54 protein-coding genes, 3 pseudogenes and 2 riboswitches are annotated in these 56,912 nt (G+C 57.0%); of the genes and pseudogenes, 41 read left to right on the forward strand and 16 right to left on the reverse strand.

Annotation, left to right across the window (positions count from 1 at the left end; all coding sequences use genetic code 11):
- Positions 1-92: 92 nt before the first annotated feature.
- Both H9L05_RS05610 and H9L05_RS05615 read left to right on the forward strand, forming a co-directional pair.
- Entirely contained in the window at positions 93-527 is a 435-nt protein-coding gene (locus H9L05_RS05610; RefSeq protein ID WP_187733356.1) for a DoxX family protein, read from the forward strand.
- Between the two features lie 53 nt (positions 528-580).
- Positions 581-1,594, forward strand: a complete 1,014-nt coding sequence (locus H9L05_RS05615; protein WP_187733357.1) for a YpdA family putative bacillithiol disulfide reductase — start codon at positions 581-583, stop codon at positions 1,592-1,594.
- Between the two features lie 74 nt (positions 1,595-1,668).
- Here the strand turns inward: H9L05_RS05615 and H9L05_RS05620 are convergent, their stop codons facing one another.
- From H9L05_RS05620 to H9L05_RS05630, 3 genes are all read right to left on the reverse strand, one after another.
- Positions 1,669-3,048, reverse strand: coding sequence for an SGNH/GDSL hydrolase family protein (locus H9L05_RS05620; protein WP_187733358.1), 1,380 nt, complete (start codon positions 3,046-3,048; stop codon positions 1,669-1,671).
- Between the two features lie 101 nt (positions 3,049-3,149).
- The gene (locus tag H9L05_RS05625; RefSeq protein WP_187733359.1) at positions 3,150-4,403 is read right to left on the reverse strand and encodes an OmpP1/FadL family transporter; all 1,254 of its coding nucleotides are present in this window, start codon (positions 4,401-4,403) and stop codon (positions 3,150-3,152) included.
- A 155-nt stretch (positions 4,404-4,558) separates the two neighbouring features.
- A complete protein-coding gene (locus H9L05_RS05630; protein WP_187733360.1) occupies positions 4,559-5,365 on the reverse strand; it encodes a cyanophycinase in 807 nt (268 codons plus the stop codon).
- A gap of 231 nt (positions 5,366-5,596) precedes the next feature.
- On the opposite strand from H9L05_RS05630, the gene H9L05_RS05635 reads away from it, so the two are divergent.
- The 4 genes and pseudogenes from H9L05_RS05635 to H9L05_RS05650 all read left to right on the forward strand — a co-directional run bounded on the left by H9L05_RS05635 (position 5,597) and on the right by H9L05_RS05650 (position 9,720).
- Positions 5,597-6,424, forward strand: coding sequence for an ion transporter (locus H9L05_RS05635; protein ID WP_187733361.1), 828 nt, complete (start codon positions 5,597-5,599; stop codon positions 6,422-6,424).
- 97 nt (positions 6,425-6,521) lie between these two features.
- Positions 6,522-7,903, forward strand: a pseudogene (mgtE, locus tag H9L05_RS05640) (magnesium transporter).
- A gap of 103 nt (positions 7,904-8,006) precedes the next feature.
- Positions 8,007-8,918, forward strand: coding sequence for a magnesium transporter CorA family protein (locus H9L05_RS05645; RefSeq protein WP_187733362.1), 912 nt, complete (start codon positions 8,007-8,009; stop codon positions 8,916-8,918).
- An 82-nt stretch (positions 8,919-9,000) separates the two neighbouring features.
- Complete coding sequence (locus H9L05_RS05650) at positions 9,001-9,720, forward strand: hypothetical protein (RefSeq protein ID WP_187733363.1); 720 nt, start codon at positions 9,001-9,003, stop codon at positions 9,718-9,720.
- Positions 9,721-9,748: 28 nt separating this feature from the next.
- Here the strand turns inward: H9L05_RS05650 and arfB are convergent, their stop codons facing one another.
- Both arfB and H9L05_RS05660 read right to left on the reverse strand, forming a co-directional pair.
- Entirely contained in the window at positions 9,749-10,156 is a 408-nt protein-coding gene (arfB, locus tag H9L05_RS05655) for an alternative ribosome rescue aminoacyl-tRNA hydrolase ArfB (protein ID WP_187733364.1), read from the reverse strand.
- Between the two features lie 68 nt (positions 10,157-10,224).
- Positions 10,225-10,458, reverse strand: coding sequence for a hypothetical protein (locus H9L05_RS05660; RefSeq protein WP_187733365.1), 234 nt, complete (start codon positions 10,456-10,458; stop codon positions 10,225-10,227).
- Positions 10,459-10,526: 68 nt separating this feature from the next.
- Here H9L05_RS05660 and H9L05_RS24835 point away from each other — a divergent pair, with 68 nt between their 5' ends.
- The 5 genes and pseudogenes from H9L05_RS24835 (at position 10,527) to H9L05_RS05680 (ending at position 15,519) form a co-directional block, all read left to right on the forward strand.
- Positions 10,527-10,655: a hypothetical protein gene (locus H9L05_RS24835; protein WP_262892632.1), complete on the forward strand. Its 129-nt coding sequence runs from the start codon at positions 10,527-10,529 to the stop codon at positions 10,653-10,655.
- 315 nt (positions 10,656-10,970) lie between these two features.
- Positions 10,971-13,027: pseudogene (locus H9L05_RS05665) on the forward strand (M13 family metallopeptidase).
- A 9-nt stretch (positions 13,028-13,036) separates the two neighbouring features.
- Positions 13,037-13,432 carry an ACT domain-containing protein gene (locus H9L05_RS05670; RefSeq protein WP_187733366.1) on the forward strand — a complete coding sequence of 132 codons (396 nt, stop codon included), beginning with the start codon at positions 13,037-13,039 and terminating at the stop codon, positions 13,430-13,432.
- Between the two features lie 194 nt (positions 13,433-13,626).
- The gene (locus tag H9L05_RS05675) at positions 13,627-14,355 is read left to right on the forward strand and encodes a head GIN domain-containing protein (RefSeq protein WP_187733367.1); all 729 of its coding nucleotides are present in this window, start codon (positions 13,627-13,629) and stop codon (positions 14,353-14,355) included.
- Positions 14,356-14,541: 186 nt separating this feature from the next.
- On the forward strand, positions 14,542-15,519 hold the full coding sequence (locus H9L05_RS05680) for a DUF3667 domain-containing protein (RefSeq protein WP_187733368.1): 978 nt from the start codon (positions 14,542-14,544) through the stop codon (positions 15,517-15,519).
- A gap of 11 nt (positions 15,520-15,530) precedes the next feature.
- Here H9L05_RS05680 and H9L05_RS05685 read toward each other — a convergent pair whose 3' ends face one another.
- The gene (locus tag H9L05_RS05685) at positions 15,531-16,079 is read right to left on the reverse strand and encodes a hypothetical protein (protein WP_187733369.1); all 549 of its coding nucleotides are present in this window, start codon (positions 16,077-16,079) and stop codon (positions 15,531-15,533) included.
- Positions 16,080-16,284: 205 nt separating this feature from the next.
- Between H9L05_RS05685 and H9L05_RS05690 the strand changes: the two genes are divergently transcribed.
- Positions 16,285-17,232 carry a 3-oxoacyl-ACP synthase III family protein gene (locus tag H9L05_RS05690; RefSeq protein ID WP_187734195.1) on the forward strand — a complete coding sequence of 316 codons (948 nt, stop codon included), beginning with the start codon at positions 16,285-16,287 and terminating at the stop codon, positions 17,230-17,232.
- Between the two features lie 65 nt (positions 17,233-17,297).
- Here the strand turns inward: H9L05_RS05690 and H9L05_RS05695 are convergent, their stop codons facing one another.
- Together H9L05_RS05695 and H9L05_RS05700 are read right to left on the reverse strand one after the other, a co-directional pair.
- Positions 17,298-19,460: a matrixin family metalloprotease gene (locus H9L05_RS05695; RefSeq protein WP_187733370.1), complete on the reverse strand. Its 2,163-nt coding sequence runs from the start codon at positions 19,458-19,460 to the stop codon at positions 17,298-17,300.
- Between the two features lie 416 nt (positions 19,461-19,876).
- Entirely contained in the window at positions 19,877-20,758 is an 882-nt protein-coding gene (locus tag H9L05_RS05700) for a DUF72 domain-containing protein (RefSeq protein ID WP_223284748.1), read from the reverse strand.
- 349 nt (positions 20,759-21,107) lie between these two features.
- Between H9L05_RS05700 and H9L05_RS05705 the strand changes: the two genes are divergently transcribed.
- Entirely contained in the window at positions 21,108-21,950 is an 843-nt protein-coding gene (locus H9L05_RS05705) for a septal ring lytic transglycosylase RlpA family protein (RefSeq protein ID WP_187733371.1), read from the forward strand.
- 198 nt (positions 21,951-22,148) lie between these two features.
- Positions 22,149-24,584 carry a penicillin acylase family protein gene (locus H9L05_RS05710; RefSeq protein ID WP_187733372.1) on the forward strand — a complete coding sequence of 812 codons (2,436 nt, stop codon included), beginning with the start codon at positions 22,149-22,151 and terminating at the stop codon, positions 24,582-24,584.
- Positions 24,585-24,886: 302 nt separating this feature from the next.
- On the opposite strand, the gene H9L05_RS05715 is transcribed toward H9L05_RS05710, so the two are convergent.
- Positions 24,887-25,630 (reverse strand): alpha/beta fold hydrolase, encoded by a 744-nt coding sequence (locus H9L05_RS05715; protein ID WP_187733373.1) that lies wholly within the window; start codon positions 25,628-25,630, stop codon positions 24,887-24,889.
- 89 nt (positions 25,631-25,719) lie between these two features.
- A complete protein-coding gene (locus H9L05_RS05720) occupies positions 25,720-26,106 on the reverse strand; it encodes a winged helix-turn-helix transcriptional regulator (protein ID WP_187733374.1) in 387 nt (128 codons plus the stop codon).
- Between the two features lie 252 nt (positions 26,107-26,358).
- Between H9L05_RS05720 and H9L05_RS05725 the strand changes: the two genes are divergently transcribed.
- The 15 genes from H9L05_RS05725 (at position 26,359) to H9L05_RS05785 (ending at position 43,416) form a co-directional block, all read left to right on the forward strand.
- Positions 26,359-27,504 (forward strand): alkene reductase, encoded by a 1,146-nt coding sequence (locus tag H9L05_RS05725; RefSeq protein WP_187733375.1) that lies wholly within the window; start codon positions 26,359-26,361, stop codon positions 27,502-27,504.
- A gap of 360 nt (positions 27,505-27,864) precedes the next feature.
- Entirely contained in the window at positions 27,865-28,710 is an 846-nt protein-coding gene (locus H9L05_RS05730) for an SDR family oxidoreductase (RefSeq protein ID WP_223284912.1), read from the forward strand.
- Positions 28,711-29,059: 349 nt separating this feature from the next.
- On the forward strand, positions 29,060-29,419 hold the full coding sequence (locus tag H9L05_RS23165) for a hypothetical protein (protein WP_223284749.1): 360 nt from the start codon (positions 29,060-29,062) through the stop codon (positions 29,417-29,419).
- Positions 29,356-29,676 (forward strand): gluconate 2-dehydrogenase subunit 3 family protein, encoded by a 321-nt coding sequence (locus H9L05_RS23170; RefSeq protein WP_262892688.1) that lies wholly within the window; start codon positions 29,356-29,358, stop codon positions 29,674-29,676. Before H9L05_RS23165 ends, H9L05_RS23170 begins: the two co-directional genes overlap by 64 nt.
- Positions 29,677-29,765: 89 nt before the next feature.
- Positions 29,766-31,439: a GMC family oxidoreductase gene (locus H9L05_RS05740; RefSeq protein WP_187733377.1), complete on the forward strand. Its 1,674-nt coding sequence runs from the start codon at positions 29,766-29,768 to the stop codon at positions 31,437-31,439.
- 58 nt (positions 31,440-31,497) lie between these two features.
- Entirely contained in the window at positions 31,498-32,838 is a 1,341-nt protein-coding gene (locus H9L05_RS05745; RefSeq protein WP_223284913.1) for a family 1 glycosylhydrolase, read from the forward strand.
- A gap of 385 nt (positions 32,839-33,223) precedes the next feature.
- Positions 33,224-33,883, forward strand: a complete 660-nt coding sequence (locus H9L05_RS24840; protein ID WP_262892633.1) for a M16 family metallopeptidase — start codon at positions 33,224-33,226, stop codon at positions 33,881-33,883.
- A 2-nt stretch (positions 33,884-33,885) separates the two neighbouring features.
- Positions 33,886-34,503 (forward strand): M16 family metallopeptidase, encoded by a 618-nt coding sequence (locus tag H9L05_RS24845; RefSeq protein WP_394368484.1) that lies wholly within the window; start codon positions 33,886-33,888, stop codon positions 34,501-34,503.
- Positions 34,504-34,707: 204 nt separating this feature from the next.
- Positions 34,708-35,940, forward strand: coding sequence for a M16 family metallopeptidase (locus tag H9L05_RS05755; RefSeq protein WP_223284751.1), 1,233 nt, complete (start codon positions 34,708-34,710; stop codon positions 35,938-35,940).
- A 114-nt stretch (positions 35,941-36,054) separates the two neighbouring features.
- Positions 36,055-36,162: riboswitch (SAM riboswitch) on the forward strand.
- A gap of 71 nt (positions 36,163-36,233) precedes the next feature.
- Positions 36,234-37,274 (forward strand): homocysteine S-methyltransferase family protein, encoded by a 1,041-nt coding sequence (locus H9L05_RS26745; protein ID WP_187733379.1) that lies wholly within the window; start codon positions 36,234-36,236, stop codon positions 37,272-37,274.
- Positions 37,169-39,946, forward strand: coding sequence for a methionine synthase (gene metH, locus H9L05_RS05765; RefSeq protein ID WP_187733380.1), 2,778 nt, complete (start codon positions 37,169-37,171; stop codon positions 39,944-39,946). The genes H9L05_RS26745 and metH overlap by 106 nt, the downstream gene beginning before the upstream one ends.
- A gap of 330 nt (positions 39,947-40,276) precedes the next feature.
- A complete protein-coding gene (gene metF, locus H9L05_RS05770; protein WP_187733381.1) occupies positions 40,277-41,233 on the forward strand; it encodes a methylenetetrahydrofolate reductase [NAD(P)H] in 957 nt (318 codons plus the stop codon).
- A 332-nt stretch (positions 41,234-41,565) separates the two neighbouring features.
- Positions 41,566-42,042 carry a tetratricopeptide repeat protein gene (locus tag H9L05_RS05775; protein ID WP_187733382.1) on the forward strand — a complete coding sequence of 159 codons (477 nt, stop codon included), beginning with the start codon at positions 41,566-41,568 and terminating at the stop codon, positions 42,040-42,042.
- An 87-nt stretch (positions 42,043-42,129) separates the two neighbouring features.
- The gene (locus tag H9L05_RS05780; protein ID WP_187733383.1) at positions 42,130-42,681 is read left to right on the forward strand and encodes a hypothetical protein; all 552 of its coding nucleotides are present in this window, start codon (positions 42,130-42,132) and stop codon (positions 42,679-42,681) included.
- Between the two features lie 243 nt (positions 42,682-42,924).
- A complete protein-coding gene (locus H9L05_RS05785) occupies positions 42,925-43,416 on the forward strand; it encodes a GAF domain-containing protein (protein ID WP_187733384.1) in 492 nt (163 codons plus the stop codon).
- Between the two features lie 63 nt (positions 43,417-43,479).
- Here the strand turns inward: H9L05_RS05785 and H9L05_RS05790 are convergent, their stop codons facing one another.
- On the reverse strand, positions 43,480-44,148 hold the full coding sequence (locus H9L05_RS05790) for an outer membrane beta-barrel protein (RefSeq protein ID WP_187733385.1): 669 nt from the start codon (positions 44,146-44,148) through the stop codon (positions 43,480-43,482).
- Between the two features lie 194 nt (positions 44,149-44,342).
- Here H9L05_RS05790 and H9L05_RS05795 point away from each other — a divergent pair, with 194 nt between their 5' ends.
- From H9L05_RS05795 to H9L05_RS05830, 8 genes are all read left to right on the forward strand, one after another.
- Positions 44,343-44,534: a hypothetical protein gene (locus H9L05_RS05795; protein ID WP_187733386.1), complete on the forward strand. Its 192-nt coding sequence runs from the start codon at positions 44,343-44,345 to the stop codon at positions 44,532-44,534.
- Positions 44,534-45,826, forward strand: coding sequence for an N-acetylmuramoyl-L-alanine amidase (locus H9L05_RS05800; RefSeq protein ID WP_187733387.1), 1,293 nt, complete (start codon positions 44,534-44,536; stop codon positions 45,824-45,826). Before H9L05_RS05795 ends, H9L05_RS05800 begins: the two co-directional genes overlap by 1 nt.
- Positions 45,827-46,019: 193 nt before the next feature.
- Positions 46,020-47,423, forward strand: a complete 1,404-nt coding sequence (locus tag H9L05_RS05805; RefSeq protein WP_187733388.1) for an L-lactate MFS transporter — start codon at positions 46,020-46,022, stop codon at positions 47,421-47,423.
- A 39-nt stretch (positions 47,424-47,462) separates the two neighbouring features.
- Positions 47,463-47,612 carry an MFS transporter small subunit gene (locus tag H9L05_RS05810; protein WP_187734371.1) on the forward strand — a complete coding sequence of 50 codons (150 nt, stop codon included), beginning with the start codon at positions 47,463-47,465 and terminating at the stop codon, positions 47,610-47,612.
- A 77-nt stretch (positions 47,613-47,689) separates the two neighbouring features.
- Positions 47,690-48,010, forward strand: coding sequence for a putative signal transducing protein (locus H9L05_RS05815; protein ID WP_187733389.1), 321 nt, complete (start codon positions 47,690-47,692; stop codon positions 48,008-48,010).
- Between the two features lie 146 nt (positions 48,011-48,156).
- A riboswitch (SAM riboswitch) is annotated at positions 48,157-48,248 on the forward strand.
- 161 nt (positions 48,249-48,409) lie between these two features.
- The gene (locus H9L05_RS05820) at positions 48,410-48,601 is read left to right on the forward strand and encodes a hypothetical protein (protein WP_187733390.1); all 192 of its coding nucleotides are present in this window, start codon (positions 48,410-48,412) and stop codon (positions 48,599-48,601) included.
- An 8-nt stretch (positions 48,602-48,609) separates the two neighbouring features.
- On the forward strand, positions 48,610-49,593 hold the full coding sequence (locus H9L05_RS05825; protein WP_187733391.1) for an ATP-grasp domain-containing protein: 984 nt from the start codon (positions 48,610-48,612) through the stop codon (positions 49,591-49,593).
- A complete protein-coding gene (locus H9L05_RS05830) occupies positions 49,590-50,609 on the forward strand; it encodes an LLM class flavin-dependent oxidoreductase (protein ID WP_187733392.1) in 1,020 nt (339 codons plus the stop codon). The genes H9L05_RS05825 and H9L05_RS05830 overlap by 4 nt, the downstream gene beginning before the upstream one ends.
- A 178-nt stretch (positions 50,610-50,787) precedes the next feature.
- Here H9L05_RS05830 and H9L05_RS26750 read toward each other — a convergent pair.
- From H9L05_RS26750 to H9L05_RS24850, 3 genes and pseudogenes are all read right to left on the reverse strand, one after another.
- Positions 50,788-50,955: pseudogene (locus tag H9L05_RS26750) on the reverse strand (hypothetical protein); the annotation flags it as partial.
- Positions 50,956-51,010: 55 nt separating this feature from the next.
- The gene (locus tag H9L05_RS23180; protein WP_262892634.1) at positions 51,011-51,727 is read right to left on the reverse strand and encodes a molybdopterin molybdotransferase MoeA; all 717 of its coding nucleotides are present in this window, start codon (positions 51,725-51,727) and stop codon (positions 51,011-51,013) included.
- On the reverse strand, positions 51,724-52,002 hold the full coding sequence (locus H9L05_RS24850) for a hypothetical protein (protein WP_262892635.1): 279 nt from the start codon (positions 52,000-52,002) through the stop codon (positions 51,724-51,726). Before H9L05_RS24850 ends, H9L05_RS23180 begins: the two co-directional genes overlap by 4 nt.
- 266 nt (positions 52,003-52,268) lie before the next feature.
- On the opposite strand from H9L05_RS24850, the gene moaC reads away from it, so the two are divergent.
- Both moaC and H9L05_RS05845 read left to right on the forward strand, forming a co-directional pair.
- Positions 52,269-52,760, forward strand: coding sequence for a cyclic pyranopterin monophosphate synthase MoaC (gene moaC / locus H9L05_RS05840; protein WP_187733393.1), 492 nt, complete (start codon positions 52,269-52,271; stop codon positions 52,758-52,760).
- A 93-nt stretch (positions 52,761-52,853) separates the two neighbouring features.
- A complete protein-coding gene (locus H9L05_RS05845; RefSeq protein ID WP_223284752.1) occupies positions 52,854-53,948 on the forward strand; it encodes an NTP transferase domain-containing protein in 1,095 nt (364 codons plus the stop codon).
- Positions 53,949-54,213: 265 nt separating this feature from the next.
- Here the strand turns inward: H9L05_RS05845 and H9L05_RS05850 are convergent, their stop codons facing one another.
- Together H9L05_RS05850 and H9L05_RS05855 are read right to left on the reverse strand one after the other, a co-directional pair.
- A complete protein-coding gene (locus tag H9L05_RS05850; RefSeq protein WP_187733394.1) occupies positions 54,214-54,630 on the reverse strand; it encodes a molybdenum cofactor biosynthesis protein MoaE in 417 nt (138 codons plus the stop codon).
- A gap of 52 nt (positions 54,631-54,682) precedes the next feature.
- Positions 54,683-54,925 carry a MoaD/ThiS family protein gene (locus H9L05_RS05855; RefSeq protein WP_187733395.1) on the reverse strand — a complete coding sequence of 81 codons (243 nt, stop codon included), beginning with the start codon at positions 54,923-54,925 and terminating at the stop codon, positions 54,683-54,685.
- 138 nt (positions 54,926-55,063) lie between these two features.
- Here H9L05_RS05855 and moaA point away from each other — a divergent pair, with 138 nt between their 5' ends.
- Together moaA and H9L05_RS05865 are read left to right on the forward strand one after the other, a co-directional pair.
- Entirely contained in the window at positions 55,064-56,071 is a 1,008-nt protein-coding gene (moaA, locus tag H9L05_RS05860; RefSeq protein ID WP_187733396.1) for a GTP 3',8-cyclase MoaA, read from the forward strand.
- Between the two features lie 282 nt (positions 56,072-56,353).
- Positions 56,354-56,539 (forward strand): hypothetical protein, encoded by a 186-nt coding sequence (locus H9L05_RS05865; RefSeq protein WP_187733397.1) that lies wholly within the window; start codon positions 56,354-56,356, stop codon positions 56,537-56,539.
- Positions 56,540-56,912: the final 373 nt, after the last annotated feature.

Genomic DNA, 56,912 nt, shown 5'->3' on the forward strand with positions numbered 1-56,912 from the left:
ACAACGGTTCTAAACCTTTCTTCACACTACAATACCCCAGCCGCTCGCCTACCGTATAGCGGGGCTACACGACTATCGTATTCCTCGCGCTTATGCCACACCAGATCCATACTACCACTTTGCAGAATGTAGCCCGCGGTGTGCTGGGCACCTTTATGATAGTAGCTGGCGCGGGTCACCTCACTTTTGCGCGGCGGGAGTTTCAGGCTCAGGTACCCGACTTTGTGCCGCTTGACAAAGACACAACCGTGCTGGCATCGGGAGTCGTAGAAATCGGGTTGGGGCTGGCGCTGCTATCGCTGAAAGGCCGGAACCGGGTGCGGATGGGGTTAGGATTGGCGGCCTTCTACGCGCTGGTTTTTCCCGGCAACATTCACCAGTACACGCACCACATTTCTGCGTTTGGCCTCGATACCGACGCCAAACGAATGGGCAGACTGTTTTTTCAGCCCGTGCTGATGGGCTGGGCACTATGGTCGACGGGAGCTTTGGAGGCGTTGAAACGCTCGAAGAATGGCCGCTCTTAGCCGCAAATCGATAAGTTATGAACTCCCGACTGGCTGAGTTGGTATAACTGTGTATGACGACGGATTCTTCTTTTGATGTAATAGTTATCGGCGCGGGGCCGGTCGGGCTGGCATGCGCTATTGAGGTGCAGCGCCGCGGCTTGTCGGTTTGTGTGGTCGACAAAGGGGCACTGGTCAATTCCATTGTGGGCTACCCGACCAACATGGAGTTCTTTTCCACGCCCGAGCTGCTTGAAATTGGCGGCTACCCCTTCCCTACTAGTGGCTACAAACCTCTGCGCGAAGATGCCCTGGATTATTACCGCCGGGTAGCCTTCGCCGAAAATCTACCGCTGCGCCTCTACGAGCGCGTGCTAAGCCTGGAAGGCGAACCGGGCGCGTATGAGTTGCACACGAACCTGGGCCGCATGCAAACGCAGTCTGTGATTGTAGCGACGGGTTTCTTTGATGTGCCCAATAAGCTGAACGTGCCCGGCGAAGAGCTACCCCACGTAAGTCATTACTACAAAGAGCCGTACGCCCATGTAGGGCAGCCGGTAATTGTGGTAGGGGCCAAAAATTCATCGGCCAAAGCGGCTTTGCAACTGGCCCGCGCCGGCGCCGACGTAACGCTGGTAGTGCGCGGACCTGCCCTAGCCGACTCGGTGAAATATTGGATTCGGCCTGATCTGGTGAATCGTATCGCTGAGGGCCGAATAAAGGCGCTTTTCAACACCACTATTTCGGCTATCCGGCCCGGAGAGATAGATGTAGTGACGGAAAATGCCCCCCAGACCCTGCCTGCCAGCTTTATCTACGCCCTCACCGGCTACCGCCCCGACTATAGCTTGCTGGCCGCTTTAGGCATCGACACTCAGCCGGACGCCGCCCGCACTCCCTGGCACGACCCTGAGACCTTCGAAACCAACCGCCCTGGCGTATATCTGGCGGGTACCGTATGCGGGGGGCTAAATACCAGTCGGTGGTTTATCGAGAATGGGCGCTACCACGCGGCTGTTATTGCGGCGCATCTGGCGGGACAGGCGGCTCCCATTTTGCCCCCCGTGCTCCAGCCTGTACAGCTGTAATAGCGCTGGCAAGTGCACTCACAAAAAAGCCCCCTCCAGTGCGGAGGGGCTTTTTTGTGAATACCTAAAACGAACTATGGGAATTTAACACCCCGATATTCGTTTGAATTTAGCGTTGGAACCGAGGCACCATACTGCTGATTAATAGCTCTTATCATTTCGTTGGCTACAATAGAGTAACCGCGAGGAGTTAGGTGCACCCCATCAAGCGAGAACAGGTTGCCGGTAATAAACTGAGTGGTATTGTTTACCCCGTTAGTGATGATGCCGTTGGCAGCTACACGAGCAAAAAAGCCATTTACATCGAATACGGCCAGGCCTTTTGCATTGGCTTTGGCTATCATGGCATTGTTGAAGGCAGTAGTAGCCGTGCGTACTAAAGCCTGCTCAGCATCGTCAAGCACAAAGGCGCTTGGGATAGGGTTACCCATGCTGGTACCAAACGTCTGGAGCGTATCAATGCCATAAGCCGTCAGGAAGAGCGGGAAACCGGCTGCTGGTTGGCCACTCTGACCATAGACATAGCGCCAGGCACGCCCCGTACGCTGATTCAGCAGGCCAAGGAAAGGCGAAGATGTCAGCGTAAACAACTGGCGACCCACACCGCTGGCATTGCGAATGTCAGCGGTTGCAATTTGCTTGCGAGTGGTAGCACTTGCAGGACCTGTGGCTGACCCAGTCTGAACTACTATGCCAGGAACACCATTTGGCAAACCAGGCTGAGGAGTTTCTAAAGTGGCCCGGAATGATGGACCTACTGTGGTGAAGAAAGGAATGTTAGTAACGTCTGGAATGGTAGCAACAATCCCTTTGGCACCATTTGCTGTGAGCGCATCGATGAGCTGGTTGTTGTTAGCAGTGAAAACTGTGGTGCTTGTTAGCGAACTAGTTGGGGCGGTACTTGCGCCACCAGATGTCGCATAACCCAGCACGTCATTATTACCCATCCAAGCTGTAAAGAAAGTAGGGTTAGAGGCTGCTACACGCGCTAGGTAAGTCTGGTTAGACTGTGCGTCGGGAGTAATACGCTCGAATAGTGGATTACCCGTTACGCTACCATAAGTAGTCGAAAGAATATCCGCCATGCGAATGCCGGGTACACCTAGGTTATTTATCGGCTCTGTGAACTTAGTGTAGAGCGGACGGGCTGCCGTAGCGCCTGCCCGTAGGGCTAACTCCGTATTCACTGGCGCCGTGATAGGGCTGCCAGTGGCAGTGAAACCAGCCAGCCGCAAATATCCAGTGCCATTGCGCTGAGCCTCCGTGAATAGTGGCTGCACAAATTCGCCGCCACCTACGCTGCGGAACTGCTGCGCCAGCAGGTTAGGATAAGAGTTCAGCTGACCTTCCAGGTATAAGCCGCCATCTGCCTGACCAGCAGTTAGGGAGTTGCCTACGGCGATGTAGCGCGAGAAGTCGGCAGTGCCGCTGCTGGGCTTAATGTCTTGTTCCAAATCAGGCTGGCAGCCCGTAAGAGCCAACCCAAGAAACGCCAGGAACGGGGCGGATTTAGTAAACAGTTTAGAGACCATATCGATACAAGCGAGGCAAAGAGTTAGAAGGAGTAGTTCAGGCCGATACCTGGAATCACGATGTTGGTTTTGTAGGTACCAGCTACGCGGTCCTGAGTGCCATTGGCTACCAATTGGCTTTGCGTCTGGCTACGCTTAGCGATGCTTACAAACTGAGTGGAGAAATCTACTCCGAATTTGCCCATGGCGTAAGAAGCACCAATGGTACCGCTGACACGGTTAGCGTCAGGCGTTTCGGGCGTTACGTATCCATCGCGTACGGGCGACTCATCATAAGCACCACCGGCGCGTAGGGTCAGGCCTTCCGTCACTTTGTATTGTCCACCTAAGCGGAAGGTAAGCGCATCTTCATAGTTGCGCTTCGAAACGCTGGTGTTAGAACCGTTGATTGGATCAGCGAAGGTGAACTCCAGGCTTTTGTACTCGCTCCACTCAGCGTAGTTCACGTCGATACCGATAGTGAGCTTATCGGTAGGCATGAGGCCGATACCGATGCTGGTAGTAGCAATAAGGGGAAGCGTAGCGCTGAATTTGGTATTAGGAAAACGGGAGGCCAATACCGAGTTAGGGTCGATGCCGGTGAAAGTAACGTCACCGTCTTTTACCTCGGCGTCAATCTTTGAGCGGTAGTTTATACCCAGGCTAAACTTCTCAGATGGCTTGAAGAAGATACCCGCGTTAAAGCCGACTTTGCGCTCGGCTTCACCGTCCAGCTCAATATGACCAAAGGAATCAGGCAAAGGCACATCACGCTGCAGGTTTACGGCACCGTAAGCCAATACCGTCAGGCCCGCGCCTACGCTGATCTGATCAGTGATGGCGTAGCTCACGGTGGGCTGCACATAAATAGACTGAAGCTCAATCTCGGTCAGGGACGTGCGGCCTTCCCAGCCCTCAGCATACTTCAGCGTGCTGCCAAAAGGTGTATATACCGCTATACCCGCCCGAAACTTGCCTTCCGCAGGGCCGAAGCTCGCATAGAGGTTGAAAGGGGTAACCACCGTATTTTGCAGTTCGCGCTGGGTGCTTCCGCCTTCAGCTACAAAAGCCTGACGGGCAAACGTAGCATTAACTCCTACTTGTACGCCCCGCTCGCGCACCATTGCCAGCGCGCCCGGATTGTAAAACATAGCAGCCTGGTCGAGCGATAAGCCGACGCCGACGCCGCCCATACCGTTGTTTTTCTGCCCGGCCAGCGTTACCTGATAGCCACCCGCCGAGGCTGCAGTACCCGTAAGTAGCGCACCACTCACTAGGAGTAGAGATTTTAACTTCATAAAAAAGGGGAATGAGTGAGGATTTGCGGTTTATGGGACTAAATGTAAGTAGAAAAATCAATCAAATTAGTAGGCGTGCCGAGTAGTTTACAGGACGCTCTAAACTTTGAACAATTTGCCTTCATTGGATATTGGGGGCAAATTAGCAATTATGCTTACTGATTAGCTACAACTTGTCGGCTGTGCAAATCCAGACGCTGGCTGCTCACCAATACATGCACGCGCAAGTCTTGGCCGGCTACCGGCTCGCCCCGACCGATGCGGCCTAAATTGCTGCCGCGTAGGTGCTGCCCATCCACTACCATCACCACCCCGTCGCCGAACACCTCCGCTTCTTGGCCACCCCGCACGATAATGCCCGTTTCCTGGCCTAGTCCTAAGCCCAGCCGCGCAGGATGCTGCACTACCGCGTGAGCCAAGCGCCCAAAGCGGCCCCGCTCGGCAAAGTGCTGGTCCAGATACACCTCTCCCAGCAAGCCCAGACCCGGAGCCGTACGCAGCCCGCCTTTTGTGAGCGAACGGGCGCCGTGGCCTTCCACAATCATGCAGTCGGGCAGCACGGCCGCGCCGGCGCTGGTGCCAGCCACAATGAAGGCCGCGTCGTGGCGGTAACGGTCGGCCAGCACGGCTAGGGCGCGGGTTTTTTGCCAGAACTCGGTGATGCGCTCCTGGTCGCCGCCGGTAAAAAACACTATGGCGGCTCGTTCCAAACGTCTCAGATTTTCCTCGGTATCAGCGGCGTGGCGCTCATCTATGCGCAGGTGGTGCACCGAGCGGCAGCCCAGATCGTGCAGACTATCCTGGTAGCCGCGGCTGCTGCGGCCGGGGTTGCTAGAGGCCGTGGTTACAATCTCGACCGTAGCAGTAGGCGCGGGCAGCATATCCGTGAGCATGGCCAGCATGGCGTCGTCGTCGCCGCCGCCCAGGGCTACGAGCGTTCCGAGAGGTGATTTTCTGGACATAAAGAAGCGGTAGTTATAGGTAGTTAGTCAATAAAGATGAGATAAGCACCGACGAGTTTTACTCTTCTTGCCTTGTTTTTAAAGCTGGGGGCTTTTTTGAGGTGTAAGCGTTCAAGTCACATCTACTTAATCAAGAGTACGAGCAAAAGCTTTTTGCACCGTCAGGCATACGTGAACTTGGCTAAGGTGAGGGCGTATGAAGAAATACTTTCCTACGTTTCTGCTCTGCCTATGCTCTCCAATCCTACATCCTCGCCCGAAAAGGAACAGCTCCAGCAGGAGCGTACTGAACTTTTACAACAACTCACCGACTGGCTTGAAACGCCCATGCTGGTGCTAGGCTTTGTGTGGCTCGGTTTATTAGGTGTTGAGCTAATCTGGGGGTTGTCGCCGGGCTTGGAGCTGTTGGGCACAACGATTTGGGTGATTTTTATTATCGATTTTCTGATCAAATTCATCCTGGCTCCCCGGAAATGGACTTTTCTTAAAAGCAACGTCATTACGCTAATCTCCTTGCTGGTGCCGGCCCTGCGACTGTTTCGGCTGGCGCGGGTGGTGCGTGTGTTTCGGGCCACGCGGGCCGTGCGCGGGTTACGGTTAGTGAAAGTAGTCGGCTCACTGAATCGGGGAATGCGAGCCTTATCGAACAGCTTTGGCCGACGCGGTGCTGGTTATGTGGCCGCGCTTACGGGTGTTGTTCTGTTCTTGGGCGCGGCCGGTATGTATGCCTTCGAGAATAAAGTGGAGGGCGGCCTCCGTTCCTACGCCGATGCGCTGTGGTGGACGGCCATGTTGCTTACCAGCCTGGGAAGTGAGTATTGGCCCCAGACGCTGGAAGGGCGAACCTTGTGCTTTTTGCTGGCCCTTTATGGCTTCGCGGTGTTTGGCTATTTCACGGCTACGTTGGCGTCATTCTTTATGGGTCGCGACGCCGAAAGCCCCGAAGCCGAGTTAGCCGGAGCTGCTCAGCTGGCAGCCCTTCACACCGAGCTACGCCAGCTCCGTCAGGAGTTGCAGGCTGGTCAGTTTCCGGCACCGCCCGCCCCCACTCAGAAATAGCCTAGCGCTAGCGGCGGGGCCGTTTATTTAGGTTAATTTTGAGGGCCAGTTCTCACTAACTCATCCTTGCCTAGCGAAGCACTCCTCTCAGTAGTTCATGAATCAGCACCCCACCACCGACCAGATTACGTCCCTGATTCAGGAGGGCGAATTTTTTAAATTAAAGGAACTGCTCAAGAAGTTTGAGCCCGCCGAAGTGGTGGAGCTGATTGAAGAGGAAGAGGAACGCGAACAGCTTATTATTTTCCGTCTGCTGCCGTTGCAGCTGGCCACGCAGGTATTTGAGTACCTGGAGATAGACGTACAGCGGCACTTTCTGGCCAATCTGAGTCAGGATAAAATCTCGGACATTCTGAACGAGATGTCGCCGGACGACCGGACGGCCCTGCTGGAGTTTCTGCCCGACGACTTCGTAAAGGAGCTGATTCAGACCCTCTCGGAGCCCGAGCGCAAGGTGACGCTGGAACTGCTGGGCTACCCCGAGTACAGCGTAGGCCGCCTGATGACGCCCGACTACATCGCCATTCGTGAGAGCTGGACGGTGCAGCAGGTGCTCGACTACATTCGGCTGCATGGGGGGCAATCTGAAACGATAAGCCTACTGTACGTCACCGACAGACGCGGCGTGCTCATCGACGACATCAGTATTCGGGAGGTGCTGCTGGCCGACCCCAGCAAGCAGATAAGCGAGCTGATGGACCGGCGCTTCGTCCACCTCCAAACCATGCAGGACCAGGAAGAAGCCATTGAGGTATTCCGCAAAAACGACCGGGTGGCTTTGCCCGTCGTCAATGATGAGGGCGTGCTTTTCGGCATCGTGACCATCGACGACATTCTCGACATTCGGGAAGAAGAAGATACCGAAGACATCCAAAAACTCGGTGGCTCCCAGGCCCTCGACGAGCCTTATCTCAGCATTCCGCTGATGGGTATGGTGCGCAAACGCGCGGGCTGGCTCGTGATTCTGCTTATCGGGGAGATGTTTACGGCTACGGCCATGGGGTATTTTGAGGAAGAAATAGCTAAAGCCGTGGTGCTGGCGCTGTTTATTCCGCTCATCATCAGCGCGGGTGGCAACGCGGGCTCTCAGGCCACGTCGCTTATTATCCGGGCCATGTCCTTGGGCGAGCTGAGCTTGGGCGAGTGGTGGCGCGTGATGCGCCGCGAGCTGGCTACGGGCCTGATGCTGGGGGCATTTTGGGCGTGGTGGGCCTGCTGCGCATTCTGCTGTGGTCGCGCTTATACCCCAACGAATACGGCGAGTACTACTGGCAGATTGGCTTTACGGTCGGTTTTTCGCTGGTCGGCATTGTGCTGTGGGGCTCGTTGTGCGGCTCTATGCTGCCGCTGCTGCTCAAGCGCCTCGGCGCCGATCCGGCTACTTCATCGGCGCCTTTCGTGGCAACACTCGTAGACGTGACCGGACTCGTGATCTACTTTTCGTTTGCGCTACTTTTCTTGAGCGGCACCTTGCTTTAAGCATGTAGGAGCTAGGAGCTAGGAGGCAGGAGGTACATTGCCTGACTCCTAGCTCCTGACTTCCAGCTCCTAGCTTCTGCCTCCTGGCTCCTACTTTCTAGCTATGACTGAACAGCTTCTTACCCAGAAAAGCAGTCAATTTGATTGGCTCGACATTACCAACCCGGCCGTGAATGAGCTTCAGGCCGTGGCTGAGCAGTATGATCTGCCCGATTCGCTGGTGCGCGACTGTCTGGAGCCGACTCATTTACCCAAGTTCGAAGTCAACGATGGCCTTAATTTCATCATGCTACGGGTATTTGTTACGCCCGAAAACAACGAAGCCGATACCATCCAGGAGCTGAGCACCAAGATTGCCATTTTCTACGCGGCCGATTACTTAATTACGGTACATCGACGCTCGCACCCCGTTTTAAGTCAATTGAAAAACGTAGCCTGCGGCCCCGGCGAAGAGTGCAGCTCACCGGCCGAAATAGCTATTCACATCGTGCGCTACGCGCTCAATAGCTACGTACAGCCCGCCATCACGCTAACCCGGGAGCTGGACAACTACGAAGCCGATATATTTCTGAAGCGTGAGGTGCCAAACACGCTGCAGGGCCTGTATTTTCTGAAGCGCAAAGCCTCGGCGGCCAAGCAGCTTCTGCTGCTTACCCGCGACATCCTGACCATGCTCCGCCGACAATCGGCCACCGACGACACCACCCTCATGCAAGACACACAGGACTTGCAGACGAAGGTAGAAACGCTCTATCAGCAGCTCGACGGGGCGGCCACCAACCTCATGAACCTGTACCTGTCGTTGTCTTCGCAGCGCACGAACGAGGCCATGCGCGTGCTCACGGTGTTTTCGGCCTTCTTCCTGCCCCTGACTTTTATTGCCGGCATCTACGGGATGAACTTCGAATACATGCCCGAGCTGACCTGGAAAATGGGTTATCCGGGCGCTATGGCGGCTATGGTGCTGATATCTGTGGGTATCTATACCTGGTTTAAGCGCAAAGGCTGGATATAGCAAGGCTTTCGCGCCGCGTGCTGTAAAATATCATGTAATGGTATATGCTGTGTTTTAACTTTCTGCGCTGCAAACCAAGTCGTTGCCTTCTATTATTGGCCGGCTTGGTGGGGAGTGGGGGCTTTTTACGGGCTGTGTCGCGGTGGGCCAATTGCCTACTCTGGAATCTGGCGACTACCGGCTTTTTCGCACAAATGACCCGGCTCTGGCCGCTGCCATTGGCAAGGAGCGGACTGTATATGTGGAGCAGGTGCAGGATTCATTGAAATTTCTCTCGCAGCCCAAGGATGAAGCTGATGCTAAAACGCATGTTCCGCGCCGCTTCAATTACCCTTTGCGCCGCGGGCAGCACGTTATCCTGTTGGACAGCAAGTTCGACCTGGACGTCTTTACGATTCCATTTAAGGCCCGCCCACCCCAAGGGCCGCTGCCGTTGCAGCTTAATACCAATTTTAACGCGGCCGTATATTATGGCCGCCGACTTGATTTTTATCACGTCAATAGCCGGCAGCTACTAAGCGGCCGACAGCAGCCGCACGTGCGAACTGTGGGCCTGGGCTACGGCCTGTTCACGGGCCTGGGTTCCACCGTTGTCAACCCGGATGTGACGAATCAGCAATCACGGGTCGCTGAGTACGAAGGCTTTGTGATTCACTTTGGGGCCGCCGCTATCTACGATGCCCGCGTCTTTAACCTGGGCTTAGCCGTGGGTGCTGACCAGCTGATGGGCCCTGATGGCCAGCATTGGATATATCAGAGCAAGCCGTGGTTTGGGGTTCTGTTTGGCCTGGATTTGAACTAGATAACGCCTTCGTTATGGCTAGCTGTCTTTATAAATCCAGCCGGCGGTTTGTTTTTTTCTCGCTGTGTTTTTTCTTGGTTTCCAAGCGTTTGCGCACGGCGCCTTTACTGGGTTTGGTGGCTTTGCGGGCTTTGGGCTTGTGCAAAGCTCGCTTGAGCAGGTCATGAAATTTCTGGAGGGCAATTTCCTTATTGCGCAGCTGACTACGGTCTTCCTGAGCAGTTACCAACAGGTAGCCTTCGGTGGTGAGCTGGGGTGCCAGCTTTTGCAGCAACATTTCCTTCTGCTCGTCGGTGATGAGCTGGGAGGAGGATACCTGCCACCGCAGCTCCACCCGCGACTCCACTTTGTTTACATTTTGCCCCCCAGGACCGCTGCTGCGGCTGGTTTGCACCTGTAGCTCGGGCCAGAAGTATGCGGCGGGCGGAAGAGTCATTTAGAAAGTAACAGTTAGCAATTAACACGCTGAAGCGGAAAAAACACTGCGGGGAAAGCTCGCTGGAGCTACTTAATTAGTCGCCACAGCATGTAGCCGAGCAATGCAAAGCGCGCCGTCCAGGCTATGGTACGCAGCCAGTTGGTCCGCACCAGCCCATCGATAGCAATATAATCGAAGCCTTGGGCGAGGCGGTTGTGAAAAGGTACAGAGACAAAGAACGTAACGGCCCAGATAAGGAGCACCAGCGCCAGGCTCCACCACACATTGCCCCCAGTGCCCGCCCCTGCCAGGCCAGCCACGCCGCTAGCCCCAGCTCGGCCACCATCGGGGCCATTACTGCCCAGCCCATACGCGTGGAGTGGGCCCGATGAAACGCCACAAACTTATCCGTTGCCACGAAGGCGAAGCTGGGATAATGCACCAGCTGCACCGTCCAGATAAGGCCCGTGAGGTATGCCGCCAGGGCGAAATTGAGCAGAACAAGCAGCTTCAGTGACATTGTAGCTCAAGGTACGCCCCGCAACGATAAATGTGACACTTTTCTCCAGCGCCATTCACTAATCCAAAGCTCTGGGGGGCTTTTTGAACGTCATGCAGAGCGGAGCGAAGCATCTCGCGTGCTGGCGCAGGATTAGTAATCTCACCATACAAGCGAGATGCTTCGGCTCCGCCTCTGCATGACAAAAGTGTTACTCATAAGCTGCCTTACCTCTTGCGTGCAACGCGGCGCTAACCGGAACCGTCGGTGTACCGATAGTTGCCCAGAACTGGTAGCTTAGTTATCTTTTTTCAGTCAAACCCCTTCCCCTCTATGACCTATTCTTTTGCTGCCAGCAAATGGCTTTTTGCCCTGCCGGTTGCCCTGTTGGCCCTGAATGGCTGCCAGTCGTCGGACAAAACCGGTTCTGGCCAGCCCGATCTGCTGCAAGCCAACGCCGATACCACGGTAAACCCTGGCGACGACTTTTTCACGTATGCCAACGGCGCCTGGCTCAAGAAACACCCTATTCCGGCCTCTGAAAGCTCGTGGAGCATTGGCAAGGAAGTGCAGAACGAGGTGTACGCCCGTCTGCGCAAGCTCAATGAAGAAGCCACTAAAGCCAAGGCCAAACCCGGCAGCAACGAGCAGAAAATTGGTGATTTCTACGCTACCGGCATGGACTCAGTCACCATTGACAAGCAGGGCATTACGCCGCTTCAGCCTGAGCTAAACCGCATTGCGGCCATACGCACCGTGCAGGATGTGCCGGCGGTAATTGCTCGTTTGCAGCCGTTGGGCGTGAATGCGCTGATTGGGGTATTTATAAGTCAGGACGCCAAAAAGAGCGACCAGATGACCACCTATCTTTGGCAGTCTGGCTTAGGGCTGCCAAACCGCGACTACTACTTTAATAAGGACGCGCGCACCGCCAACATTCGCAAGGAGTATGGCCGGCACGTGGCCCGCATGTTTCAGCTCAGCGGCCAGGATTCGGGACAGGCGCAAGCCAACAGCGCCCGCGTCGTGCGCCTGGAAACGGCGCTAGCGGGCTCCTCGCGCAAGCTGGAAGACCTTCGCGACCCGTACGCCAACTACAACAAAATGGCCGTGGCCGATCTGGGCAAGCTCGCTCCCAGCCTCAACTGGAAAACCTTGCTTACTCAAATGGAGTTGGGCAAAGTGGACACCGTGATTGTGGGTCAGCCGGAGTTTTACAAAAAAGCCGAGCAGCTCCTGAAAACCGCCTCCGTAGATGACTGGAAAGCTTACTTGCAGTGGCATTTGGTGAATGCGTACGCCTCTAACCTCAGCCGCCCGCTCGACAACGAGCATTTCCGCTTCTACGGCACGGTGCTGCAAGGCCAAAAGGAGCAGCGCGCCCGCTGGAAACGGGTGCTGGATGAGGAAGAAGACGCCATGGGCGAAATCCTGGGCCAGCAATTTGTAAAGGAATATTTCACCCCCGAAACCAAAGAGCGCTACGAGAAGCTGACCGAAAACGTGGTGGCGGCCTTCCGCGAGCATATTCAGGCGCTGGACTGGATGAGCGACTCGACCAAGCAAAAGGCGCTGGTGAAGCTGAGCAAAATCACGAAGAAAGTGGGCTATCCCGATAAGTGGCGCGACTATTCGAGCCTGGAAGTTGCCCGCGACTCCTACGCCCAAAACGTGATGCGCGCCAAGCAGTGGCAGTATCGCTACCGAGCGAATAAGCTGGGCAAACCCGTGGACCGCACCGAGTGGGAAATGACGCCCCAGACCTACAACGCCTACTACAATCCGTCGAACAATGAGATTGTGCTGCCGGCGGCCATTTTCTCCATTCCCGGCCTGATCGACAAAAACGCCGACGACGCCGTCATTTATGGCTATGCCGGCGCCAGCACCATCGGCCACGAGCTTACGCATGGCTTTGATGACGAAGGCAGCCAGTTTGATGAAAAAGGTAACCTGCGCAACTGGTGGAGCAAAAAGGACCGCGCCGCCTTCCAGCAACGCGTAAATGGCATTGTGCGCCAGTTCAACGGCTACACCGTGCTCGACTCCTTGCACATCAACGGCAAAGCCACGGCTGGTGAAAATATCGCCGATCTGGGGGCATTGTCATTGCTCTCGATGCGTTTAAGAAAACCGAGCAGTACAAGAAAGGCGAAAAGATTGGCGGCTTCACGCCCGTGCAGCGCTACTTCCTCGGCTACGCGCTCGGCTGGCAAAGCCACCAGCGCGACGAAGTATTGGCCCAACGCATCCTCACCGATGTGCACTCGCCGGCCAGCTACCGCGTAAACGGTCCGTTCGCCGACGTGCCCGAGTTTTATGAAGCCTTCAACGTGAAGCCCGGTCAGAAGCTATATCTACCCGATTCGGCCCGCGTGAAGATCTGGTAACGCGCTGCCATGACCGGCGAAACAAACCTGAATGAGCTGCTGCGCTCTATGCAGCCGGTGCTGCTGACTGAGGAGTACGTATTCTGCACGCTGCCCCCGACTCGGCCTATACCGGAATTACTGACTCCCATGGGCACTTTTCGCGAGGCGGAGGGCTTGACGCTCATCGTAATGAAGACGCAAGCGGAACAGGCAGAGCTGCCCTACAGCTACCCGTGTCGTATGATTACGCTGAACATACATTCCAGCCTGGAGGCAGTTGGCTTTTTAGCGCGCATTACCGCTATGCTTGCGGCGCATGGTATCAGCGTGAATGCCGTGTCGGCCTTTTACCACGACCATCTCTTTGTACCTACTGCCCGCGCCGACGAGGCGCTGCAGCTGCTAAGAAAACTATCTGACTGATGTAACAAACAAAAAAGCCCCCTAGAAATGCTCTGGGGGCTTTTTGCGCTTAAAGCGGCGCTATTAGAGGAGGGTTTCAGCAGCAACGACTACTACGGCGCTGACTTACTTCAGGCGGGAGGCAACGGTTGGTGTAAGTTCTTCATCTTATGGGTACTGACTTACCTTTCACCTCTTAAGCTGACCTTAGTACTATGAAAAACCTACGCTTGTTCTGTTTTCCCCTGCTGGCCGTGCTGTTTGTGCTGTCGGCTTTTCGTCTCGATGCGGCTGCTGAGCGTGAGGTGCGTAGCGTGCCAGCCTTCTCGCAGCTCAACCTAGCAGGGTCGTTCAACATCGTATTACGCCAGGGCAGCCCCCAAAAGGTGGAAGTAGAAGCCGACCCGGAAGATCTTTCGCACGTGGAAACGACGGTAACCAACGGCAAGCTGCGGGTAGGCACCAAACAGGAAAAGCGAGGTATGGGCATGAGTTGGTCGTCGTATAACTTTAAAAGACCAGTGACGGTCTACGTCACGATGCCTACCATCGAAGCCTTGGGCGTAAGCGGCTCCGGCAATATGAGCGCCTCAGAGGCTATTCAGGGTAATAACCTGGAGCTTTCGGTGAGCGGGTCGGGCCGCATGAAGCTGAGCCGCGTGCAGGCCAACAAACTGAAGTCGTCGGTATCAGGCTCGGGCGAAATGGCCATGTCGGGCACCAGCCCACGCCACGAAGTAAGCATTAGCGGCTCAGGCCAGGTAAATGCGCCTAACATGCGCAGCGAAACCAGCCGTGTGAGCATCAGCGGCTCGGGCAACTGCCGCATCGAAGTAACCAAAACTCTCGACGCCAGCCTGGCCGGCTCCGGCAATGTGTACGTGACGGGCAAGCCCCAGATTAATGCCTCCACGGCGGGCAGCGGCCGGGTTCGCAGCAGCTAATCTTGCTTAACCAGTATCTAAAAAGCCCCCAGCAATCGCCTAGGGGGCTTTTTTATTACATATAATTCAGCTAAGCTATATAGAGGGTTGAGTTAAAAGTTCGTACTTATGCCCACGTTTTCCGTGGCTTGCGGCCTAATCGTTTACTTGTTTGCTTATGCCTCATACTGCTACTAAACTCCCGGCTTGCGCCAACTGCCACTACACGTTTCCCCCGACCGCCCTAACGAATACTGCCCCCGCTGCGGTCAGCAGAATCATGAGCTTAACCTGTCGGCGGGGCATGTGCTGGAAGAAACGCTGGAAGGCTTATTTCACTTCGACGGCAAGGTATTCCGCACGGCTAAGCTGCTGCTCTTCAAGCCTGGTGAACTTACGAAGCGGTTTTTGGAAGGCAAGCGAATGCCGTATGTGCCACCTATTCGGCTGTACGTCTTTCTGAGCTTCGTCTTTTTCTTTTTGCTATCCCTGAGCATGGGCCCCGTTAGTAAAGAGCCCACGAGGAAGCTGCTGGAGAAGAAAGGCGTGCAAGAAGTCGCTGATTCTGTGCGCGCTAACGCTCCCGAATCAACCAGATTTCAGGTGTATGAGGCTGATTCCTCCGACTCGCCCCTTACCTCGGCTCTCAACTTGAATTTCAGTCAGGCGGAGCTACTTTATATAAGCAAAGACCCTAGCCCAGCGCGGATCGATTCGGCCATCAGAAGCCGGGGAGCAGAGCCTACTACCATGCGCCGCCTGGCGCTGCGCCAAACCGTAAGGTCACTCAATGCCAGCCCCGACGAAATCACCAACAAATGGATTAGAATGCTGCCCACGGTCATGTTTGTACTCATGCCGCTATTTGCCCTGCTTCTGAAATGGCTGTACCGGCGGCAGCACCAGTACTACCTAGCTCACCTCATTTTCTCTATTCACTTTCACAGCTTCGTGTTTGTGCTGTTCATTGTGAACTTACTACTTGGCTACCTGCACATTAGCGACTGGTTTGAGCCGGTGCTGTTCTTTCTGCCAGCCGTGTATTTTTACTTGGCACTACGCAACAACTTCGGGCAGCCGCCGCTTAAAACCCTGGCCAAAGTGCTTCTGATGATGGTAGCCTACGGCCTGGTGTTAGGCATTTCTATGATAGCGTCGGCGCTGATCAGTGTGTTTACGCTGTAGCGGGGGCTTTTTTAGAAGTCGAACAGGCCGCGGCGCGGCTCGTCGTCTTTGTTCCGGTCGCGCTTTTTCTGCTCGCGCTCCCGCTGCCGACGGCGGTCATCACGGTCGTCTCCGTCGCCAAAGACATCGTTCAGGAAGCCTTCTTTTTTGTCTTTAACCAGAATACAGCGCACCGACAAAGCCGCCGGAAACCGGAACCAGTCAGTGCTACTGATTTCTACGCTGGGCTTTATATCTAGGGAAAGCACCACGGGCACAAAGGCAATTTTGTACTCCACGCCCGCAATGGCATCGAAGCCGCCAAAGCCGCCGTTGTCTTTCTGGGTGCCAATATGAGCGCCGCCGCCGAGGTAATAATTGAGGCTTTTGCCCAGCAAGCCAAAGTGCTGCTCGGCCAGCAGCGTGGCGCTTACCTCGCGGGTACCAATCAATCCGATGCCTTCTAGCGTGGTTCTTTCAAACACTTTTTGCTGTACCGTTACGCCAAAGTTGTCTCTGCCGACACGCAGGCCCGCAGCCGTGCGGTATTTCTGGGCGCTGGCGGCTAGTGTTAACAGCATCAGTAAGCCCGTGAAAATCAAGCGTGTAGGAAGACGAAATATCATAATCTTATTACTATCACTGTTGAACTCTGGCACGCTAAGGGTGTTTGAACGTTAAATGAGGGCGCAAAGTACGGGGCAGGAGGCCATTTGATGGTGCATTCTCTAGCAGCACCGTAACTTGCAGCCTCATTCACTGCCCTCATCCAGCCCCATTCCACCCGTGTACATTCATCAGGTAGCGGCGTATGTGCCCACCCAGGTTATTACCAACGAGCATTTTACCCGCCTAAACGGCCTTTCCCACGACTGGATTATTGAGCGCACCGGCATCCGGGAGCGTCGTAAGGCTGCTCCTGGCGAAAACACCAACACCATGGCCACCGAGGTCACGCGCCGCGTGCTGGCCGCCGTGCCCGCCATCGCCGCCGATAGCATCGACCTCATTGTGGGCGCCACCTACACCCCCCACGACACCATTTATACCCTAGCGCACGCCGTACAGCGCGAGTTGGGCGTAGCCGACATTCCGGTGGTGAGTATTTCCTCGGCCTGCTCGTCGTTGCTGAATGCCGTTGAAATTGTAGAAGGCTACTTTGCTATGAATAAGGCTACCAGAGCTTTAGTAATCGTATCGGAGCACAACACAGCGTACAACAACGAAGAGGACACCGTGGCCGGTCACCTCTGGGGTGATGGCGCGGCGGCACTGCTCATCAGTAAAGAGCGCCTCGCTGACAGCGACTTACGCATAGTGGATCTGCGTACCGGCGGTGCCGCCCACGTAGGCAAAGCCGATACCGCTGTTACGCTCAAACCGGTGGAGAAAGGCATCGTAATGCCGCACGGCCGCGACGTGTTCACCCACGCCTGCCAGTATATGGCCCGCGTTACGAGCGAGGTATTGGAGCGTAATAAACTGGAAGTCAACGACGTAACTTACCTGATTCCGCACCAGGCCAACCTGCGTATCACCAAAAACGTGGTACAGGCCTTGGGTTTACCACCAGAACGCGCCATTTCCAACATTCAGGACCTGGGCAACACCGGCTGCGCGGGTGCCGCCATTGCCCTTGCCGACTATCACCCACGCTTGCAGCCCGGCGAGCGAATCATCATCACTGTTTTTGGCGGCGGCTATTCGTACGGGGCTATGCTGCTGGAGCGCTAGAACAGCGCCAACGACTAAGCCCAGAAAAAAGCCCCCATAAACGTATGGGGGGCTTTTTTCTGGGCTTAGTCGTTGGTGGAGCGCACAAAATTAAGTGAGCCCGTTTTACCCGTCTGGTCGCGCCAGCGCACGATGTACCAGCCTGAGCGCAGATCCGTCAGAGTCAGGAAGAAGGGCCGGCCCGATTGATAGTTGACTTGCTCCGTACGGCGGCGACGCCCTATGGCATCATAAATATCCAGGGTAAGCTGACCGGTAGCAGCACCTATGTACAGCAAGCTCGCGGGTCCTTCGTCCAACGGATTGGGGAAAAGCTGTAAGCCCTCCGCCATGGGGCCACTACCGACAAGCGCCGTAACAGCCTGTGGCTGCGTATTATCGAGGCTGTTATCGGGGCGACGGACGCGCAGGCGGTAGAACGAGCGCCCCGTCAGCGGCGTGGCATCAATGTAGGTGTATTGGCCCCCTGCGCTACCGGGCTGCACGGTTGCCAATGGCTGCCAGGCAGTGGTATCGGCGGCACGCTCAATGACGAACTCCCGCAGGAAGCATTCGTCCTGCGTCGTCCAGCTTATCTGATTGCCGATACCGGCCAGGGCGTTGGCATCTACGCTGGTAAGCGGGGCGGGCAGAAGCGGCGACACGCTACCGCACGCGGGCGGTACAAAGCTGCGGGTGCGCAACAATAAACGCCCCCCAGCTACATCACTCACCGGATTTATCTGCCGGCTTTGCTGACCCCGCGCTACGGCATAGTGCATCACGGCGGCGGGCAGAATGACGTGGGAAAGCTGCTGGGCGTGTCCCAACTCGTGCACCACCACCGACTCAAAGTCAATCTGGTTAGCGGAAGGATTGCCGGGGCCATACTGCCAAGCGGTTTCGGTATCCAGCTGCATATCAATTTCCGAAACCCAGAAATAAACAGGCCCGCTGCCTACGCGGCAGCCTTCGTAGTAGCTGGTGGTGCGACCCAGCACGCGCGCGGGTAGTTGGCTGTCGCCGGTGCCAAAGTCGAAGCCGATGACGTTTTCATCATCCTCGTCCGAGCCGCGCTTCGTGCTGTTGGCCCCAATTTCCCAGTTCATACCGGTTTGGCAGCGCCACGTAGCCAAGGCTCGCCGGAAAGCCGCCACCGCCGGCGCATTGCCAGCCAAGCCCGACTCTAAGCGGAGCGTGTAGCCACCCTTCCCATTCTGGTTTATATGGCCCGGCCGGACAATTTCGCCGGTTCCTTCTGTTTCCACGTTGCTCACCGCATACAATACGGTAATCGGTACGCCGCTCGTGCCTTCCAGCTGGTCGGCCGAAGTTACCCGTACGGGGCCGGTGCCGGCGGGCGCGCTGCGCTCAGGGTCGCTGCTGTTGGGCAAAGAAGGGACGGTACCATTGGAAGGCACGCGTACCTGGATTCGGGTATCGGTCCAGCTGATGTAGTCGGAGGCTTTGGCGCGGGTCCGGGTTTCGCCGCCATCGTCGGCATTCAGGAAAGAAACAAAGCCAGTGCCGCGCGTGGCACCAAACCCAGAACCAGTAATGGTCAGCACGGAGTTGGTACCGGCTGAGATGATGAGTGGGGATAAACCCGACACGACCGGAGCCGTGCCTTTGGCAGCTACGGCCGGCCGGGCCCGTTGGGCCTGAGCGGCGGCCAGCACTGGGTTGGCGGTTACTTCCAGCGTAGGCTGGCCCGTAGTCAGCTTCAGCTCGGCGTAAAAGTTCTGGCTTACCAGCGGATACTGCCGAAACGGCTCCGAGGCCGAGGCTTGCGTCAGATCGTAGCGAATAAAGCCTTGCTCGCTGCCGTAAGCCGTCCAGGCCTGACCGGCAGCTTCAATACCAGCAAACGGGGCCGGATACAGAAACAGCACGCCCTGCTCGCCCGGAAACAAACGCAGCGTATTAGTCAGCTCCTGCCGGCTCAGGTCTACGGTGCCGCCTTCCGTAATAACGGTTAGCTCGGCGGCAGCGGTGCCCTTAAAAACTTTGAAAACGCGTATCCGATGCGCGGTATAAATACGGCGGTGACGGGCATCCCAAAAGCTGCGGGCATCCAGCACTTCCCCCTCCACTACCAGCGCCGAGGCCTGCGCCCGACTCGTGGGGTCGAGGGGGAGCATCAGGCAGTGGCTTTCGGGGTCCACGCTCACGGTTTGGGCAACAGCCGGGGTTATAACAACAGAAAAAACCAGCCCAAGGGCCAGCTGAAGAGAAGACGATAATTTCATACCGAAGCAACGAGAACGAAAAGCGCTGACAATAGTGTGTTCCAAGATACGGCTTTCGGTTCGCACCGTTCATTGCTGCCCAGCCTGTATCAGGTCTTTATTTCAGAGGCATTGTTTTAGGCTACCGCTAAGCCTGCATTTGGTTTGCTGCCCTGGCCGAAGGAAGGGTTGTGCCACCAGGAGCTTTCTACGCAGTAACGGGGCGGCGAGCCAAAAATTTGCCCCCCAGACCCATCAGAATTAAATCTTGCTACCTGATGGCGGCATAACCAGTTGCTTTCTTTTAGAAAAGGGTGTGTTTGGGAATTTCATGAAAACCCGTTTCCGTCATGCTTGGCCTGAAAATCAAATTTTCTAACCCGCGCTGGTAGCCAACGGAAGGCGCTAAAACAAGCTTCCCTGCACGGGCTGCACAATCACCTTCGGGGGGCAATTTCGAGGCCCGTGAGCGTGCGCAGCTTCTCCAGAAAATACTGCGTCCAGATGGGCGAGTGCATAATGTCTTTCTGGTGAATGAAGATATACGCCGTGTGCAGCCCGGCGCTCAGCCAGCCGGCCACGCGCTCGGCCCAGGCATCGGCGCGGCGGTAGTCGCTGTTGCCGAGGCCGTGGCCGTTGAAGCGGATAAACGCCGTAGGCGTAGTCAGGCGCTGGTGGAGCACGTCGCGGCGGCCCGCTACGTCGGTGATTACCAGCGTCTTGTTCAGCGCTTCCAGCAAGGCAAAAACCGTATCGCGCACGCCCACATCGGCAAACCAGCGCGGGTGTCGCAGCTCCACGGCCAGCGGCACATAGGCAGGAAAGTCGAGTAGGTAGCGCTCCAGGCGGCGCATGTGCTCCGGCCCGAACGTGGGGGGCAATTGCAGGAAGGCCGGCCCCAAATGTTCTTCCAGCCCACTGATGGCCCGGCAAAAGGAGGTCGTCAGCTCGTCGGCATTATACAGCTCCCGCTCGTGGGTGATGCTTTGGGGCATCTTGGGGCAAAATTTGAAGCCCGGCGGCACCGCATCGCGCCACTTGCGCACGGTGGGCGCGTCCGGAATGCGGTAGTGCGTGGTGTTCAGCTCAATGCTGTTGAACTGCCGGGCGTAGTGGTGCAGGTAGTCGGCATCCTTGATGCCAGCCGGGAAATAAGAGCCGAGCCAGGCTTTATTTGTCCAGATAGGACAGCCCACATAAATGGCAGGCTGAGGCGGAGCCGCAGCCCGGGCGCGAGCCAGCAACGTAGCCGTTTCGGGGTGGTCGGGAGGAAGCGTGAAATCCACGCCGCGCAGGTCGGAAAGGCGGCCAAAATCCATAGGGCAAAGTACGGCAAATCTCCCCGCAGGAAGTAGGTTATTCCAGTAACAAAATTCAAGGACTTTTGCAACACGGCTTTGAACATGCTGAACAGGCCAATGACAAAATTTTGTACCAATCAAATAATATCATTCTTTTTAGCCCCTAGGAGCCTTCTTTTAATAATACTAAGAGCATCTTTCTGAAACACAAAAGGCCATTTCGCTGGAGGAAGTGCAAATTATTTTCGTACAAGTTTTATTCAAAAAATATAATTTATTATACTTGGTAACAGCTACCGCCAGTGAAGTTGACTCTTCCCCAAAAAGCGGCGCTCTAGTTTTGGCTGTTTACCAATTGTCTAAAAGTGTGATTCGATCCCTCCGATTACCTCTTGCCGGTTGGCTGTTTGCTCTGCTCCTCACCTTGCCTTTAGCCTTCCCCCAAACTGCATTTGCCACCCGGCTCAGCGACGATGATAAGGCTCCCACAGCTACCGCCCGTAAGAAAGTTGTCGTGTTGCGCGGCCGGGCCTCGTGGTACGGCATTCAGCATCAAGGCCTGCCCACCAGCAGTGGCGAGAGATTTGACCGCAACAAGTATACCGCCGCTCACAAGACGCTTCCCTTCAACACCCGCTTACGCGTAACCAACCCTCAAAACGGCAAATCGGTCGTCGTGCGTGTTACTGACCGTGGCCCCTTCCGCCACCAGCGAATTCTTGATTTAGCCGAAATTGCCGCCCGTCCGCTGGGTATTATTCAGCAAGGCGCTATTTCAGTTGTGGCCGAGGTAGTACCCGAAACGACGCCCCTAGGCCCCACAGATGCCCCCGAAGACTTAGCAGAGATTCTCAACGACACCATCGATCCGGAAATGCCGTCGTTGGCTACTACCGAAACTTCGGTGCCCACTACGCTTCCTGCCTCAACGGCTGCCTATGTAGTACAAACCGGCACCTTCGGCAGCGCCCTAAACGCCCAGAATCAGCTTACCAAGATTCAGTCTATCAATAGCAAGCTGGTGGTAACGGTAACGCCCGAAACCATGAACGGAAAGGTCCTCAACCGCGTGGTAGTAGGCCAGTTCGCCAACCGCAAAGCCGCTGAAGCCGTACGCCGGCAGTTGCAGCTGCGTGGCATTACCGGTTTGGTTCGCCAGATTCAGGTGCCCATCGAGCCCGCCGCACATGCAGTAGCCGCCGGCCGATAGCATTCGCCTCAAGCATTTGGAAGCCCGAACTGTCTGCTGTAGCAGAGGTTCGGGCTTCTTCGTGTAGGCTGGGGGCAAATTTTTAGGGCATAAGTTGGTCAGCGAAGAGTATGCGTTGTTATGTGAGTGCATCGCTATAACTTAACGGCAACTGCCTACCCGCTGGGGGCTTTTTTCACCCGATTTCTACCATTCTTTATGGCTTGGATAAAGGCCTTGTTGGCACTGCTGGTCAGTGCTACGCTTACCTGGGTACTCAACAGCAAGCAGGGCGACTTGCCGCCGTTTGGTAAGTTCCTGAGCCCATTCGTGGGTTTTTGGCAAAATGCCGAAGCTTCTGATGCCCAAGCCACTCAGCAAGAGCTAACCTTGCCCGGCCTGAAGGCGCCCGTGCAGGTCCGCTTCGACGACCGGCGCGTGCCCCACGTCTTTGCCCAGAACGACCACGACCTCTACTTCGCCCAGGGCTACCTCACCGCTCGCGACCGGCTCTGGCAGATGGAGTTTCAAACCCACGTAGCTGCTGGCCGCATTTCGGAAGTTGTCGGGGCCAGAGCCCTGGAGTACGACCGGTTCCAGCGGCGCATGGGCTTGCCTTTTGGGGCCCAAAAATCGTTGGAGGCGATGATGGCTGACCCCACCACGCGCACGGTGCTGGAGGCGTATTCGGCCGGGGTAAATACTTACATCAATGGCTTAACGGCTAAAGAGCTGCCTTTTGAGTACAAGCTCCTAGATTATACCCCCGAGCCCTGGCAGCCGCTGAAGTGCGCCTTGCTGCTCAAGCTGATGGCCTGGGACCTGAGCGGCCGCTCCGACGATTTGCGCCTCTCTAATGCGCTGAATAAGTACGGCCCGGCCATCACCAACGATCTTTTCCCCAGCTACCCAACCCGCGAAGATCCTATTGTGCCCGTGGGTACGCCCCAGGATTTTACGCCCGTGCCAGTGCCCGCCACGCCGCCCACGTTTGCCGCCGCCCTATCGGATAAAGTGCCGACACGTGAGCCAGACGCGGATTTGGGGTCCAATAACTTCGCAGTAAGCGGCGCGAAGTCGGCTACGGGTTTTCCAATGCTGGCTAATGATCCGCACTTGCAGCTCAACCTGCCCAGCATCTGGTACCAGATTCAGCTGACCGCGCCGGGCGTGAACGTGTACGGCGTTACCATTCCAGGCTCGCCCTTGGTCATCATTGGCTTTAACCAGCAAGTGGCCTGGGGCGTGACCAACGTGGGCGCCGATGTGCTGGACTGGTATCAGCTGAAATTCAAGGACAGCACCAAGAGCGAGTACTGGCACGATGGCCGCTGGAAACCGGTGCGCCGCGTAGTGGAGCGCGTTAAAGTGCGCGGCCTCCCTGACCGCCTCGACACGGTGCTCTACACCCACCACGGACCGGTGGTGTACGACAACGATGAGAAGGTTTTCAACAAGCAAACCCCTATTCGCCACGCCCTGCGCTGGACGGCCCACGAAGGCGGCAACGAGGTAAAAGCCTTTTACGGCCTGAACCGCGCCCGCAGCTACGCCGATTACACTGCTGCGCTTCAATATTACGCTGCGCCGGCCCAGAACTTCATTTTTGCCAGCGCCCAAAACGACGTGGCCATCTGGCCCAACGGCAAGTTTCCGCTGAAATGGACCGATCAGGGCAAGTTTATCCTCGATGGCACCAACCCGGCCCACGACTGGCAAGGCTGGATTCCGTCCACCCACAATCCGCACGTGCACAACCCGGCGCGGGGCTTCGTCAGCTCGGCCAACCAGTTTCCGGCCGGTCCGGACTACCCATATTATCTGGGTTGGTCGTTTGCGACGTGGGAGCGCGGCCACCGCATCAACGAGCGGCTTGCCACTATGCAGAACGCCACTCCCGACAGCCTTCGCCTGTTGCAGCTTGATAACCTGAATCTGAACGCCCAGCTTATGCTGCCGCGCCTGCTGGCCCTCGTGAAGCCGCAGCAGCTAACGGTCGCCCAGCGCCGCACCTACGACAATCTGCGCCAGTGGAACTACTTCTACGACGCCGATGCCATCGCGCCCAGCGTATTCGACTTGTGGTACGGTAATCTGGTAAAGCGCCTGTGGGACGATGATTTTGGGGCCGCCGCCACTGGCCTGGAAATGCGCTTCCCACCCCGCGACCGAACCAACAACCTCCTATTAACCCAAGACACCAGCCGCTGGATCGACGACCGGCGCACGCCCGAGCGCGAAACGATGCCCCAGCTCGTGCAGGCTTCCTTCCAGTTTGCCACCGATTCGCTGGAGCGCAAATTTGGCCCCCAGGGGCCGGCTTGGCGCTGGGCCAACCAGAAAAGCACCGATATTCTGCATCTGGCCCAGCTAACGGGCTTCGGCCGCATGGACCTGGAAGTGGGCGGCGGCGCGGCCATCGTGAATGCTATTTCGGAGCGCAACGGCCCCTCCTGGCGCATGGTAGTGGCGCTGGGCCCGCAGGTGAAGGCTTACGGCGTATTCCCAGGGGGCCAAAGCGGTAACCCCGGCTCGGCTCACTACGATGACATGATAGAAACGTGGCGCAAGGGCGAGCTGAACGAGTTGATTTTTCTGCAAAAGCCTGACGAGAAAAACCCACGCGTGAAAGCAGGTTTAGCGCTAAAGCCGTGAGGTAAGCGATATTAGAAGGACCACTAAGCACTCATTCAAAACCAGACCGTCATGCAGAGCGCAGCGAAGCATCTCGCGTGCGGTCGTTGCAGTGCTAACCTAGACCCAAAAGGCGGTCATGTTGAGCGGAGTCGAAGCATCTCTACCGCTGATGTCAGATTAGTATTGCAACGAAGCGGTAGAGATGCTTCGACTTGGCTCAGCATGACAATATCTTTTGCAGCTAAACACGCGAGATGCTTCGCGCCGCTCTGCATGACGGTCTGGCTTTGAATGAATAGGGCCATACTTACTCAAATAAGCTAGCGCTCTAACGACTCGGCAAACTCACGCAGCAGTGCTGCTACTTCCTGCGGCGCTTCCAGGGGCAGTAGGTGCCCAGCCCCTCCAATTATTTCCAGAGGCGTGTTGGGGGGCAAATGGGGCAGCGTTTCCAGACCGTGCAGCGACGGCGACATTACCGCATCAGCATCGCCGGCTATTACCACGGCGGGCACCGTAATCAGAGGCATTTGAGTTAGAATATTCTCGCGGCTGCCATGTAGTAACCACGCGTCCCAGGCAGCGTGGGTAGTGCGCAGATTGTCTTCAATGACCTGTGTCTGCAGTGCTTCCGACAGGGGCCGGGCCGTAATATGGGCCAGCGTGCGGGCCGCAGCGTGCGGGTTGCCGTAGGCGTGCAGGGAGGCTAAGCGCTCCTCGTCCGTCATGGGCTCGGGCGACGGCGGCGAGGGGGAGAGCAAGGCCAGCCCGCGCAGGCCTGCTGGTTGCTGAGCAGCAAAGGCAAGGGCAATTTTGCCCCCCATACTATGCCCCACCAGAATATAACTACTCAGGCCCTGCTCCCGGATGAACGCTCCTACCGCTTCGGCATACGCCTGCACCGAGTAGCCACCCGCCGGAGCCGGAGCACCGCCAAAGCCGCCTAAGTCGGGAGTCAGGCAGGTGTAGTCGGGGGCCAACGCGGCGGCTACGGCGGCCCACTCCCGGCCCGAGCCAGCCCAGTAGTGCAAACAAATAAAAGTGGGCGCAGCAGACGAAGGCATAAGGAGGCGTTTGAAACGTGTAGCCTACCTACGCAAACCCGCTTCGGAATGGTCAAAAATGCCCCCAGCGAGTAGCCTCCGTCCGCGGTTTATCCGGCCGCAACCAGCACGTCTGAAGCTGCTTCCGCACACGGCGCTTCGCCTAGGCCCAGCACTTCGCGGTGCAGATTGCCCCACTCGCGCAGGGAATGCAGCACCGGACAAAGCGTTTCGCCGTGGGCAGTGAGGCGATATTCTACCTTGGGCGGCACCTGCGCATACACGCGCCGATTCACGAGGCCGGCTTCTTCCAACTCCTTGAGCTGCTGGGCCAGCATCTTCTGCGTCACTTTCGGAATAAGGCGCTTCAGCTCGCCAAAGCGCAGGGTGCCATGCTCCGCCAGATACGAAAGGATAAACACTTTCCATTTGCCCCCCAGCACGTCGAGGGCGGCCGTGATGGGGCATATCGGCGAGTTCTTTGGCTTGGCTATCATTTTATTCAGTTGATTATCAGCAACAGTTTCTAAAAGGTACCTGCATTACTTTACGGTACCTACTTGACAAATGTATCCTATGGGCGAGACCTTTGCAAGCGCTGCCGACAGGCGGAAATGAGGCATCTGCGTCCCGGCAAATCCGGTGGGCAGCCAACATTTACTGCTCCCAGGTGGTTTGGCACGACGCGCTAGTGGGCTAAGCTTCACATTCGCTCTCATTCTTTTTAAAGTCAATCATTACCAGTTCTTATGTCGTCTTCCACCAAGCATCTTTTCACGCCCTTTCAAATGGGTGCTCTTTCTTTACCCAACCGCTTCGTAATGGCGCCCATGACGCGTAGCCGCGCCAAAAACGATGGCAACGTGCCCACCGATTCCACGGTGGAATACTACCGGCAGCGCGCGTCGGCGGGCCTTATTATTACCGAGGGCGCTCAGGTTTCGCCTCAGGGTGTTGGCTACGTTTTCACGCCCGGCATTCACTCTGCGGCTCAGGTAGCAGGCTGGAAGAAAGTAACCGACGCGGTACACGCCGAAGGCGGCCGTATTTTTATTCAGCTCTGGCACGTAGGCCGTATTTCGCACCCATTCTTCCATAATGGCGAGCTGCCGGTTGCGCCCTCAAGCGTGAAGCCGACCGACGTGAAGGCTTACACAGATAAAGGCATGGAGGAAATTCCGGCCCCGCGTGCCCTGGAGCTGAGCGAGATTGCCGGCGTAGTGAACGACTTCCGCCAGGCAGCCCAAAACGCGAAAGACGCGGGCTTCGATGGTGTGGAGATTCATGGCGCCAACGGCTACCTGCTCGACCAGTTCATCCAGGACGGCACCAACCAGCGCACCGACGAGTACGGCGGCAGCGTAGAAAACCGCGCCCGCTTTGTGCTGGAAGTAGTGCAGGCCACCGCCGACGTATTCGGTGCCGACCGCGTGGGCATCCGTTTGTCGCCCACCGGCAACGTGGGGGGCATTTCTGACTCCGACCGCCGTGGTACGTTCAGCTACGTGACGGAGCAGCTCAACAAGTTTGGCCTGGCGTATCTGCACGTCATTGAGGCGCTGCCCGGCCATGCGATGGCGGCCAAAAACGGACAGGAGCCGGTTGGTCCGCACTTGCGCAAAATCTTCGATGGCCCGTTCATTCTGAATGGCGGCTACACCCAGGAAACGGCCGAAGCCGCTTTGGAAAACAACGAAGCCGACCTGATTGCCTTCGGTATTCCGTTCATCGCCAACCCCGACCTGGTGGAGCGCTACGAGCAAGGCACGGCCCTCAACACGCCCGATCCGGCTACTTTTTACGGCGGCGACGATAATGGCTACATCGACTATCCTTCGTTGGAGGAAGCAGAAGCTACGGAAGCCTCACCCAAGCAGGACATCGTGAATTATTAAGCAGCGGCCCTGCCGATTTTGCTAAGAACCCCGCCCTGAAACATTCCAGGGCGGGGTTTTTTATGTTAAAATACTCCTTCTCTTGGCGGTCATGCAGAGCGGCGCGAAGCATCTCGCGTGTTTAGTGGGATTAGTAACCTCTCGTCAGCACGCGAGATGCTTCGCGCCGCTCTGCATGACCGCCAAGAGGGCTTATAGGTGTCTGGATATTAGCGTTTCTACCCAAGGTCCGATTCTGCGTAGACAGCAAACTCAACCTTATCACACTGCTCTGTTATGACCAAAAAAGCTTCTGCCCCTGCCCCAAACGCCAACACCAAAAAAGCGCCGACGCCGATTGATCATCCCACGGCCAAGGACATGAAGAAGCACGCGCAGAAGCTTCCTTACCCCGCCAAACAAGCCGATATGAAGCTCCAGCCCGGCATGAGCTTCTCCACTTACCGGGCCGCCAATAAGCTGGGGGGCAAAATTGCCCTCATCACCGGTGCCGACTCTGGTATCGGGCGGGCCGTGGCGGTGGCCTTTGCCATGGAAGGCGCCGACGTAGCCGTGCTCTACAATGAAAATGACGCCGACGCCGCCGAAACCCAGCGCCTAGTAGAAGCCCAGCAGCGCAAGTGCCTCCTGCTTCGCCTTGATGTGCGCGACCCCGAGCAGTGCCGCCAGGCCGTGCGCCGCACCCGCGCCGAGCTCGGTGGTTTGCATATTCTGGTGAATAACGCGGCCTACCAGATGGCCCAGGAAAAGTTTGAAGACATCAGCGAGGAGCAGATTCGCCGCACCTTCGATACCAATATTCTCGGCTATATCTGGATGGCCCAGGCGGCCTTGCCCCACATGGAAAGCGGCGACTGCATCATCAACACGGGCAGCATCGTGGGCCTTACCGGCAACCCCCTTCTCATCGATTATACCGCCACCAAGTCGGCTATTCATGCCTTCACCAAATCGCTGGCTACGCACCTGGGCGAGCGGAATATCCGGGTTAACTGCGTGGTGCCGGGCCCCGTCTGGACGCCCAACATTCCGGCTACCATGCCTTTAGAGGAAGTTGAGAAGTTTGGCTACGAAGTAGCGCTTCAGCGCCCCGGCCAGCCCGAGGAACTGGCCCCCGCTTATGTCTTGCTGGCTTCGCAGGACGGCTCTTTTATGACCGGCAGTCTGGTGCACGTTACGGGGGGCAAATTATCCAGCGACCAGTAGAAAATGTTTTGACGTAGCCAGAACGAGGTAGAGACACATAGTTGTGTCTCGTCGTTGAACAACAGGCAACGCGTCATTCAGGACTACAACTGAGGCTCAGCGGCACTAATGCCAATACTCCAACTATTGCGTCTCTACCTCACCTGAACAGTCCAAAGTATAGCTCAGCTAGCTTCCCAGATCAGCCTAGCTTTCTCCGGCCGGTGACGCACCCCCGCAGATGGCAACCATAAAATCAGCTCAACAGTAAGACAATAGTCGGAAGCAGGCATTAAATAACTGGCACAGCGGGAAGTTTTGGCTTCCAGGCAGTTTACTACCTGTAGCTTCCCTAATCAGCTGCTTTGCCATGACTTCTCCGCACTACCCCGACGGTACCGTACGTGCCCTGCTCGCCACCGAACTCGTAACCGAGGCTACCCGCACGGCTCTTCAGGAGCGCCTCGACGCGCCAGCCTACGAACCACAGTTTCTGGAGCCGGCCACGTATGATTTGCTGCGGGCTGTGGCCGCCTGCCTTTTCCCCCAGCCCGATCGCCCCGATGCCCCCATTGAGCTAGCCCCCGGCGTAGATCAGCGCCTCGCCGCCGGCCGCAGCGACGGTTGGCGCTACGACATAATGCCCCCGACCGCGAAGCGTACCGCATGGGTCTGGGGGGCATTAATCAAACTGCCCAAGCGGTGTTTCAGCAGGAATTTCGGGTGCTAACTTCCGATGAGCAAGCCAGCGTGCTTCAACTGGTACAGGAAGGCAAAGCGCCCGGCGAGGCGTGGGAAACAGTGCCCGCCGAACGGTTTTTCGAAGAAATGCTGGCCGAGCTAACGGAGCTTTATTACGCTCACCCCTTAGCTCAGGAAGAAATCGGGTACGTGGGCATGGCCGATGCCACCGGCTGGACCCGACTGGGCCTAAACGAGTTGGAGCCCCGCGAACCGGAAGCTATTTCGTCCCAGCCAGGTTTGTAAAAACGAGCTAACTCCCTCTAGAAGCGTGACTCTTTACCCTTTCTCAAGTTACGATTGAACACGCCGCGGCGTATTTCTCAAAGACCATTATGCCCGACGAAGAAGTAATAGAAGAAGGCGTGTTGAATCCGCTGAAGCAGGAAGTTCAGGATCCTTTGCTAAAGCAGATTATGCAGGAGTCGACATTTGAGCCTGAGCCCCAGCCCGCCGAAATTCCCCTGCCCACCGATGAGGTCGATTGCCTCGTTATCGGCACCGGAGCGGGCGGTGCGCCGCTGCTGGCGCGGCTGGCTATGGCCGGGTTGAAAGTGGTAGCGCTGGAGGCCGGCCCCTGGCACGACCCCAAAACTGATTTTGCCACCGATGAGAAAGCCCAGGAATTTCTTTTCTGGAACGACGAGCGCCTTTCGGCAGGCAAAGACCCCGTGGCCTTCGGCAAAAACAACTCCGGCACCGGCGTCGGCGGCTCTACCCTACACTACACCGCTTACACGCCCCGCGCCCACCCCGACGACCTCCACTTAAACCGCGACTTTGGCGTGGGCGTCGACTGGCCGTTTGGCTACGAGGAGCTAGAGTCTTACTATGAGGAGCTAGAGCATTTTCTGGGCATTTCTGGCCCGACGCCTTACCCCTGGGGCCCCACGCGCCGCCGCGGCTATCCGCTGGCCCCGCTGCCGCTCAATGGGGCCGCGCAGCTGATGGAGCGAGCTTGTCAACAGCTTGGCATCCAGACTTCTCCCGCAGCCAACGCGGCCTTGTCTGCGCGCTATTATCAGGAGGGCGTGGGCTGGCGCGAGGCCTGCACCAACCGCGGCTTCTGCCAGGCCGGGTGCAGTACCGGGGCCAAAGCCAGCATGGACGTCACGTTTCTGCCCCTGGCCGTAGCCCACGGCGCCGAAATTCGCCCTAATTGCTTCGTAACGGAAATTGAGCGCGACGAGCAAGGCCGCGTAACGGGCGTGGTGTACGAGCACAACGGCATCACTCAGCGCCAGCAGTGCCGCCATTTGTTTATATGCGCTGGCGCCGTTGAAACGCCGCGTTTGTTGCTGCTGAATGAGTTGGCGCTGAGCAGCGGCCACGTGGGGCGCAACTTTATGGCCCACCCCGGCGTGCAGGTGTGGGGCACTTTCCCCGAGGACATCCGACCCTACAAAGGCATTCCTGGGGGGCTTATTTCCGAGGATACCCACCGCCCGCCGGACGCCGATTTTGCGGGCGGCTATCTGTTGCAAAGCATTGGCATGATGCCCGTTACGTTTGCCGGCCAGGTAGTGCGGGAGCGCAAGCTCTGGGGGGCAAAATTGCGCGAGTATATGCGCAACTACAACCACATTGCCGGCATCAACATCCTGGGCGACTGCCTGCCCCACGCCGACAATTTTCTGGAGTTGGCCGAGGAAAAAGACGCTCGCGGCCTGCCCAAGCCCCGCCTGCACTTCACCAACCACGAAAACGAAATCCGCATGAACCGCCACGCCGAGCAGCTCATGCGCCGCATCTGGGAAACGGCCGGCGCCACCGATATCTGGGCGTTTCCGCGCTCGGCCCACGTGATCGGTACTGCCCGCATGGGCCTTTCCGGCGACGATGCCGTGGTAAACTCCGACGGTCGCGCCTTCGACGTGCCCAACTTATATATCTGCGACAACTCCGTGTTTCCAAGCGCCCTAAGCGTCAATCCAGCCTTGACTATTATGGCTCTCAGCCTGCGCACCGCCGATAAGTTTTTGGAAAGCGAAAGAAGAAGAGACAATTGAACAACAAACTCCCCTCCTCAGATGAGGAGGGGAGTTTTCGTTCTACCAGCAGCAACTCATCATGGCTAAAGGATTTCTAACGCACATCATAGATAAGTTCGGTAACGGCGGCTACGAGGGCGACCAATATGGTGGGGCCGGCGGCCACGACGGTAGCGGCCTGCCCACCGGCACGCCCGGCAACTTCATGTTTGCCACCGGCATCGAGTGCTCATACCCCACCATCGATAACGGCCGCACCCGCCGCGACTTGCTGGCCGAATGTGGGCACTACGACAACTGGCAAAAAGACTTACAGCTCGTCAAAGACTTGGGCCTTAAAGTACTGCGCTACGGCCTGCCCTACTACAGCATGCATAAAGGCCCTGGCCGCTACGACTGGGAATTTGCCGATCAGGTGATGGCCGAAATGCAGCGCCTGGGCATCACGCCTATTCTGGACTTACTGCATTTCGGCGTGCCCGACTGGCTGGGCAACTTCCAGAACCCCGAGTTGCCCGTCCATTTTGCCGCTTTTGCCGGGGCCGTAGCCAAGCGCTACCCTTGGGTGCGCTACTACACGCCCATCAACGAAATATTCGTCACAGCCCGCATGAGCGCGAAGGATGGAGCCTGGAATGAGCAGCTGCGCACCGATAAAGGCTTCGTAACGGCCATGAAGCACCTGGTGGCCGCCAGCATCATGGCCAACCAGAAAATTGCCGAGCAGCGCCCCGACTGCATTATCGTGCAGAGCGAATCGGCGGAGTATATCCACGAGCTGAGAGCAAGCCCGTGCTCCCAGATTAAGCTCGATAACAAGCTGCGCTTTCTGGCCCTTGACCTCCTCTACGCCCACCACCCCGACGCCGACGTGCTCACGTATCTGCTCGATAACGGCCTGACTCGCAAGGAGTACGATTGGTTTATGGCCGGTGAGCCGCCCGGCTACCAGATTATGGGCAACGACTACTACGGCCGCAACGAGAAGATTATTCTGCCCTCTGGCGAAATCTGCACCAGCGTGGATGTGCTGGGCTGGTACAATATCACGCTGGAGTACTACAGCCGCTACCGCAAGCCCGTGATGCACACCGAAACCAATGTTTTTGAGGCCAAGGATGCCCCTACCTGGCTCTGGAAACAGTGGGTCAATATTCTCAGAATGCGGGAAGAAGGCGTGCCGGTGCTAGGCTTCACTTGGTATTCCCTCATCGACCAAGTAGATTGGGACATTGGCCTGACGCGCAAAGTGGGCACCGTGAACGCCTGCGGCCTCTACGACCTCGACCGCAACCCACGCCCCGTGGCGGCGGCCTACCGGCAGCTACTCCAAGAGTACGGCCAGATTACGATTGTGCCCCACGGCGAAATGTTCGTAATCACCCCAAAACCAGCCACGTTGAAAGTAGAGATATAATAGAAACCGAGCTTACAAGACCGTCATGCAGAGCGGCAGCGAAGCATGACAGCCTTAAGGTTTTGAGAGGCTCTACGCTTGATTATGTAATAGGCTTATAAGCAACAAAATAGCAGCTTCTGGAAAGCAACGGTTCGATTAAGAATGGCATCTTTTATATAAATGCTTAGATTTTCTTAATATCGCAAACCCGAAATTCTTCCACTTTCCAGCCTCCTCTATTTATGCTTTCAACGAGACGATTTATTCCTAGCCTGCTATTGGGTTTGGGGGGCTTTTTTGCCCTGAATTCCTGTAGTCAGAAAACTACGTCGGGGGTAGCCGGCGACACAAATGCCCCCAGTCCACGCAGGCTACAGAGGTAGCGAAAGTAGCTACCTACCAAGTGCCCGTGGAATATTACACCCTGGACAACGGCTTGAAAGTGGTACTCTCGCCCGACAAAACGGCGCCGGTGGCCACCATCGCGGCCTATTATAATATCGGCTTTCGCATAGAGCCCCGCAACCGCACCGGCTTTGCGCACTTGTTTGAGCACATGATGTTTCAGGGCTCCAATAACCTGGGCAAGATGGAGTTTATTCAGGTGGTGCAGAAGAATGGTGGCATCCTGAACGGCTCCACCCGCTTCGACTTCACCAACTACTTCGAAATCGTGCCCGCCCACAAGCTCGAAACCATGCTGTGGGCCGAAGCCGACCGCATGCGCGGCCTCAACATCACCCAGGAAAACTTGACCAATCAGCAGGGCGTGGTGAAAAACGAGGTGAAGGTGAACGTGCTCAATCAGCCCTACGGCGGCTTTCCGTGGCTGGACATGCCCCAGTACGCCAACAAAAACTGGCACAATGCTCACAACTTCTACGGCGACCTGAAAGACCTTGACGCGGCCAACCTGGAGGATGTGCAGTCTTTCTTTAAGACCTTTTACGCGCCCAACAACGCGGCGCTGGTCGTAGTCGGCGACTTCAATCCTGCCGAGGCAAAAACCTGGATCAAGAAGTACTTCGAGAACATTCCGAAGTCAACATTGCCCCCAAAGTAGATCTGACGGAGCCCCGCCAGGAAAAGGAGCAGCGCTTCAGCAAAGACGACAAGCTGGCCACTAAGCCTGCCCTGGCTTTTGCCTACCACATGCCCGACAAAAACACGCCGGAGTACTACGCCATGGGCCTGCTCGACCAGATTCTGTTGCAGGGCAACGACAGCCGCTTGTATCAGGCTTTGGTGCAGGAGCGCGGCTACACCGGCTCGGTGAGCGGCGGCATCAACTCGGGCCTGGGCAACATGTTCAACTACAACGGCCCTATGCTTTGGGACGGCAGCCTGGTGTACGACAAAACGGTATCGGCCGACTCAGTGGTAGCCGTGCTGGACCGCGAGATTCAGAAGCTCGACAAGGAAGGCGTAAGTCAGGAGCTGCTGGACTTGGCCATTGTGAAGATGCGCTCCGACCTCTATGATCAGGTAAGTCAGCTCTACGGCTTCGGCAAGGCCGATCTGCTGGCTACGTTCGCCCTGTTTGAGAATGACCCCAAGCGCATCAACCAGCTGGAAACCGAGTTTCGGAAAGTAACGCCGGAGCTGATGCAGAAGACCCTCCGCGAATACCTGCGCCCCACCAACCGCACGATTCTGACTATCAATCCATTGGCTAAAAGCTAGTGGTTCATAAGGCTTTCACTTGGTGATTCATTCCTTGACAACTCCCATGAAAAATATAGTTATTGGCCTGCTGAGCGTTGCCTATGCCCTCGGCACTCCGGCGTTGGCCCAAAAAGAAACCCCACCCGCCGGCGGCACTCCCCGCGACTTCACTTTGCCCCTAAGACGGAATTTACCCTGGATAATGGTCTGCAAGCCACCCTGGTGCCCTACGGCGAGATTCCGAAAGTAACGGTGAGCATGATTGTGCAAGTAGGCAACGTGCACGAGGCGCCCAACGAAAACGGCCTGGCCGACATCGTTGGGCGCCTGATGCGGGAAGGCACTACCACGCTCTCCGCCAAGCAGATATCGGAGAAAGTAGCCCGTATGGGTGGTTCGCTCAGCGTATCGGTGGGGCCAAATCAGACCTTTATCACTGGTTCAGTGCTATCCGAATACGGCCCGGAACTGGTGAACCTGATGGCTGATGTGGTGCAAAACCCCGCATTCCCGCCTTCTGAGATTGAGCGCATCAAAAACGACTTTAAGCGTGAGAACAACCTTTCTCGCTCCCAGCCAGGCACTCAGGCTCGCACGAAGTTCACGATGGCCATGTACAAAGGCCACCCCTACGGACGCGACATTCCCACCGACGCCGAAGTAAACGCTTACGGCCCGGAGCAGGTGCGCGACTTTTACACCAAGCAGTTTGGGGCCCAGCGCACGGCCGTATACGCCGCCGGCAAGTTTGACGAAAAGGCTATGCGCGAGGCGGTTACATCTTCGCTAAGCAACTGGACCAAAGGCCCCGCTCCGCGCATTGAGATTGCCAAGCCCATCACCAAAACCGACCTGATGGTGCAGGACCGGCCCGGCGCGCCCCAATCTACGCTAGTTATCGGCTTGCCCGTCGTTGACCCTACGCACCCCGATTTCACGCGCCTCCGTGTGATGAATTCCCTGCTGGGGGGCTCTTTTGGCTCACGTATCACCAGCAATATCCGCGAGAATAAAGGTTACACCTACTCGCCTTCCAGCAGCATAAATGCCCGCTACCGCGTGGGTGAGTGGACCGAAGTGGCCGACGTAACGACGGAGCACACGGGTAACTCGCTCAAGGAAATTGTTTACGAAATAGATCGTTTGCAAAAAGAAGCGCCCACGGAAGCTGAATTGGAAGGCATCAAAAACTACGAGGCCGGCCTGTTTGTGCTGCGCAACTCCACTCCGGCCGGCATTATCGGTCAGCTCAGCTTCCTCGATTTGCACGGCCTCCCCGACAGCTACCTCACCAACCAAGTGAAAGAGATTCACGCCATTACTCCGAAAGAGGTGCAGGATGCGGCCAAGAAATACGTCCGCCCCGATGAGATGACCATCGTGGTAGTAGGCGATAAAAAGGTGATTGAGCCGCAGTTGAAGAAGTTTCAGGCGGAGCGCAAGAAGTCGCTTTAATACGCTTTCCACATTTTAGTAAGAAGGGACTGGCCAGCAGGTCAGTCCCTTCTTGTTTTAGGCTCTAAAATCAGAGTAAACTTTTTTCGTCGTCTTGCTGTATCTTTGCTCAGCTACTTATCCAGAAAGACCGAGGGACTGGGCCCTACGACGTCTTGGCAACCTGAGTAAAACAAGGTGCCAACTCCCATTTTGCCCCCCACGGGCAGAAGAAGATAAGTGCGGAGCCCGCGTTGCGAGGTTCTCTTTCTGGATAAGCAGCGCTAAAAACGCCTTTTTCCAAAGGAGACCTTATGAAAACGACTCGCCCCGCCTCCCCCCTCTACGACATTCTCCAACAGCGCATTCTGGTGCTCGATGGCGCCATGGGCACCATGATTCAGCGCCATCCGCTGACGGAGGAGGACTTCCGGGGCACGCGCTTCGCCGATCATCCCAAGCCCTTGCGCGGCAACAACGACCTGCTCAGCCTGACCAGACCGGATATTATCCGCGGTATTCACGCTGAATATTTCGCCGCCGGGGCCGACATGGTGGAAACCAACACCTTCAGCGGCACTACCATCGCCCAGGCCGACTATGGGTTGGAGCATTTGGCCTACGAGCTCAACTACGAGTCGGCGCGGATTGCGAAAGAAGTTGCCGACGAGTTTACGGCCCGCGAGCCGCATAAGCCGCGCTTCGTAGCTGGTGCCATCGGGCCCACCAATCGTACTGCTTCCCTCTCACCCGACGTGAACCGCCCCGGCTTCCGCGCCGTGACCTTCGATGAGCTGGCAACGGCTTACCACGAGCAGGTGCGCGGCCTGGTGGAAGGTGGCTCCGACACGCTGCTGATTGAAACCATCTTCGATACGCTGAATGCCAAAGCGGCTCTGTATGCCGTGCAGAAATTCTTCGACGAAGGCGGTCGGGTTGTGCCGGTCATGATTTCGGGCACCATTACGGATGCCTCGGGCCGTACGCTTTCGGGGCAGACGGTGGAAGCTTTCTGGAACTCTATCAGTCACTTGCCGCTGCTGAGCGTGGGTTTGAACTGCGCCCTTGGGGCTGATCAGCTGCACGTATATGTGAAGGAGCTGAGCCGCATTGCTGATGTGCACGTGTCGGCTTATCCGAATGCTGGTTTGCCTAATGCTTTTGGGGGCTACGATGAGTCGGCCCAGGAATTTGCGGCCGTAGTGGAGAATTACCTGAAAGAGGGCATCGTGACGGTGGCCGGTGGTTGTTGTGGCACCACGCCTCAGCACATTGCCGAGCTAGCGAAGCTGGCCGAGAAATACCAGCCGCGCCAGCTACCCAATTTGCCCCCACAACGCGCTTGTCGGGCTTAGAGCCATTCGACATCACGCCCAACAGCCTGTTCGTAAACGTGGGCGAGCGGTGCAACGTGACCGGCTCTCGCGCTTTCGCCCGCCTCATTCGCACCGGCGCCTACGAGCAGGCCCTGCAAGTTGCCCGCGACCAAGTGGAAGGCGGCGCCCAGGTCCTCGACGTGAACATGGATGAAGGCATGCTCGACTCGGAGCAGGCCATGACTACTTTCCTCAACCTGATTGCCTCCGAGCCCGACATTTCGCGCGTGCCGGTGATGATTGACTCCTCGAAGTGGAGCGTGCTGGAAGCTGGCCTGAAATGCGTGCAAGGCAAGAGCATCGTCAATTCGATTTCCCTGAAAGAAGGCGAGGAAGTATTCAAGGAGCGCGCCCGCACCGTGCGCCAGTACGGCGCGGCAATGGTGGTGATGGCCTTCGACGAAAATGGCCAGGCCGACTCTTTGGAGCGGCGCATCGAAATCTGTCAGCGCAGCTACGACATTCTGGTAAATGAAGTGGGCTTCCCGGCCGAAGACATCATCTTTGACCCCAACATCCTGACCGTGGGCACCGGCATGGAAGAGCACCGCAACTACGCCCTGGACTTTATTGAGGCCGTGCGGTGGATTAAAGCCAACCTGCCCGGCGCCCTCACCAGTGGCGGCGTCAGCAACATCAGCTTCTCCTACCGCGGCAACGACGTGGTGCGCGAAGCCATGCACACGTCTTTCCTCTACCACGCCATTCGCGCCGGCCTGGACATGGGCATCGTAAACCCTAGCCAGCTAGGCGTATACGACGAGATTCCGAAAGATCTGCTGGAGTTGGTAGAAGACGTGCTGCTCAACCGCCGCCCCGACGCCACTGAGCGCCTCGTCGACTTTGCCGAAACGGTAAAGCAGAAAGACAAGGTAGAAGTAGTGGCCGATGCCTGGCGCAGCCTGCCCGTGGCCGAACGCCTGCAGCACGCTTTGGTACGCGGCATCACTGAGTTTATCGACGAAGACACCGAGGAAGTGCGTCAGCAAGTAGGCCGACCGCTGGAGGTGATTGAAGGGCCGCTCATGGCTGGTATGAACGTGGTGGGTGACCTGTTTGGCGCCGGCAAAATGTTCCTGCCCCAGGTAGTGAAATCGGCTCGCGTGATGAAGAAGGCGGTGGCGTATCTGGAGCCGTATCTGCTGGCCGATAAGCAAGGCTCGGAGCGCCAAACGGCCGGTAAGATTCTGCTGGCTACAGTGAAAGGCGACGTGCATGACATCGGCAAGAACATCGTGGGCGTAGTGCTGGCCTGCAACAACTTCGATATCGTGGACCTGGGCGTGATGGTGCCGCTGGAGCGCATTCTGGACGAGGCCGTGAAGCAAAACGTGGACGTAATCGGCCTGAGCGGCTTGATTACGCCCAGCCTCGATGAGATGGTGTACGTGGCTCAGGAGATGGAAAAGCGCGGCCTGAAAACCCCGCTGCTCATTGGTGGCGCTACCACTTCGCGCCTGCACGCGGCCGTAAAAGTGGCCCCCAACTACTCCGGGCCGATGGTGCACGTACACGACGCATCCCGCTCGGTAGGCGTGGCGGCTAGTCTGCTCGGCTCCAGCGCCGAAACCTACGCCAAAACGGTGCGCGACGAATACACCGCCCTGCGCACTGATTACGCGGCCCGGCAGCGGGAGAAGAGCTACCTGACCATTGAAGCGGCCCGCGAAAATCAATTCAAGGCCGACTGGGAAACCGCGCCCATCACCAAGCCGACTTTCCTGGGCACGAAAGTGCTGGATAATTACCCGCTGGCCGAGCTGGCCGAATACATCGACTGGACGCCTTTCTTTCACACCTGGGAGCTGAAAGGCCGCTACCCACGCATTTTGGAAGACGAAAACCTGGGCGAAGCGGCTACCAAGCTGTTTGCCGATGCGCAGGCTTTGCTTCAGAAAGTTATCAGCGAAAACCTGCTCACGGCCCGTGCCGTGGTCGGTTTCTGGCCCGCCAACACCGTTGGCTACGATACCATTGAAGTCTACGCCGATGACACACGCGAACAGGTATCGACCGAGTTTTTCACCTTGCGCCAGCAGGGCGAAAAAGGCCCCCGCATTCCCAACCTCGCTTTCTCCGACTTTTTGGCCCCCAAAGAATCGGGCCGCCAGGATTACATCGGCGGCTTTGCCGTAACGGCGGGCCTGGGCATAGAAAAGCTCATCGAAAAGTTCGAAGCCGACCACGACGACTACTCCAGCATTATGATTAAGGCGCTGGCCGACCGCTTGGCAGAGGCCTTTGCCGAGCGCCTGCACCAGCGTGTGCGAGAGGAGTTCTGGGGCTATTCGGCCGACGAGAAGCTGACCAAGGAAGAGCTTATTCAGGAGAAGTACCGCGGCGTGCGGCCAGCCCCCGGCTACCCTGGCTGCCCCGACCACACCGAGAAAATCACGCTGTTTCAGCTGCTCGACGCCGACCAGCAAACCGGTATCCGGCTCACCGAAAATCTGGCCATGTACCCGGCTTCCTCGGTCAGCGGCCTCTACTACGCCCACCCCGATTCGCGCTACTTTGGCCTGGGCAAAATAGCCCGCGACCAGGTAGAGGACATTGCCCAGCGCAAAAACATGCCCATTGCGGAGCTGGAGCGCTGGCTCTCTCCAAACCTAAATTATAACCCAACCAGCGTACCCGTAACGGCGCTGTAAGAACGACCAACTCCCATCCTTAGCAAGGAGGGGACGCGGCGCCGCCGCCGCTGGGGTGGTGGAGACGTTGTTTAGTTGTTAAATTGTTTGATAAAAAGCCCCCAGAACGTCATGCAGAGCGGCAGCGAAGCATCTCGCGTGCTTAGTGGGATTAGCAATCAGACGTCAGCACGCGAGATGCTTCGTGACCTCAGCATGACCACCCTTTAAACAACATCAGCAACGAGCCAACCACCCCCGTTTCCGCTGCGCGAAAACATCCCCTCCTTGGTAAGGAGGGGAGCTTATTTACTACCACAACTACTCACCAGCCCGCTGCTGGTGTTCTATATGAAAGTAACTGACCACCTGATCAAAGCCGACGGCAAAACGCTGTTTTCCTTCGAGGTTTTGCCCCCCAGAAAGGGCGAGAACATCCAGAACCTGTTCAGCAACATTGAGCCGCTGATGGAGTTCAAGCCGCCGTTTATTGACGTGACCTACCACCGCGAGGAGTACGTGTACCGCAAGCAGCCCAACGGCTTTCTGGAGCGTAAAACCGTGCGCAAGCGGCCCGGCACGGTAGGGATTTGTGCGGCCATCAAAAACCGCTTTGATGTGGACACGGTACCGCACCTGACCTGCGGCGGCTTCTCCAAAGAGGAGACCGAGAACGCGCTGATTGACCTGCACTTTTTGGGCATCGACAATGTGCTGGCTTTGCGCGGCGACCCGATAAAGTCGGAGCCGCACTTTATTCCGGAGCCCGACGGCCACGCCTACGCCAGTGACCTGATTGAACAGGTATCTTGCATGAACAAAGGCCGGTATCTGGATGATGAGCAGGAAGATACGTTTCCGACCGACTTCTGCATCGGTACGGCGGGCTACCCGGAAAAGCACTTCGAGGCACCCAACTACGGCTCCGATATTCGCTTTCTGAAGCAGAAAATGGACCGCGGCGCCGAGTACATCGTCACGCAGATGTTTTTTGACAATGAGCAGTTTTTCAACTTCGAAAAGCGCTGCCGGGCGGCGGGCATTACGGCGCCCATCATTCCGGGCCTGAAGCCGATGACCACTAAAAGCCAGCTCACGATGCTGCCGCGCACGTTTTTCCTTAACATTCCGGAAGAGCTGGCCGAGGCTATAAGCCAGTGCCGCGACAACGAGGATGCGCGCCGCATCGGCATTGAGTGGTGCATCAACCAGAGCCGCGAATTGATGGCCCACGGCGTGCCTTGTCTGCACTATTATTCTATGGGCAAGTCGGAGTCGATTCGGCGCGTGGCGAAGGAGTTGTTTTGAACAAAAAGCGCGTGTGGGACAACATTAGTAAATAAAACAGTGGTCATACAGAGCGGTAGCGAAGCATCTCGCGTGCTGATGCTGGAGAAGTAAATCAATTAAAGAAAACGTCATGCTGAGCTTGTCGAAGCATCTCTACTGGTTGGTAATTCCAACGAAGCGGGAGAGATGCTTCGACAAGCTCAGCACGCGAGATGCTTCGCTACCGCTCTGCATGACGGCCATCTTATAACAGGCGCTGAAATTCATAAAATCTCCCTGCCGAATCAATAGTCATAACACGTCGCTGCCTTATCTGCGTATATTCTAATTCACAATCTCTGGCTGAAAAAATGACTACGCTCGATGATCTGTTTGCCAGGTTGCAGGAAGCCGAAGTGCCAGCGGAGATTGAAGCGTTGCAGAGCGGCATCTGGCAGATTTGGCTGACCACCCACGACCATGCCCTGGATAAGCATCTGGAGGCCGGTATGCGGGCCCTTTCGGCCGGCGACTACACCCGCGCCATTGCCGACTTTACATACCTGATCGATCACCGACCGGAGTTTGCTGAGGGCTGGAACAAGCGCGCCACGGCCTACTACATGCGGGGCGAGTACCGCGCCTCCTTGCTGGATATTGCCGAAACGCTGCGCCGTGAGCCCCGCCATTTTGGGGCCCTTTCCGGCTGGGTGGCCATGCTGCGCATGCTGGGCGAAGACCGGAGCGCCCTGCGCGTGCTGCGCCGCCTGGCCAAAATCTGTCCGCACTTTCCGGGTTTGCAAAGCCAGCTGCGCGACCTGCGCGACCGCACCGACGAGGACTACTAGGTAGCCATTTAATGCTGGGGGGCTTTTTCGGTCTGAAATCAGGCTAGCCTGAATATCCAACTGGGCGGTGGTTGCGTACACGCCACTATGAAATCAGCCACTCCGTTTCCACTCTCCCTGGCACCTGTTGCGGGCCTGTCTTTTGTCTGCCTTTTCCTGCTTAGCGGCTGCGACACCACGCCCCGCGAACGGCAGGAAATTGTGCGTCAGGAAGCCCGCAAGCTTGATACGCTGGCCGACCGCGCCGGCGACCGCATCGACCGTGCCAGCGACCGCGCCGGCGACTACACTGCCTCCGCCCGCGCCCGCAATCGTCAGCCCCTGGACCCCGCCGCCGAGGCCACCTTTGCCACCGAGCTGCTGGGCACCTATGCAGCCATCGGCCAGCTTACCCCGCAGACTATTGAGCCGGCTTACACCCAGCTACTTCGCCAAACCCGCGCTAAGCGCCGCCAGTGGACCCAGCGCGACTGGGACTACGCTACCAGCATTTATCGCCGCCTGAATGATCGTCTTAAAGCGGTGCGCCTGGATGTAGTCGGACGTGATGAGCTGCGCATTCGGGGCCTGCAAGCGGAGTTTGTAGCTATGGAAGCGGGCCGCGACATCAAGGATCTGGGCCAAGCCGTGAAGGAGTAGCTTTTTGGCGCGTAGCTACGTCGGGCACACTGCTGTTGGGTTACGTTGTATCATAAGAAAAAGCCCCCCATGTTGTACATGGGGGGCTTTTTAGTGTATTTTTAAATATTCATGAAGCCAAGCGCAAAATCACTGATCTACTGCCAGTTGAAGTGATGCCTTACCGCTCTGTTTTCCGGATTTGCAGCGATTCGCGAGGTCTGTTTTCGCTTTATTTATTCTGTCTAGCCGCACCTGTTTCCTATGACCACTGCATCGTCTTCCGCTTCGCCTGTGCTCTCCGATATTGAGCAGTTTAGCTCCCTGTTGGAGCGGCATGGGGTTCATACTGCCCTCCAATACCTGAACAGCCGCACCTCGCACCGCTATACCGGCATTTTTCGCTTCGATGGCGACCAGTTGCGCAACGTGGCCCTCTACGACCGGCGCGACCCCGTGAATGTGGTGCACGGCCCCGATGCTCCCCTCGAGGCCTCTTATTGCATCTTACTAACCCGGCAGCAGTCGCCCTTAGAAATCACGGATGCCGCCACTGACCCGCGCCTCAGTCACCTGATTAACAAGCCCGTGCAGTCTTACTGTGGGGTCCTGATTCGGGATAACGAGGGCAGGCCATTCGGCTCGCTTTGCCACTTTGATACGCAGCGCTGCCAGGAGCGCACCACCGATTTGCCGCTGATGGAAGCCGCCGCCGATCTGCTCTACAACCACCTGCACCCCACCGACGCCAAGTAGTCGTTCAGCCTCACGCACTGCTTTCCGGCCACAGCAAGCCGACTTTTAGCTTTGCGCTTTGTGTCAGAAAGCAATAGTGGCGCGTAGCCGCATGGCCGGACGGTGCATGGTTGTGGTTTCCTGATAGGTAAAGTCTGGACTGCCGTTGAGGTTGTCCCGGCTCGTCGTTTCGTCGCGGGCGCGCAGCACGTCGTAGTAGATTTCCGGGCTCAGGTAGAAGCTTTTATACACCCTGATTTTGGCCCCCAAGCCGGCGTTCAGACCAAGGCCGTTGGAGGTGCGGGTTTCCGTAACATCCAGGCAGCCGCACCTCCCACCCGTAAGGTCGCCGGTGGAGGTGTAGCGCCGGTAATACAGGTCAGTGAAGACGTAGAGCCAGTCGTATTTTTTCAGCGGCGCGTACTGAGCGCCCAGCTTTACTTGCAGCTCCTTGTCGGTTATATCGCTCGTCAGGCAGTCGGCGCAATAATCGTAGTTCGGCTTCACGGTGCCCTGGCTAAAATTGCCCCCCAGCCGCACCCCAAACCGCGTGGGAGTATAGCGTAAGAACACGCCGGAAACCCACTGAGCGGGATTGTTTGCAGGAGAATTGGCGTAGCGGTGGCCGTTGCCGGAAGGATTGTAGTTTACGACTTCGATGCCGGCCTCATAGGCGCGTTTGGTCTGGTTCTGCGCCTGGGCAAACTGGCCTGCGGCCAATAAAAACACTGCTAGGGGTAGCGTCTTAAGCATAATTACAGACATGGGAATGAGGAGGAAGAGAAACCGGGCAGGCGCTGAGCCGTAGCTGCCTGGTACCAAATTGCACTTCGGTGCCTAGCTGACTCTGGGGCGATGAGGCCTGTGGGCCGGCAAATGGTTGCAAACCTCCACCATGATGCTGCGCACGGGTTTTGTACCGGCTAAGTCATTCTCATTCTGATTTCATGTTCGTTTCCAAGTTATTGCTGCGGCTGTTTCTGCTGCTTCCCGTCACTGCTGCCCTGGCGCAGGCGCCGCTTATCGAAACTGCCGAAACCGTGCCCGCCGCCGATCAGTGGCTACAGCCCGGCGACCGGCTGCAAGTGCGTCTGAAAGGCCAGCCGGGCGCAACGGCTACGTTTCTGGGGGCAAATTGATGACCGAAATGCCCCCTACGCTCACCAATGGCCAGCTTGGCATTTATCAAGGCACCTACGTGGTGCAGCCCGGCGATACGCTACCGGATCGGCCCATCGCCTTTGAGCTGCTCACTCCCGACAGTATGCTCACCGTGGCTTTCAGCCAGAACAAAGTGCGTTTTCTAAACCAAAATGCCCCCCAGCTGGCCGTTACGAAGGGCCCCTTGGCTTACCTGAACTATGGCCTGGGTGAGGACCGCCTGGGCGGGGCCAAGATGGGCTACCTCGACTCGTTGGTGGTACTGCACATTACGGGCAAGGTTGGCAACCAGTATCGGGTGCGGCTGGCCGAAAACCAGACCGCCTGGGTGCCTGAGAACAACGTGCGTTTTTTGCCCCCCGGCGGCTTTGCGCCCGCCTCGCTTACTGGCTCCTGGATCGTGCAGGGCGATTCGCTCTACGACTATGTGCGCGTGCCCCTCACCGAGCGCCTGCCCTACCGCTCCCAAGTTCTCACCGAACCTAGTCGCTTGGTCATCGACGTATTCGGGGCTACCTCCAACACCAACTGGATAACCCAGCGCGCCGGCTTGCAGGCCCTCGGCGATGTGCATTATGAGCAGGTGCAGCCCGACGTATTTCGGCTTGTGCTGCATTTGCGCCACCGCCAAAGCTGGGGCTACGGCATTGGTTACCAGAATAATGTGCTGACCGTTCGCGTAAAACGCCCCCCAGCTAAGATGAGTCTGCGCGGCCTGACCGTAGCCGTGGATGCCGGCCACGGCGGCCCCAATACCGGGGCCGTAGGGGCCAGCGGCGCCCGCGAAAAAGACCTCACTTTAGCTATTGCCCAACGTTTGCAGCGGGCCCTAGAGCGCAAAGGCGCCCGCGTGCTGATGACCCGCGACGCCGACGTGAGCGTAGACAACGGCGACAGAATTCTGCGCCTGCGCCAGTCCAACCCCGATTTGCTGGTCAGTATTCACGTCAACTCCTCGGGTAACAAGGCTGTACGGGGCACCAGCACCTACTACCGCTACGTAGCGTTTCGGCCTCTATCAACAGCGCTGTACACTGAAATGCTGGCTACGGGCCTGCCGGGCTTTGGCAACGTGGGCAGCTTCAATTTTGGCCTAAATGGCCCAACCGAATACCCGAATGCCTTGGTAGAAACGGCCTTCGTTTCAAACCCTGAGGATGAGCGCCTTCTCACCTCACCTGATTTTCAGCAGCAGATGGCCGAAAGTATGGTCCGGGGCTGGCAAATTTTCTGCGGGCTAGTCGGCAGCCCGGTTTGCGCGGCTGGCTGAGTCGCAAGCCCGCTGAGCAGTAGGCTACGGCTGTTAGCTATAGTTGTTTAGCAACATTTATAGCTTTTAGGTTGATAATCTGAAACAAAAGCTTCTACCTTCCTGATTCTCAATGCAAGAGACGCATCTGCAGCCTCTGCCCTGCCCCAGCTCTCTCCCGTTCACCTATTTCCCACCACTCTTTTATTACTGCATGGCAACCTCTACCTCATGGCTGGATCGCAGCCGTACCATTGCCGGGCCGGGCTTCAACCGCTGGCTTATTCCGCCGGCGGCCCTCGCCATTCATCTTGCCATCGGGCAGGCCTACGCCTTCAGCGTATTCAAAAAGCCAATGGGAGCCCTTATCAGTGGAGATGTGAACGCCCCGGCTCCTAGCGACTGGACACCCGGCCAGCTCGCGGTCATTTTCTCCATTGCCATCGTGCTCCTGGGTTTGTCGGCGGCGGTGTTTGGCAAATGGCTGGAGCGAGTTGGGCCGCGCAAGGCGATGCTGGCTTCGGCTTTATGCTTTAGCGGCGGCTTCTTTATTTCGGCCCTGGGCGTATCCATACACAACATCTGGCTGGTGTACTTCGGCTATGGCTTTGTGGGCGGCATCGGACTGGGCATCGGATACATTTCACCGGTAAGTACGCTAATCAAGTGGTTTCCCGACAGGCCGGGCGTAGCTACGGGCATGGCTATTATGGGCTTTGGCGGCGGCGCCATGATCGGCTCGCCCCTGGCCGTAGCGCTGATGGCTTATTTCAAAGATTCGGCCCCCATGGGCGTAGCGCCTACCATGCTCACGATGGGAGCTATTTACCTGGTTTTCATGATGTTTGGGGTGTTCACAATTCGGGTACCAGCCGAAGGCTGGAAACCGGAAGGCTATGTGCCCAACACTCAGCATTCAACGCTTATTACGGCGGCCAACGTGGATGCCGACACGGCCATCAAAACCCCGCAGTTCTGGCTGCTATGGGTGGTACTGGTTACGAATGTAACGGCTGGTATCGGGGTGCTCGAAACAGCCTCCCCGCTTATTCAGGAAACCTTTTCCGATGTATCTATGGGTGAGGGCCTGGGTGTAACGGCGGCGGCGGCGGCAGGCTTTGTTGGTCTGCTGAGCTTGTTCAATCTGCTGGGGCGCTTTTTCTGGTCGTCGGCCTCGGATAAGCTGGGCCGCAAGCCTACCTACATGATTTACTTTGGGTTGGGCATTGTGCTCTACGCTTTGGTCCCTACGCTGGCGGCCAATCACTCGCTGGCTTTGTTTGTCATCGTGTGCTGCGTGATTCTGAGCATGTACGGCGGTGGTTTCGCTACTATTCCAGCTTACCTGCGCGACTTGTTTGGCACTATGCAGGTGGGGGCCATTCACGGGCGCCTGCTCACTGCTTGGTCAACGGCTGGCATTCTGGGACCCCTGATTGTTAACTACTTGCACCAAAGTCAGAAGGACAAAGGGCTGACCGGGGCTGAGGCGTATCAAACGGTGTTTTATGTGATGGCCGGAGTGCTGGTAGTTGGCCTGATTGCCAATATGCTGGTGAAGGCCGTAAACGAGAAATATCACTACAAGGAAGCCGCTGCCAAAAAAGTGGCTGCTTAGGGCTCGAACCGGCTTCGGCCATCATCAAAAAAACTTCGCATGGACAATCGCATAAATCCTACCGTTCCCGAACCCGCCGCTACGCCTTCATCGGGCCTGCAAACGGCATTGGCCTGGCTGTATGTCGGCGTGCCGCTTCTGTGGGGCGTTTCCCAAACGTTTATCAAAGCGCTGGACTTGTTCAAATAAGCCCCCCACGCATATTTTTTGCCACGAGAAGCACCTAATCGGGTGCTTCTCGTGTTTTAGCTCAAATCCTACTTTCTATGTTCATTGAGTCAACTGATGGCACGGTGGTGCTGCTGGAGTCATTTGCTAATTCTATTTCGGCGCACCTGGCCAAAAATCAGCTGGAAACGGCTGGCATTGCCTGCTTTATCAGCAACGAAAATCGGCCCTACGGCCCTATTTCGGGTGGCGTACGGCTGCACGTGCGCCAGCAGGATCTGGAAGCCGCGCAACAGATTTTGTCCGAGCACAGCGCCTTGATGACAGCCGTGCAGGATGACGATTTGGACACAACTCAAGCGACTTCCGACTCATCCGGCAGCCTGCTTACGCGGCTGCGGGCGTGGCTGCTTTCGTAGTATTTGCTCTGCTGGAATTGCAGGCCAGAACGACGACCCTTCTTTAAAAATCACCTCATCAACGACTAGGGTACAACCTCGGATTTGGGATATTAAAAATCCTGATAGTACCTTTGCACTACCAATTCTTTCCCATCAAAGGATTGTTTTTATACAGAGGCGCAGAGAGACAGGCTCCGCGAAGCGCCGGCAACCCCCACTCCCCGTGGAACGGTGCCAAGTCCTGACCATATAAAAACAAGTTACCGTGGACTTTTTCAACACCTCCGCCTTCTCCCCGTCCCTCGTTGCTTCGCAACCGTGCTGTTGTATGCGCTCGGTAGGACAAGGTTGTTGTTGATTTCCCCTCTTCCCTTTCCTGCCGGCAACCTAGCCTGACGCTTTTCTAGCGACTGGCTGGTGCTCCTGTTTTCGCGGCTCCGCCTTGTAGGCGCCAGTGCCGAGCACCTCGCTACCGCTATTCAGGCCTTGCTGGCTACGGCCCTGCGGCGCTCCAACTTATTCGGTCTGTTTCATGCAGCAAAAAAGCCCCCAGCTTTTACTGCCGTTGGCAACGCGCCGATTTCCAATGTTTTCACTTACTTACTATAGCACCTAACATGTCTGATTTACAGAAGCCTATCGGCATTTATTATGAGCACCCCGAATGGTTTAAGCCCTTATTTGCGGAGCTGGACCGCCGCGGTTTGCCCTACGAAAAGATTGACGCTGCCCATCACCTGTTTGACCCCGCCGAGAAGGAAAGCCGCTATAGCCTGGTGGTGAATCGGATGAGCTCTTCGGCTTATCTGCGCGGACACGGACAAGGCATTTTTCACACCGCCGGCTTCGCTACTCACCTGGAGCGACTGGGCGTGCGTATCATCAACGGCTCGGCGGCTACGGCTATTGAGACGAATAAGGCGCGCCAACTCTCCCTGTTCGAGTCATTGGGGCTGAGCTACCCGAAGTCGTTCGTGATAAACCACGCCTCGCGGGCCGTGGATGCGGCTAAGCAGCTGCGCTTTCCTATTGTGGTGAAGGTGAACATTGGCGGCAGCGGCGCGGGCATTATTCGCTTCGATACGCCCGAAGGCCTGCAAGCAGCCGTGGACGCGAATCAAATTGATCTGGGCATCGACCAAACGGCGTTGGTGCAGGAGTACGTGACGCCGCGTGGGGGGCATATTACCCGCGTGGAAACCCTGGATGGCAAGTTTTTATACGCCATGAAGGTGTACACGACGGGCGAGAGCTTTAACCTTTGCCCAGCCGAAATCTGCCAGATACCCGACGAGCCTACGGCCGGCGACTTCTGCCTGACCGAAGCACCCAAGAAAGGCATTCAGGTGGAAGCTACTACGCCGCCCGATGAGATAATTGAGGCCGTGGAGCGCATAGTGGCTTCCGCCAAAATCGACGTGGGTGGCATCGAGTATCTGATTGATGACCGCACCGGCGAGGCACTGTTCTACGACATCAATGCCTTATCCAACTTCGTGGCCGACGCCGTGAACGTGGTAGGCTTTGACCCTTACGCCCGCTTCGTGGACTACCTGGAGCAGCAACTCGAATTGACCACCGCAAACGCTCTGACAATATGAAATTCGGGTATTGGCTTCCCATTTTTGGCGGTTGGCTCCGCAATGTCCCTGATGAGCAAATGCCTACGTCGTGGGACTATGTAAAACAGCTGGCCCAGCGCAGCGAGGACTGGGGCTACAGCCTCACGCTGATTGCTGAGCTGTATTTGAACGATATCAAAGGTCAGGAAGCACCGGCCCTCGAAGCTTGGAGCACAGCCGCAGCCCTGGCAGCCTCGACCAGAGAGCTGGAAATAATGGTGGCGGTGCGGCCTACTTTTCATAACCCGGCTTTACTGGCCAAACAAGCCGCCAACATCGATCTGATTGCACCGGGCCGCTTGTCGCTGAACGTGGTATCGTCGTGGTGGCGCGACGAGGCGACCAAGTACGGCTTGCACTTCGAGCAGCACGACGACCGCTACGCCCGCACCAAAGAGTGGCTGGATGTGGTGACCAACGTGTGGGAAAAGGACCATTTTTCCTACGAAGGCAAGTATTATCAGCTGACTGACAACGTGTTGCAGCCTAAGCCTGCCAAGAAGCCCTTCCTGTACGCAGGGGGCGAATCGGAGGCGGCCAAGGATCTTATTTCCTCGCAGTGCGACGGCTACGTGATGCACGGCGACTCGCCGGAGCAAATTGGCCAGCGCATTGCCGACATGCGTCGCCGTCGTGAGCAGAAAAATTTGCCCCCCATGAAGTTTGGGGTGGCCGGCTACAGCATCGTGCGCGACAGCGAGCAGGAAGTGAAGCGCGAGCTCGACCGTATTACCAACGTACAGGCTTCGGCCGCGGGCTACGGCAACTACCAGCAGTGGCTGGCCGGCACGCAGCTGGAGCAGCAAGTGTCGCTACAAGATTACTCAGTATCCAACCGCGGCCTGCGCACTGGCCTCACCGGCACGCCCGCCCAGATTCAGGACCGCATTGGCGCATACGAAGCTGTGGGCGTTGATTTCTTCCTGTTGCAATGCAGCCCACAACTAGAGGAAATGGAGCGGTTCTCGGAATCAGTGATTCATGTGCTGGCGTAGCTGACTTTTTTCTCGCATCGATAGCCACAGCTGAAAGACTACTTTAAAAAGGCGGTCATGCAGAGCGACAGCGAAGCATCTCGCGTGTTTAGTGAGAATACTAACCTCACATCAGCACGCCAGATGCTTCGCTGTCGCTCTGCATGACCGCCTTTTTTCTTGAAAAGTATTTTATACTCTAGCTCCGAAACCGCAGCAGCGGCCACACCTGGCCGGCTGGGAATTCGGTTTGTTCCGCGGGTAGTTCCAGGAAACCGTCGCAGTGAAGCAGGCTGGCTAAGTCGCCGGAGCCGCCGGCTCGTTGCGGGTGAGCCAGCAGGCGGCCGTCGGGGCCATCTCTAGTCGCACGGGCAGGAAGTGAGTGAGGCGCGGACGAAAGCTGACATCAGTGACCAGCTCAGCTACTGCGGCAGGAGCGGGGGCATTTCGGGCGACTGGCAGGCGCGGAGCCAGGGCTGCACGTAGCGGTAGTAGTTTACGAAGGTGGATACCGGATTGCCGGGCAAGGCAAATACTACCGCGCCGCCTGGCTGCTGCCCGAACCAAAACGGCTTACCCGGCCGCTGCTCTACTTCGTGAAAAATCTGCTCCACGCCTAGCTCGCGCAGCACGCCGGGCAGGAAATCGGCTTGCCCTTTGGATACACCACCGCTGAGCACTACCGCATCGAATTCGCGGAGCAGTTGGGGCAAACCTTGGCGCAGAACGTCCTGGTCGTCGATGAAATGAAACGCTTCGGTAGTGGCGCCGGCGGCCTGGGCAGCGGCTTGCAGCATGGCAGCATTGGAGCGCCGAATCTGGTGGGGCAGCGGCTGCTCCGCCACGTCCACCAGCTCATCGCCGGTGCTGACGATGGCGAGGCGGGCCAGCCGCGTAACCAACACTGTGGCCGCACCAATAGTAGCCGCCACGGCTATTTCGGCCGGGCCGAGGCGGGTACCGGCAGGCACCAGTAAGTCGCCCTGGTGACGGTCGGCAGCGCGGGCATGCACGTTGTGACCGGCTCGTTCAGGCAAGCCTTGAATGGTAACGGTGCGTTGGCCATCAACTTCTTGAAAAGTCACGTCTTCGTAGCGCACCACTGTATCAGTGCCGGGCGGCAACACCGCGCCGGTCATAATTTCGACGGCGGCTTGCGGATTCTGTAGCGGCTGCGGGGGGCTCCGGCGAACTGAATAGTCTCAATGGGAAACGTAATTTGCCCCCCAGCTACGGCCTCGAACACCAGCGCAATGCCATCCATCGCTACTCGGTTGAAGGGCGGAAAGTCGCGGTCGGCGGTAAGGTCCTGACGCAGTACGCGGCCGGTAGCAGCCAGCAGCGGCACCGTTTCGGCAGGCAGCGGGCGGACGGTAGTTAGAACAAGACGTTCGGCTTCGGCGACAGAAATCATAGAAAACGGAGAATAGTTGGACGGAAAACACCGAAGCACGTTTGTGGTTGCGTATCGTAAATTGGGTTTATTCTGGCTGTTTGCCGCGTGAGCTGTTATAGTTTCGGAATGTATTCCTCTACTTTTCAATCCTGCTAATAAAAAGGCGGTCATGTAGAGCGAAGCGAAGCATCTCGCGTGTTTACCAAGGTCACTAATCAGCCGTCAGCACGCGATATGCTTCGCTGCCGCTCTGCATGACGTATAAGTAAGAAAAGCTCACCAATATGTCTGAATCCCATTCGCTTACTCACCTCAACGCCGCTGGCCAGCCGTCTATGGTTGATGTGGGGGGCAAAATTGCTACCCGCCGCGTGGCTCGCGCCCGCAGCCGCGTGGTGCTGGGCGCCGAAATTCTGGCGCTGGTGCAGGCCGGTGATTTGCCCACCAGGAAAGGTCCCGTGTTTCAAACCGCGATTCTGGCCGGCGTAATGGCCGCTAAGAAAACCGCCGACCTGATTCCGCTCTGCCACCCGCTGGGGCTCGACGACTGCCAGGTGCGCATTGAAGTAGCCGCGCCCGATGCCATCATCATCGAATGCACAGCTACCGTAACGGGCAAAACCGGCGTAGAAATGGAGGCGCTGATGGGGGCTTCCGTGGCGGCGCTTACGGTGTATGATATGTGTAAGGCATTGTCGCACAACATTGTTATCAGCGAAACCCGCCTGATCGAGAAGACCGGCGGCAAAAAAGATTTCCACCATGTCGACGAATAAAACTTCCACCGATTTGCCCCCAAACCCCGTACCAAGCACGCCGCGCTGGCCCGCCCCAACATCGGTGAGTTTGGCCGCCACGAGCTGGCTATTTTGGGTGCGCCCTGTGGCAAAATAAAGGACCTGGTGGCCCGCCTGCTGCCGCACTTGGCGCCGGCGCTGAGCGTGGGCTACGTAGATGCCGACCACGCCACCGCCGACGCCGATGATACGGCCGGCGCCAGCGCCATACTACAAGCCGGTGCCACGGCTGAGCTGACCGACAAGATTCAGTTTCGCCGCCTGGATCAGCCACGGGCTATGGACCGGTTTAGTCAGCCGGAGTGGCTGGCGCACCAGAATCTGGTGCTGGTGAACGGCAATCATTTTCGGGCAAAGCAGCAGATTATCATCCTCGACCCAGCCAAGCCTCTGGACCGCAAGCTGGATAAGCTCACTGATGTGCAGCTTATTTTGCGCGTGAACGCCGAGCAGGAGCTACCTGAGTACCTCAAGAATCATTTGCTTAACGCTGGCCAAATCACGGTGCTTGATCTAACGGACACGGAAGGCATTGCAGGATTTATAAAACAATGGTGGCAGGCCAGCGCCCCACCATTGCGCGGCCTGGTCCTGGCTGGGGGGCAAAGTCAGCGCATGCAAACCGACAAAGGACGCCTGCACTACCACGGCCAGGAGCAGCGCGAGTACGTGGCCGAGCTACTAGCTACTGTGTGCACCGACGTGCACGTATCCTGCCGCCCCGACCAGGCAGCCGACTTGCCCGCTTCGCTTCAGCCTCTCCCCGACCGTTTTCTAGATTTAGGTCCTTTAGGGGGCATTTTATCCGCTTTCCAGTTCGACCCCAACGCGGCTTGGCTGGTAGTAGCCTGCGACCTACCTTTCCTCTCCGTCGATACCCTGCAACACCTCGTAGCGCACCGCCAGCCGGGTAAGATGGCCACCGCTTACCAAAGCCCGCACAACGACTTCCCGGAGCCGCTGATTACCATTTGGGAGCCCGGCAGCTACACCACGCTGCTGCAGTTTCTGAGTCTGGGCTATTCGTGCCCCCGCAAGGCGCTCATCAACTCCGACGTGGCGGTATTGAAGGCACCCGATGCGCGCGAATTGCGCAATGTGAACACTCCTGAGGAGCGTGAAACGGCGCAACGGGAATTGGCCTCACCCCCCGGCCCCCTCGCCTAGGGGTAACGCGCTTCAAGCGTTTGCGGGGGAGCCAGACGTCAGTCATTCAACGCCGCACTTTCGGCTCGCGCCTCCAGCACGGCAACCAGTTTCATCCGCTGAAATCAGCATCAAAAAAGCCCCCCAGATATCTTCTGGGGGGCTTTTTTGCTTTGTAAAACCAAGAAAAGAACGCGGTAGCGGTTGCGGAGGCGGCAGCCGACGTAGCCGCGTAGACTGAGCGGCTGGCTCCCCTCTTTTTGGGAGAGGGGGCCGGGGGTGAGGCCTACGGATGCGCGGCCACCCACACCTGCCCGTCCTCAAACTCTTCTTTCTTCCAGATCGGCACCACTTTTTTCAGGGTGTCGATGATAAACTGACAGGCGGCAAACGACTCGGCGCGGTGGGGCGTAGATACGGCTACCACCACGGCTACATGACCAATTTCAAGCGTGCCTTTGCGGTGCACAACGGCTATTTTTTGTAGCATTGGCCACTTTTCCTGGGCCTGCTCGGCCACGAGGCGCATTTGGTGCACCGCCATGGCATCGTAGGCTTCATAGTGCAGGCGCACCACCGGCCGGCCAGTCGATTGGTTGCGAACCGTACCGATAAAGGCGTTGACAGCTCCCGCGCCTTCGGCTTCTACGGCAGCAATGGTAGCGGCTACATCAATTGGCTGGTCGGTGAGTTCAATGAGCATTGGCAAAGTTTAGCGAGGAGAAATAGGCACCTATAATTAACTGGGGGGCTTTTTAGCCGCCGCTGACGGGCGGAATAAGCGCAATTTCGTCGCGCTCGTGCAATTGATAATCATCGGCGGCATACTCGCTGTTTACGGCTACGGCGCAGCTGGTTAGGTCACGCAGCTTTGGATATTGCGTGCGGAGCTGTTCCATGAGGCCGGCCACCGATTGCGTGTCGGGTGCGGTCAACTCCAGCTCGGAGCTGCCGACAATTTCTTTTGTGATGCCGAAAAGAGAAAGTTTGAGTTTCATTTGTTGAGATGTCAGTTCGTAAATTGAGCCTATCTGAAGGCGCTGCGTAAAGCAAAGTACATCGAACCATTTTTGTTCCGAAACCGTCCGGTTTACGACGCCGAACGTTATAGATTGCCGCTGCCTTTCACCTCGTCTATGCCTGTTGCTCCTTCCGTTTTGTACGATAATCACGGCCGTCCGCTCGAATACGTGCGCGTGGCCGTTACGGACAGATGCAACCTGCGCTGCTTTTACTGCATGCCCGCCGAAGGTATCGAGTATATGCCCAAGCGCGATCTGCTGAGCTACGAAGAAATGGAGCGCGTGGTCGGTATTTTGGCCGGATTAGGCGTGCGCAAAGTACGGCTTACCGGTGGTGAGCCCTTCGTGCGCCGCGACCTTGTGCCTTTTATGGATCGGCTGAGCCGGATTCCGGGCATTCAGGATATCAGTCTGACAACCAATGGCGTACTCACCGCTCCGCACATCCCCGAGCTGGTGCGCATGGGCATCCGCAGCGTTAATTTAAGCCTCGATACACTCGATCAGGCCCGCTTCCTGCGCATTACCCGCCGCGATGAGCTACCCCGCGTGCTGGACACATTATACAAGTTGCTGGCTACCAACATTGCGGTCAAAATAAACGCGGTGGTAATGGATGGGCAGAACATCGAAGACCTGATTCCGCTGGCCGAGTTTACCCGCGAACTGCCCGTTGATGTGCGTTTTATTGAAGAAATGCCCTTCAACGGCGGTAGCCACGGCGCCATTGCGCTGCCCTGGAACCACATTCGCATTCGGGAGCATTTGCGGGGGGCTTTTCCAGGTCTGCACGCGCTGCCTACGCCGGCTGGCGCTACGGCTACGGCCTACGCTATTCCGGGCCACATGGGCCAGATAGGCATTATTGCTGCCTACTCACGGACTTTCTGCGGCACCTGCAACCGCATTCGCCTTACGGCGGAAGGCGGGCTCAAAACATGCCTTTATGACCAAGGCGTACTCGATGTGCGGGCGTTGCTGCGCAACGGTGGCCCCGACGAAGAGGTACGCGCCGCGCTGATCCATGCTTTCCGCCACCGCGCCGCCGATGGCTTCGAGGCCGAGCGGCAGCGTCCCGTACATCAGCTTAATTTCGAGTCGATGTCGACAATCGGGGGCTAAGCTTTCGATTTCAGGTATTGCTTCTAAGCGATGCTGAAGCAGAGCTATTTAGGCTTTTAACGAGATTTTAATTTGCGTTCACTTTGCGTTCACTTTGCGTTCACTTTGCGTTCACTTTGCGTTCACTTTGCGTTCATTTAAAAAATACACCATTTAAGTAAGTATTAACACATATTTGACGCTACATGCTGCTTTTACTATTTAAGTATTATTTCAAGAAAATACAGTCCTGCTCAGCTTGCGCAATAGGTGAGAGAGTTGGAAATTGCAGGTATGAAACCTTTGCAACCCTCTGACTTGATGCAGCGTGACGGGCGCGAGCGGGCAGTCGCCTGGGCTCTAACCATTACGCAAAACACACCGCTGGCACCTGCACAGCGTGAGCAGCAGTTATTAAATCAGTTTGTAGCCGGCGAACTCTCTCTGGACGAGGTAATTACCCTTCTGGATGAGGGGACAGAGGACTAGAAATATTTACCCCTCTTGAATCAAACGATTCGTTAAGAATGGCGCAGAAAGTACAGTGCGTTCGATTCTTCCCAGTGCCCGGCAGCCGGTAAAACTCCTCCACGCTCTTAGCAATAGGGCACTCAGCATTATCGTGGTATACATCCTTAACACCGATGCCACGCACTAAAGAATAAAATGGAGGAATGCGCTTCATAAGAAGCTCAACGGTAAAACACGGTTTTTGGTTGAGCTAAAGGAGAGCTTTGCAGGCTGTTATGCCTTACGGCTATTACAAGGCTTACTTCCTGGTAAATAAAAGCTTACGCCAAGCTGCGGCTAACTTATGCAGCCCACACCCGACTTAGTTGCGCCGCTTGCCGTAGTGTAATAG

Source organism: Hymenobacter qilianensis (assembly GCF_014489555.1).
GTDB classification, from domain to species: domain Bacteria; phylum Bacteroidota; class Bacteroidia; order Cytophagales; family Hymenobacteraceae; genus Hymenobacter; species Hymenobacter qilianensis.

Bases quoted from the DNA above. Each gene is read 5' to 3' on its own strand.
- arfB (WP_187733364.1), bottom strand. From the start codon at position 10,156: ATGACTCTTCCGCCCGCCGCATACTTCTGGCCCGAGCTACAGGTGCAA.
- H9L05_RS05715 (WP_187733373.1), bottom strand. From the start codon at position 25,630: ATGCCTTCGTCTGCTGCGCCCACTTTTATTTGTTTGCACTACTGGGCT.
- H9L05_RS05800 (WP_187733387.1), top strand. From the start codon at position 44,534: ATGACCGAAATGCCCCCTACGCTCACCAATGGCCAGCTTGGCATTTAT.
- H9L05_RS05725 (WP_187733375.1), top strand. From the start codon at position 26,359: ATGTCGTCTTCCACCAAGCATCTTTTCACGCCCTTTCAAATGGGTGCT.
- H9L05_RS05730 (WP_223284912.1), top strand. From the start codon at position 27,865: ATGAAGAAGCACGCGCAGAAGCTTCCTTACCCCGCCAAACAAGCCGAT.
- H9L05_RS26745 (WP_187733379.1), top strand. From the start codon at position 36,234: ATGAAAACGACTCGCCCCGCCTCCCCCCTCTACGACATTCTCCAACAG.
- H9L05_RS05700 (WP_223284748.1), bottom strand. From the start codon at position 20,758: ATGGATTTTGGCCGCCTTTCCGACCTGCGCGGCGTGGATTTCACGCTT.
- H9L05_RS05780 (WP_187733383.1), top strand. From the start codon at position 42,130: ATGAAATCAGCCACTCCGTTTCCACTCTCCCTGGCACCTGTTGCGGGC.
- H9L05_RS24835 (WP_262892632.1), top strand. From the start codon at position 10,527: ATGAAACGCCACAAACTTATCCGTTGCCACGAAGGCGAAGCTGGGATA.
- H9L05_RS05635 (WP_187733361.1), top strand. From the start codon at position 5,597: ATGCTCTCCAATCCTACATCCTCGCCCGAAAAGGAACAGCTCCAGCAG.
- H9L05_RS05630 (WP_187733360.1), bottom strand. From the start codon at position 5,365: ATGTCCAGAAAATCACCTCTCGGAACGCTCGTAGCCCTGGGCGGCGGC.
- H9L05_RS05670 (WP_187733366.1), top strand. From the start codon at position 13,037: ATGACCGGCGAAACAAACCTGAATGAGCTGCTGCGCTCTATGCAGCCG.
- H9L05_RS05645 (WP_187733362.1), top strand. From the start codon at position 8,007: ATGACTGAACAGCTTCTTACCCAGAAAAGCAGTCAATTTGATTGGCTC.
- H9L05_RS05855 (WP_187733395.1), bottom strand. From the start codon at position 54,925: ATGAAACTCAAACTTTCTCTTTTCGGCATCACAAAAGAAATTGTCGGC.
- H9L05_RS05710 (WP_187733372.1), top strand. From the start codon at position 22,149: ATGGCTTGGATAAAGGCCTTGTTGGCACTGCTGGTCAGTGCTACGCTT.
- H9L05_RS23170 (WP_262892688.1), top strand. From the start codon at position 29,356: ATGGGTCTGGGGGGCATTAATCAAACTGCCCAAGCGGTGTTTCAGCAG.
- H9L05_RS05610 (WP_187733356.1), top strand. From the start codon at position 93: ATGCCACACCAGATCCATACTACCACTTTGCAGAATGTAGCCCGCGGT.
- H9L05_RS23165 (WP_223284749.1), top strand. From the start codon at position 29,060: ATGACTTCTCCGCACTACCCCGACGGTACCGTACGTGCCCTGCTCGCC.
- H9L05_RS05810 (WP_187734371.1), top strand. From the start codon at position 47,463: ATGGACAATCGCATAAATCCTACCGTTCCCGAACCCGCCGCTACGCCT.
- H9L05_RS05795 (WP_187733386.1), top strand. From the start codon at position 44,343: ATGTTCGTTTCCAAGTTATTGCTGCGGCTGTTTCTGCTGCTTCCCGTC.
- H9L05_RS05775 (WP_187733382.1), top strand. From the start codon at position 41,566: ATGACTACGCTCGATGATCTGTTTGCCAGGTTGCAGGAAGCCGAAGTG.
- H9L05_RS05615 (WP_187733357.1), top strand. From the start codon at position 581: ATGACGACGGATTCTTCTTTTGATGTAATAGTTATCGGCGCGGGGCCG.
- H9L05_RS05815 (WP_187733389.1), top strand. From the start codon at position 47,690: ATGTTCATTGAGTCAACTGATGGCACGGTGGTGCTGCTGGAGTCATTT.
- H9L05_RS05850 (WP_187733394.1), bottom strand. From the start codon at position 54,630: ATGCTCATTGAACTCACCGACCAGCCAATTGATGTAGCCGCTACCATT.
- moaC (WP_187733393.1), top strand. From the start codon at position 52,269: ATGTCTGAATCCCATTCGCTTACTCACCTCAACGCCGCTGGCCAGCCG.
- H9L05_RS05805 (WP_187733388.1), top strand. From the start codon at position 46,020: ATGGCAACCTCTACCTCATGGCTGGATCGCAGCCGTACCATTGCCGGG.
- H9L05_RS23180 (WP_262892634.1), bottom strand. From the start codon at position 51,727: ATGACCGGCGCGGTGTTGCCGCCCGGCACTGATACAGTGGTGCGCTAC.
- H9L05_RS05675 (WP_187733367.1), top strand. From the start codon at position 13,627: ATGAAAAACCTACGCTTGTTCTGTTTTCCCCTGCTGGCCGTGCTGTTT.
- moaA (WP_187733396.1), top strand. From the start codon at position 55,064: ATGCCTGTTGCTCCTTCCGTTTTGTACGATAATCACGGCCGTCCGCTC.
- H9L05_RS05695 (WP_187733370.1), bottom strand. From the start codon at position 19,460: ATGAAATTATCGTCTTCTCTTCAGCTGGCCCTTGGGCTGGTTTTTTCT.
- H9L05_RS05785 (WP_187733384.1), top strand. From the start codon at position 42,925: ATGACCACTGCATCGTCTTCCGCTTCGCCTGTGCTCTCCGATATTGAG.
- H9L05_RS05830 (WP_187733392.1), top strand. From the start codon at position 49,590: ATGAAATTCGGGTATTGGCTTCCCATTTTTGGCGGTTGGCTCCGCAAT.
- H9L05_RS05825 (WP_187733391.1), top strand. From the start codon at position 48,610: ATGTCTGATTTACAGAAGCCTATCGGCATTTATTATGAGCACCCCGAA.
- H9L05_RS05685 (WP_187733369.1), bottom strand. From the start codon at position 16,079: ATGCTGTTAACACTAGCCGCCAGCGCCCAGAAATACCGCACGGCTGCG.
- H9L05_RS05625 (WP_187733359.1), bottom strand. From the start codon at position 4,403: ATGAAGTTAAAATCTCTACTCCTAGTGAGTGGTGCGCTACTTACGGGT.
- H9L05_RS05720 (WP_187733374.1), bottom strand. From the start codon at position 26,106: ATGATAGCCAAGCCAAAGAACTCGCCGATATGCCCCATCACGGCCGCC.
- H9L05_RS05790 (WP_187733385.1), bottom strand. From the start codon at position 44,148: ATGCTTAAGACGCTACCCCTAGCAGTGTTTTTATTGGCCGCAGGCCAG.
- metF (WP_187733381.1), top strand. From the start codon at position 40,277: ATGAAAGTAACTGACCACCTGATCAAAGCCGACGGCAAAACGCTGTTT.
- H9L05_RS24850 (WP_262892635.1), bottom strand. From the start codon at position 52,002: ATGATTTCTGTCGCCGAAGCCGAACGTCTTGTTCTAACTACCGTCCGC.
- H9L05_RS05740 (WP_187733377.1), top strand. From the start codon at position 29,766: ATGCCCGACGAAGAAGTAATAGAAGAAGGCGTGTTGAATCCGCTGAAG.